We start from the raw sequence: 57,671 nt of genomic DNA on the forward strand, positions 1-57,671 counted from the left end.
AAAAAAGGCTACTCGAAAGAGTGGCCTTTTTTGTGGCCGCTGTTTGAGCAAGCCCGCCCTCACCGTTATTCCCCCTCACCTCTTCATATAAATGAAACAGGCTCCATGGATGATGGCGACCTGCCCTTATGCGCGGATTGCGATAAAAGCCTTGTCCGACCGCCACTTAGGTACGCCAACGCTCCAGAAGCAGTTATTTTGCCGATGCCTGGCATTAAAGGTTGACACTCTGCCGTTCGACTGTAGAATGCCGCCACACAGACGCGGGATGGAGCAGTCTGGTAGCTCGTCGGGCTCATAACCCGAAGGTCGTCGGTTCAAATCCGGCTCCCGCAACCAACATCTAAAAAGGCTACTCGAAAGAGTGGCCTTTTTTTTGCCTCGCTGAAAGCTCACGAACAGCGGGCCGGAATCCTTGTCACATCCCATTACCAGGGTGCGTTCATCCGAGAGGTCTTGTTACTGTATGTTGCCGGGAGCGATAGTTTTTATCTCCCCTGCCGATACGCTGGCCAGCGACTGAACCTAGACTGAACGGTCACTGATACGTATCCGTGGTATTCGCCCGTTAGACGTTGAAGCGCTAACATCCTGAATTATTTTTCGCGTAGGGATTGGTAACTTGGCTGTATACCTCCATCCTGTCGCGCACGATCCAAGGAGTGATTGATGCGCGCCAACCCGTCCGACACAAATGAAGCAGTGACGGAGCATCCTCCGGCTCCCCCGAAACGATTGCGTCTACGCGAACTGGTGAACAAGTACCGTCAACCCATAGGGTTGGGCGTCACCATCCTTCTGTTTGCCGTCGCCCTGATCGCCTGTCGGCACATGCTGACCGAGCTGGACATCTACGCCCTGCAGGATTCGCTGCTCAGTGTGCCTCTTCCTTCTCTGGCGGGCGCAGTGCTGGCGTCAGCCATCGGCTTTGTGATTCTGCTGGGCTACGAGTGGTCAGCCAGTCGCTACGCCAATGTTGAGTTGCCGACGAAGTCGCTGATCATGGGCGGGTTTTGCGCGTTCGCCATCGGCAATGCCGTAGGCCTGTCTATGCTGTCCGGCGGCTCGGTTCGTTACCGCCTTTACTCGCGATTGGGACTGGGTGCGGGCGAAGTTGCCCACATGACGCTGTTTGCCAGCCTGTCCCTGGGTTGCGCGCTTCCCCCGCTGGCGGCCCTCGCGACCTTGAGTGACCTGCCTGCCGCTTCGCTGGCGCTGCATGTTTCGGTGCCTGTACTGGCCACCGTCGCGGTGGCGGTGCTGGCGATCAGCGCAATTCTGGGTTACGCCATCTATCGCCGGCGCCTGCCGGAACAGACGATCCCCCATAACCTGCTGGTCCGTGCCGGACGCCGCACGCTGCGTCTGCCTGGGGTGCGCCTGACGCTGATGCAACTGGTGATCACCGCACTGGATGTCGCAGCCGCTGCTGCCGTCCTCTATCTGTTGCTGCCCTCAGCCCCGCCGTTCGGCGCGTTCCTGCTGGTTTACCTGCTGGCCCTGGCCGCCGGTGTTCTCAGCCACGTGCCCGGCGGTGTCGGCGTCTTTGAGGCCATTCTGCTCGCCGCATTTGCCGACGAACTGGGCGCTGCACCCTTGGCTGCCGCGCTGCTGCTGTACCGCCTGATTTATGTGGTGATGCCACTGCTGATCGCTTGCCTGGTGCTGCTCTACAGCGAGGCCAAGCGTCTGCTGTTCGCGCAACAGGCCATGCGCGTTGCATCCGGTTTCGGTGCCCCGATTCTGGCGCTGCTGGTATTTCTCTCAGGCGTGGTGCTGCTGTTTTCCGGCTCCACGCCCGAGATAGACACCCGTATCGAGAGCCTGGGATTCCTCATTCCCCATCGGTTGATCGACGCCTCGCACTTCGGCGCCAGCCTGATTGGCGTGCTCTGCCTGCTGCTCGCCCAGGGTCTGCGTCGTCGTCTCTCGGCCGCATGGATGCTGACAACCATTCTGCTGTTTGTGGGCTCCATTCTCTCGATCCTCAAGGGTTTCGACTGGGAAGAAGCAAGCCTGCTGCTGCTGACGGCGTGCCTGCTGGCAGTCTTCCGCCGCTCGTTCTACCGCCCGAGTCGCTTGCTGGAGTTGCCGTTTTCGCCGCTGTATCTGGTCGCCAGTGTTTGCGTACTGGGTGCTTCGGTCTGGTTGCTGCTGTTCGCTTATCAGGACGTGCCCTACAGCCATCAGCTCTGGTGGCAATTCACCCTGGACGCCGACGCCCCTCGCGGTCTGCGTTCGGCGCTGGGCAGTGCGGTCTTGCTGCTGATCGTTTCGCTGACCTGGCTGCTGCGCACCGCGCGCCCTGTCATCAACCTGCCTGACGAGGCGCAGCTGGCCAAAGCCGCAGAGATCATCAAAGCATCCAGCCAGCCCGATGGCGGCCTGGTCCTGACCGGCGACAAAGCCGTGCTGATGCACCCGGACGGCAACGCCTTTCTGATGTATGCCCATCGCGGTCGCAGTCTGGTTGCGCTCTACGATCCGATTGGCCCGACCCAGCAGCGGGCCGAGCTGATCTGGCAGTTCCGCGATCTGTGCGACGTTCACCATGCCCGCCCTGTGTTCTATCAGGTGCGTGCCGAGAACCTGCCGTTCTACATGGACATCGGCCTGACTGCGATCAAGCTGGGCGAAGAAGCCCGGGTCGACCTGCACAAGTTCGACATCGAAGCCAAGGGCAAGGAAATGAAGGACCTGCGCTACACCTGGAATCGGGGTGGGCGAGACGGTCTGTCGCTGGAGATCTACGAAGTGGGTCAAGCACCCATGGACGAGCTCAAAGTGATTTCCGATGCGTGGCTGATGGGCAAGAACGTCCGCGAAAAAGGCTTCTCGCTGGGCCGTTTCAGCCTGGATTACCTCAAGCATTTCCGTATCGCCATCGTCCATTTCCAGGGCAAGCCGGTCGCGTTCTCCAATTTGCTGGAGACCTCGCGCAATGATCTGGCGAGCCTGGACCTGATGCGTTCGCACCCGGAAGCGCCGAAGCTGACCATGGAATTCATGATGGTCGGGCTGATCCTGCATTACAAAAAAGAAGGTTACGCCCGCTTCAGCCTGGGCATGGTGCCGTTGTCAGGGCTGCAACCGCGGCGCGGCGCACCGCTGACCCAGCGCCTGGGTTCGATGGTGTTCAGCCGTGGCGAACAGCTCTACAACTTCCAGGGGCTGCGCCGTTTCAAAGACAAATTCCAGCCTGACTGGGAACCTCGTTATATGGCCGTGCCCGCAGGACTTGATCCGTTGGTGGCACTGGCAGATACCGCCGCCCTGATCGCGGGCGGCCTGACTGGATTGGTGAAACGCTGATGATTCAACGCTACTGGCGCTTTTTGCTCGCAGCCCTGGTAATTCTGGTGGTGGCATTGGGTTTCTGGCTGTGGAACCGCCCCGCCGCACAACCGACCCTCGAACACATCACGCTGGACGACGGCTCTGCGCTGATCCGCGTGGTGCCCTCGACCAAGGTGAAAACTCAGGTCGCGCTGGCTGTGACCACCGAAGAATCACTGACCGAGAAGCAACTGCTCGCCCTGAGCTACGACGCCTCCGCTCGTGTGATCCAGGTGACGCTGCCCAAGGACGACTGCCAGCTTCAGGCAAAGACCTTTAATGCCGCGCTGCAAAAGCTCGACGGCGCACCTGATCTGGTGGCCGGTGTCGGATCGGGTGCTTCGGTGGCCTGGCGCTGGCTGGCCGGCCAGAACAACGACAACGCCCGGGCTATCTCGGTCGGTTTTGTCCGCGATCAGCCGGGCTGCACCGACCCTGTGCCGAAAGCCGCCGCCCACGGCAAGTGGACGGTCGCCTGGAACGATGGGCCTGACGACGAAAGCGCCACGCTGGTCCGTGATGCACCCAACACCGAAACCAGCATCAGCGATTACGACATCAAGTACCCGCAGGTGCTGAACAACGAAGTGCGCCGTCGCCTGATTGGGGGTGACGATAACGGCGGCCTGAACATTCCCGTGGTTGAGGTACCGTCATCGCAGCCCTCTGACACGGTGACGCTGTTCCTGTCCGGCGACGGTGGCTGGCGCGACCTGGACAAGGACGTGGCAGGCGACATGGCGAAGATGGGCGGCTACCCGGTCGTCGGCATCGACACCCTGCGTTATTACTGGGAGCACAAATCGCCTGAACAGACCGCCGCTGATCTCAGCGATCTGATGGCCCATTACCGGCAGAAATGGGGTGCCAAGCACTTCGTCCTTGCCGGCTACTCCTTCGGCGCCGACGTGCTGCCCGCGATCTACAACCGCTTGCCGGAAGAAGACAAGGCGCGCGTCGACGGGATCATCCTGCTCGCCTTCGCCCGCACAGGCAGCTTCGAGATTGCTGTTGAAGGCTGGTTGGGCGCTGCCGGCAAAGAAGCCGCGACAGGCCCGGAAATGGCCAAGCTGCCTGGCGACAAGGTGTTGTGCGTCTACGGCATCGAGGAGAAGGATGAAAGCGGCTGTACCGAAACCACCGCCCCTGGCGAGAAGATGCAGCTGCCCGGCGGCCATCACTTCGACGAAGACTACCCTGCCCTGGCCAAGCGCCTGAGTGCGGTGATCGACAAGTGGAAGGGCAAAGAGCCTGCCGCCGAGTAATCCTCACCCATAAAAAATCCCCGCTCTCTGCCGATTGCGGGGATTTTTTGTTTCAGGGCCTGCTCACGACGGGTCCCACCTCCGGTTACGCACTGTCCCCGTAGGACCGGCTTCAGCCGGGAAAAGGCCCGCTTGCACACCATCAATCTCGCGGCGTTACACCTGACGTATTCCCGGCTAAAGCCAGTCCTACAATGGTCCAGTAGCGCCAATCTCAACGGGTGCACGCGATACTTTTAGTGGGACCGGCTTCAGCCGGGAAGAGGCCGCTGCATACGCCATCAATCTTTCAGCGCGGCACCAAACGCCTTCCCGGCTAAAGCCAGTCCTACAATGGTCAGTGCCCTCAATTCCACCGGGTGCAGGCGGCACTTTTAGTGGGACCGGCTTCAGCCGGGAAGAGGCCTGTATGGACGCCATCAATCTCGCGGCGTGACACCAAACGCCTTCCCAGCTAAAGCAGGTCCTACAAAGGCCAAAGGCCGCTTACATCTCCACCTGCGTGCCCAGCTCGATCACCCTGTTGAACGGCAGCTTGAAGAACCTCAGATTGCCGTTGGCGTTCTTCAACATGAACGCGAACAGACCTTCGCGCCAGCGGGCCATGCCCTCCAGTTTCGACGAGACCACGGTTTCGCGGCTGAGGAAGTAGGTCGTGCGCATCGGGCTGAAGCCCAGCTCCTTCAAGTGACACAGGCTAAGCGCCGCCGGCACGTCCGGCTCGTCAATGAAGCCGAAATGCAGGATCACGCGGTAAAAGCCCTCGCCAAACACCTCGACCTCAAAACGTTGCGCCGCTGGCACGCGCGGGGCGTCTTCGTACACAACAGTCAGCAACACCACTTGTTCATGCAGTACCTGGTTGTGCAGCAAGTTATGCAACAGCGCATGGGGCACGGCGTCCGCCCGCGCCGTGAGAAACACGGCCGTGCCTTGAACGCGGTGGGGTGGCTGCACGCGAATACTGCTGATGAAGATCGGCAGAGGCAGACCGCCTTCGTCGATGCGGTCTACCAACAACTGCTTGCCGCGCTTCCACGTGGTCATCAGGATGAACAGCACGATGCCCGCCAGAAACGGGAAAGCCCCGCCTTGCAACACTTTCGGCACGTTGGCGGCGAAAAACATACCGTCCACGAACAGACAGCCCACCAAAATCGGCACTGCGATCAGCGGCGGCCATTTCCACGCCAGCAACATAACCGACGCCACCAGAATCGTCGTGCAGAGCATCGTGCCGGTCACTGCCACGCCGTACGCCGAGGCCAGTGCCCCCGAGGACTCGAAGCCCAGAACGAGCAGGATGACCCCGACCATCAACGCCCAGTTCACCGCGCCGATGTAGATCTGCCCTTGGGCGTCGCTGGAGGTGTGCTGGATGTACATGCGCGGGATATAACCGAGCTGAATCGCCTGCAGCGTCATCGAGAACGCCCCGGAGATCACCGCCTGCGAAGCAATAATGGTCGCCAGTGTCGACAGCGCGATCAAAGGCAACAGCGCCCAGCTCGGCGCCAGCAGGTAGAACGGGTTGCGCACCGCTTCCGGATCCTGGATCACCAAGGCGCCCTGGCCGAAGTAGTTCAGCACCAGCGCCGGCAAGACCAGCGCGAACCACGCGCGGGAGATCGGCTTGCGACCGAAGTGGCCCATGTCCGCATACAGGGCCTCGGCACCGGTCAGTGCGAGCACCACAGCGCCCAGGACCGAAACGCCGATGCCGGGATGGTCAATAAAGAAGCGAACCGCCCACACCGGATTGATGGCTTGCAGCACTTCCGGCTGCTGGAGAATGCCGTGAACACCCAGCACGCCGAGGGTCACGAACCACAGCACCATGATCGGACCAAACATCACGCCGATCCGCGCGGTGCCATGACGTTGAATCAGGAACAGCGCCACCAACACGACCAACGCGATCGGCACGACCCAGTGCTCAAGCCCGTCAAAGGCCAGCTCCATGCCCTCGACCGCGGACAGCACTGAGATCGCCGGGGTGATCATGCTGTCGCCGTAAAACAGCGCCGCGCCGAACAGGCCAAAGACGATCATGCTCGCCTGCAGCTTCGGGTACTTGGCGGAAGCCCTTCGCGCCAGCGCGGTGAGGGCCATGATGCCGCCTTCGCCGTCGTTGTCAGCCCGCAGCACCAAGGCCATGTACTTGAAGGACACCACCCAGATCAATGACCAGAAGATCAGCGACAGAATGCCCAGCACGGCATCGTGGCCGGCCTGCACGCCATAGCCGCCGACAAAGACCTCTTTAATGGTGTAAAGCGGGCTGGTGCCAATGTCGCCATAGGCGACACCCACCGCACCCACCAGCAGACTCAACGGTTTTGCCGAAGAATGCCCGGCCTCTGCCTGATTCGTTGCGTGACCCATGTACCACTCCTGAAACCGTGACTCGAGCACCGCGATCCGGTGTTGTCGGATTGACTCACACCGCACCGGTAAATTCCGATGCGCCCGGCCAATCTGGGGTGCCGGGCGTAACGCCGCGAAGCATAGCGCAGCACTCGTCGTAATTCTCTGTATAACACTGGTCAATCGTTCGACGCGCCGCTAGAATTGCGCACTTTTTGATCAGAGGCGCCCCAAGCGCCCAGTCAATGCTTCGGCTATTCGCCGGGCATCCTACGCCGAGGTTAGTCAATGTCCACCGTCACCACGTCTGCCGCCCCCAAGGTCGGCTTTGTCAGCCTCGGTTGCCCGAAGGCTCTGGTCGATTCCGAGCGCATCCTGACCCAGTTGCGCATGGAAGGCTATCAGGTCGTTCCGACCTACCAGGACGCTGACGTGGTCGTGGTCAACACCTGCGGTTTCATCGACAGCGCCAAGGCTGAATCCCTCGAAACCATCGGCGAGGCGCTGGCCGAAAACGGCAAAGTGATCGTCACCGGTTGCATGGGCGTGGACGAAAGCGTGATTCGCAGCGTGCACCCCAGCGTGCTGGCCGTCACCGGTCCGCAGCAATACGAGCAAGTGGTCAACGCCGTCCATGACGCCGCGCCGCCCAAGCTCGATCACAATCCGCTGATCGATCTGGTGCCGCCGCAAGGGGTCAAGCTGACGCCGCGTCATTACGCGTACCTGAAGATATCCGAAGGCTGCAACCACAGCTGCAGTTTCTGCATCATCCCGTCCATGCGCGGCAAACTGGTCAGCCGCCCGATTGGCGATGTGCTCGACGAAGCCCAGCGACTGGTCAAGGCCGGCGTGAAAGAGCTGCTGGTGATTTCCCAGGACACCAGCGCCTACGGCGTCGACATCAAGTACCGCACCGGGTTCTGGAACGGTCAGCCTGTGCGCACGCGCATGACCGAGCTATGCCAGGCACTGAGTTCGCTGGGTGTGTGGGTACGCCTGCACTACGTTTACCCGTACCCGCACGTCGACGAGATCATTCCGTTGATGGCGGCGGGCAAGATCCTGCCGTACCTGGACATCCCGTTCCAGCACGCCAGCCCGAAGATCCTCAAGCTGATGAAACGCCCGGCCTTCGAAGACAAGACCCTGGCGCGCATCAAGAACTGGCGCGAACAGTGTCCGGACCTGATCATCCGTTCGACCTTCATCGTCGGCTTCCCGGGCGAGACCGAAGAAGACTTCCAGTACCTGCTGGACTGGCTGACTGAAGCCCAGCTCGATCGCGTCGGTTGCTTCCAGTACTCCCCTGTCGAAGGCGCACCGGCAAATCTGCTGGATGCAGCGATCGTACCGGACGACATCAAGCAGGATCGCTGGGACCGTTTCATGGCGCACCAGCAAGCCATCAGCGCCGCACGCCTGCAGATGAAAATCGGCAAGGAGATTGAAGTACTGATCGACGAAGTGGACGAGCAGGGTTTCGTGGGTCGTTCGTTCTTCGACGCACCGGAAATCGACGGCAATGTATTTGTCGAAAGCGACCGTGATTACAAGCCAGGCGACAAGGTCATGTGCCGCGTGGTGGACGCCGATGAGTACGACCTGTGGGCTGAGCCGATCTAACGCTCAATCTCCGGCTCGACAGCCGCTTCACTTCCAACTGCCCTGCCCGTAAAACGGCGGGGTTTGTTTTTTCTGGCTATCGTCCCCACATCAGGGATCACTACCCAGGGAGCAGCGGCAACATGACCCCGCACTCGGTCATCTATCTGCCCAAACAGCACGACTTCGCCGAACTCACCCGGGTCTGGGAAGCCTCCGTGCGCGCGACCCATGACTTTTTGCCCGAGAACTACATCACGTTGCTCCGGCATCTGCTGGAAACCCAGTATCTGGGCGCCGTGAACCTGTTCTGCACCCGCGACTCGCACCTGCGCATTACCGGTTTTGCCGGCACCACGCCGGGCAAACTCGAAATGCTGTTCATCGCCCCTGATCACCGCGGCATGGGACTGGGCAAGCAACTGCTGGACTACGCGATTGAACATTTCCAGATCACCGAGCTCGACGTGAACGAACAGAACGCCCAGGCGCTGGGCTTTTATAAACGGCAGGGGTTTGAAGTAGTGGGCCGGGCGGAGGTAGACGGACTCGGGCGACCGCATCCGATGTTACGGATGCGGCTCAAGGTCACATAATGCAAACCCGCATCAGCGCTTCAGGCTTTCCAGCAGCACCTTGTTGAACTGCTGCGGATCCTGAATCTGCGGCGCATGACCCAACCCTGCGAACTCCACCAGTGTCGCCTGAGGAATGCGCTTGGCGGCGGCCTTGCCCAGCTCCGGATAATTGCCCAGCGTCTTGCGCAATGCCTCAGGCGCTGCGTCCTTGGCAATGGCGGTATTGTCCTTCTGCCCGATCAGCAACACGGTGGGCATCTTCAGTTTCTCGAAGTCGTAGAACACCGGCTGATTGAAGATCATCCCGTAGGTCTGTGCGGACGCCCGAGCCACCTCCTCCTTGCCTTTGCCGTTGAACATCCCGGCCTGCATGTTCACCCAGTGATCGAACTCGGGCCGCCACTCATTGGCGTAATACGTGGACTGCTGATACTTGCGAATGCTCTCGGCACTGGTCTTCAGCTCACGGGCGTACCAGTCATCAAAGCTGCGATCCGGGACGCCCTTGGCTTTCCAGTCTTCCAGACCGATAGGGTTGACCAGCAGCAACTGATCCACTTGCTCGGGGTACATCAGCGCAAACCGGGTCGCCAGCATGCCGCCCATTGAATGCCCGACCACGGTGACGTGACCGATGCCCAGTTGGGTCAGCAGCGCTTTGGTGTTCTGCGCCAGTTGCTCAAACGAGTACTTATAATCCGCCGGTTTGCTGGAGCGGCAGAAACCGATCTGGTCCGGCGCGACCACCCGATACCCCGCGCCCGTCAGCGCCTTGATCGTCCCTTCCCACGTGGCGCCGCAAAAGTTCTTGCCGTGGAGCAGCACTACGCTGCGGCCATTGGCAGTGCCGGTCGGCTTGATGTCCATGTAACCCATCTGCACCGGTGCGCCTTGGGATTCAAACGTGAAATTCTGCGCCGGGAACGGATACTGGAAGCCTTCCAGCTGCGGGCCGTAGGACGGGTTTTGCGCAGCGAGCAGTGGCAAGCTGACTGTCATCAGCAATGCGGGTAGCCATTTGGTCATGAATTCGCTCCAGACAATGTAGGAATAGAGAGCAGACCTGCGTCGGTCCCGGAAAAATCCATGGAGTGGAGGCTTATTCACCAGGCAATTTCAATGTGGCCGCGATTAACGGTGCCTGCGCGGGTACAATAGGCGCCTTTCCATTTTGTTACGGCTTTTCTCATGACTGACCCCATTCGCCTTTCCAAACGCCTAATCGAGCTGGTCGGCTGCTCTCGTCGCGAAGCCGAGCTGTTCATCGAAGGCGGTTGGGTCACGGTGGACGGCGTTGTCGTCGACGAGCCTCAGTTCAAGGTCGAAAACCAGACCGTGGTGCTGAACGCGGAAGCAAAAGCCGACACGCCTGAATCCGTCACCCTTCTGTTCAACGCCCCGGCGGGCATGACCCCTGAGAGCGCCTTGGCGTTGATCACGCCAGGTACGTTGTCCGCCGACCACAGCATCGGTCGACGTCCGCTCAAAGGGCACTTCCTGCGCCTGGAAGCGATTTCCACGCTGCAAGCCAACGCCAGCGGCCTGATGGTGTTCAGCCAGGACTGGAAAATCCTGCGCAAACTCACCGATGACCGCAGCAAGATCGAGCAGGAATACGTGGTCGAAATCTCGGGCGACATGGTTGCCCACGGCCTCAATCGCCTGAACCACGGCATGACCTACAAGGGCAAGGAACTGCCGAAGGTCAAAGCCAGCTGGCAGAACGAAAACCGCCTGCGCTTCGCGATGAAGAACCCGCAGCCCGGCGTCATTGCCCAGCTGTGCGAAGCGGTAGGCTTGAAGGTTGTTTCGGTGCGGCGCATCCGTATCGGCGGCGTGTCCATCGGCAAGGTGCCTGAAGGCCAGTGGCGCTACATGACCGACAAAGAAAAATTCTGAATCCCCTTTCTGAGCGCCGTATCGACTTTCGCGTGCGCTCATCTGCGAATCCCCAGGAAATACACGCACCATGATGAACAACGATGTACTGCGCAGCATCCGTTACATGCTTGATATCAACGACGCCAAAGTGGTCGATATCATCAAGCTCGGCGGGTTCGACGCGACCAAAGCCGATGTCGCGGCCTATATGAAGAAAGACGAAGAAGAAGGCTTTGTGCCGTGCAGCGACGAAGTCATGGCGCACTTCCTCGACGGCCTGGTTTTCTTCAAGCGTGGCAAGGACGAGAGCCGCCCGCCGCTGCCTGTCGAACTGCCGATCACCAACAACATCGTCCTGAAAAAGCTGCGTGTGGCCTTCGAGCTGAAAGAAGACGACATGCACGCGATCCTCAAGGCGTCCGAGTTCCCGGTGTCCAAGCCTGAACTCAGCGCCCTGTTCCGCAAGGCGGGTCACACCAACTACCGCGTCTGCGGCGACCAACTGCTGCGCAACTTCCTGCGTGGCCTGACCCTGCGCGTGCGCGGCTAAGCGCTGCAGCTCCGTAGATGACCCAGGCCTACAACGTCTCGCCGATCGGCTTCATGCGCTCGTGCTTCAAAGAGAAGTTCGCCATACCCCGGCAGCCGCAACTGGCGCCTGCCGCGCGGGGCGTGCTGGAGTTGGTTGCACCCTTTGATCAGGGTGATGCCGTGCAGGGCCTGGAACAGGTCAGCCATGTCTGGCTGCTGTTTCTGTTTCATCAAGCCCTGGAGGACAAACCGCGGCTCAAGGTGCGCCCTCCTCGCTTGGGCGGCAATCAGTCGATGGGTGTGTTCGCCACCCGCGCGACCCATCGGCCGAACGGCATCGGTCAATCGGTGGTCAAGCTGGACAAGGTCGAAGCCGGGCGCCTGTGGTTGTCAGGCATCGACCTGCTGGACGGCACGCCGGTGCTGGACGTCAAACCCTACGTGCCTTACGCCGATGTGATCGTCGATGCACGCAACAGCATGGCCGCCGCTGCGCCGGCGATGATTCCGGTGCAGTGGGCAGACGCGGCGCTGGCCCAGGCCCGCGAACATGCGATGCGCCTCGAAGAACCGCTGATCGAGCTGATCGAGCAGTGCCTGGCTCAAGACCCGCGACCGGCCTACCAGACGCCCACGCCGGAGCGACGCTACGGTGCGCAGTTCTGGGACCTGGACGTGCGCTGGCACTATCCGCAGCCGGGCGTCATTTGGGTGCTGGAAGTGGTGCCCGCCGCCGTCTCATAAGCAATTCACGCCCGCCCACAAAAAAACCGCCTGGTCCGTGACCTCCAGGCGGTTTTTTTCAGACCCCAAAAACACTGGTGCCTGTACTGACCTATTCGCCGATGACGTCACCCTCGCAATGCTGCGAGGATGATTCATCGGCGATTGGGTCGTATCCGAACGCGTTTACTTCTCGACGAAGGCGCGCTCGATCAGATAATCACCCGGCTCACGCATGCGCGGCGAAACGGTCAGGCCGAAGCTATTCAACACTTCACTGGTCTCGTCGAGCATGCTCGGGCTGCCGCACAGCATGGCGCGGTCATCCTGCGGATTGATCGGCGGCAGACCGATGTCGCTGAACAGCTTGCCGCTGCGCATCAGGTCGGTCAGGCGGCCTTCGTTCTCGAACGGCTCGCGGGTCACGGTCGGGTAGTAGATCAGCTTGTCGCGCAGCATCTCGCCGAAGAACTCGTTCTGCGGCAAGTGCTCGGTGATGAACTCGCGGTAAGCGACTTCGTTCACGTAACGCACGCCGTGGCAGAGAATGACCTTCTCGAAACGTTCGTAGGTTTCAGGGTCCTGAATCACGCTCATGAACGGCGCCAGACCGGTCCCGGTGCTGAGCAGGTAAAGGTGTTTGCCCGGCTTGAGGTCATCGAGCACCAGCGTGCCCGTAGGCTTCTTGCTGATGATGATCTCGTCGCCTTCCTTCAAGTGCTGCAGCTGCGAAGTCAGCGGGCCGTCCGGCACCTTGATGCTGAAGAACTCCAGATGCTCTTCCCAGTTCGGGCTGGCAATGGAGTAGGCACGCATGAGCGGGCGCCCGTTTGGCTGCTGCAGACCGATCATGACGAACTGACCGTTCTCGAAGCGCAGGCCAGGATCACGGGTGCACTTGAAACTGAAGAGGGTGTCGTTCCAGTGATGAACGCTGAGGACACGCTCGTGATTCATGTTGCTCATGGTACGTGGGAGCTCCTGATAAATAACGTGCGCCAGTCAATGCGCCAGTCAATGCGCCATTGCGCGACATTCTAGTGGCAGACACAATATCTGTTAACTGAATTATCAAGATATAGGTTATCGGTTATATAGATATGCGATTTACTCTCCGTCAGCTCCAGGTTTTCGTCGCCGTTGCCCAGCAGGAAAGCGTTTCCCGCGCAGCGGTGCTGCTGTCCTTGTCGCAATCGGCGGCCAGCACGTCCATCACTGAACTGGAACGCCAGTCCAGCTGCCAGCTGTTCGACCGCGCCGGTAAACGACTGAGCCTCAATGCGACCGGCCGACAGCTCTTGCCCCAGGCCGTTGCGCTGCTCGATCAGGCCAAGGAGATCGAAGACCTGCTCAACGGCAAGTCCGGCTTCGGCTCGCTGGCAGTCGGCGCCACCCTCACCATCGGCAACTACCTGGCAACCCTGTTGATCGGCAGCTTCATGCAGCGCCACCCCGAGAGCCAGGTGAAGCTGCACGTGCAGAACACGGCAAACATCGTTCAGCAGGTCGCCCACTACGAGATTGATCTGGGCCTGATCGAAGGCGACTGCAGCCACCCTGACATCGAAGTGCAAACCTGGGTCGAGGATGAGCTGGTGGTGTTTTGCGCCCCTCAGCATCCGCTGGCCAAAAAGGGCCGGGCGTCGCTGGAAGAACTGACGCGGGAGGCGTGGATTCTGCGGGAACAGGGTTCGGGGACGCGCTTGACCTTCGATCAGGCCATGCGTCATCACTTGAACAGCCTGAACGTGAGGCTGGAGCTGGAACACACCGAGGCGATCAAACGCGCTGTGGAGTCAGGGCTGGGGATCGGCTGCATCTCGCGTCTGGCCCTGCGTGACGCCTTTCGCCGGGGCAGCCTCGTGGCGGTTGAAACGCCGGAGCTGGATCTGGTGCGGCAGTTCTATTTCATCTGGCACAAGCAGAAATATCAGACGTCGGCTATCCGCGAATTCCTCGACCTCTGTCGCTCATTCACCGCGGGTGTAAACCGCAGCGACGAGATTGTCCTGCCGAGCATTGCCTGACGCGCCGCCCGGCTGACTGAGGGCGATTTTCAGCCCAGCAGGATCAGGCCCCAGACCACGGCGATCATGCTCAGCGCTACGAATTGCGCGGCGCTGCCCATGTCTTTGGCGTTCTTCGAGAGGGGGTGGCGGTCGAGGGAAATCCGGTCAATGGCGGCTTCGATGGCCGAGTTCAGCAGTTCGACGATCAGCGCCAACAGGCACACCGCGATCAGGATCGCGCGCTCGCCGCGGCTGACGTGAAACACGAACGACAGCGGGATCAAGACGACGTTGAGCAACACCAGTTGACGGAACGCCGCTTCGCCTTTGAATGCTGCGGTCAGGCCGTCGAAGGAATAGCCCGACGCGTTAAGAATACGTTTGAGGCCGGTCTGGCCTTTGAATGGGGACGTCATAGGAAACTACTGATGAATGAAAGCGGTGGAGGCTAGTGCGGCGACGGTCAAAAAAGTGTGAAGGTCGGCCGCGTAAAGCCCGGGGTTTAGCCTGATTCGCGGGAATCAGCTCTGCGGAATGGATTCCAATTGTTGCAGCAGCAACGCCGCCTGGGTTCGGGTGCGCACATTGAGCTTGCGAAAGATCGCCGTGACATGGGCCTTGATCGTCGCTTCCGACACGCTCAGCTCGTAGGCGATCTGCTTGTTCAGTAACCCCTCGCAGACCATCGTCAACACGCGGAACTGTTGGGGCGTGAGGCTGGCAAGACCTTCGCTGGCGGCCTTGGCTTCAGGGGACACGCTGATGCTTTCGTTGACCTGGGGAGGCCACCAGACATCGCCATCCAGCACGGTTCGCACGGCCTTCTGAATGGTTTCAAGCGAACTGGATTTCGGGATGAAACCGCTCGCGCCGAATTCACGGGATTTGACCACCACCGCGGCCTCTTCCTGAGCGGAGACCATGACCACCGGTACTTGCGGGTACTGCCCCCGCAACAGCACCAGCCCGGAAAAACCATAAGCGCCGGGCATGTTCAGGTCCAGCAGGACCAGATCCCAATCGGACTTCTCGGTCAGTCGCGCTTCCAGGTCAGCGATGCTCTCGGCCTCTACCAGCCTTGCATCCGGCCCGAGCCCCAGGCTAAGCGCCTGATGCAATGCGCTGCGAAACAGGGGATGGTCGTCGGCAATCAGGATTTCGTATGGCATTTCATGATCCTTTAAGTGACTCAGCGCCGACGAATTCAACACCCAATGAGGCCACCCGCGACATCTTGACACAGGGACCGTACGTGAGCGGCGCCAAGAATGCCCAGCGAAGCCGGGGTGGTCAAGCCTGACGCTTTGCGGCAAAGTCTGCGCCCCCGATCTGACGAGTGCCATCATGCCAAACCATGCCCTGCGAGCCGACCTGCTCATGCTCCTGACCGCATTGATCTGGGGCACCGGCTTTGTCGCCCAGACCGCCGGGATGGATCACATCGGGCCCTATCTGTTCTCGGGTCTGCGTTTCGCGCTGGGCTCCCTCTGCCTGATGCCGCTGATTCTGCGCAACGCCAAAACGGCGCGCGTGCCGGAGCCCTTGCTCAATCGCGGCATGCTACGCGCCGGCATCATCATGGGCCTGGCGCTGGCATTGGGCATCAATCTGCAACAGGTCGGCCTGCTGTTTACCAGCGTGACCAACTCCGGCTTCATCACCGGTCTGTACGTGATTGTAGTTCCGCTGCTGGGCTTACTGCTCGGTCATAAAACCGGGTTGGGCACCTGGCTGGGTTGCCTGCTGGCGGTGGTCGGCATGTGCCTGCTCAGTATTGGCGATAACTTTCACGTCGCCTCGGGGGATTGGCTGCAGTTGATCGGGGCGTTCGTGTGGGGCGGACACGTGGTGTTGGTCAGTTTGTTTGCCAGCCGTCACGACCCGATCCGTCTGGCCTTTTTACAGTTCGCCACCTGTTCGGTAGTGAGTCTGTTGCTGGCAGTCCTCTTCGAACCGATTGCCCTCGACGCGATCATTGCTGCGGGCCCTGCCCTGCTCTACGGCGGCATCGTCGCGGTCGGCGTCGGCTACACGCTGCAAGTAGTCGCGCAGAAACATGCCATTGCCTCCCATGCGGCGATCATCCTCTCCCTCGAGGCCGTGTTCGCCGCCATCGCTGGCGCCTGGATCCTCGGGGAGGCGTTGCAACTGCGCGGCTATATCGGTTGCGGAATGATGCTGGCCGGGATGCTGCTGGCGCAGCTGTGGCCGAAGAAAACCCTCGCCTGAGGATAAGCTTTTATGGCGAGCCGCCTTGATGGGGCTCGCGGGCGACGGCGTGACTGATGACTACTCGAGGTAACCCTTCAACTCTTGATGGGCGTCGCTCAGCAAATCCAGGGGCAACTGATTTTTAGCACCTAGATAGTGCTGACTGAACACATCGAAGTAGCAGCTCAAAGCGGAGCCTGCTTCAGTGTCGCCGGCCAGATCGAAGCACAGTGCCGCCACTTCGGCCGTACAGAGATGTTCGCTGCGCGTGGAACGTCTCAGCTTGTACCGTGAAAGCTTTTCGGGGATCAGGCTCAAAATGGGAATGGCGTCAAAGTAAGCGCTTTTACGGAAGATTTTCCGCGCTTCAGTCCACGTAGCGTCAATCAGCACAAACAGGGGTCTCTTGTCCGGGTTGATCGTAACGGTGTTGGTGACGCGCTCGGCCGCTACGTATTCACCCGGAAACACCAGATAGGGCTGCCACTGTGGATCATTGAGCAGTGCAATCAGCTTTTCGTCGACCTCGGTCCGTGACCACACAAACGCATGGTTATCCTGAATAACGTCTGCAATCAGCCAGCCCGTGTTGCTGGGTTTGAATACCTCTTTTTTGGTCATGATGAGGCAAACCCCTGATCGCGCCTCAACCTTGGGACGCCATCTGCAAAGGCAGTGACTTTCGATCACTCGGCAGTAGTGGCACCTTGGAGCACGTGATCCGCGAGCCAGGTAAGGCTTGGTGCTCTCCTCCTCACGCTCATCTCTCAGACATGCGACAGCATTCTTGTGAAAAACAGTCTGGTTCATTGACGGGTAAGAAGGCAGTGACAAGAGGGGTATCCGGCAGGTCGAAAAGTCGCGGCATTCTATCAGACACAGGCCGACGCGCCGTGCTCTCTGGTGTCCGCCGAGGCTCCTCCCCTATACTGCCCGGCCTTGAGAGCACTCACCCTCGCAGTGAACGCCTTGGGATGTCGCCGGTCCAACGGCCTGCCTCTGCACCACCCGTCCATGCACCAGGAGAATTCAATGCTGCGCCTCATCGCCCCCACTCTCACGCTTTTGCTCGTCGCTCCACTGTGCGCCAACGCGGCGTCCAAGCAGGATTACGAACTGAGCCAGATGCTTGATAAAGTTGCGAAGGAAAGCAGTGTCGGCACGCCACGGGCCATCAACGAAGACATCCTCGACGAAGGCTATACCGTTGAAGGCAAGATGCTGATCAACCACCTGAGCGTGCAGTCTGGCCAGGCGGCTCAGATGCGCGAAAATCCTGACGACGTCCGCGGTCAACTGGGTGGCAGCGTGTGCCGCAACGCCGGTTACCGCCAGCTGATGGCCAAGGGCGCGATCCTGCGTTACCAGTTCACCGAATACAAAACCAACAAGCTCATCACGACTCAGGAAATCAAAGCGGCGGACTGCGCTGCCAAACCTCCTGCCCACAAGAAGTGATGTAACGAGCTTTACGGTCTGCGCGTTTCGAGATCCCTTCAACGCGCAGTCTTGCCCTCCCCCTTCCCCCGCTACATGCGCCATTCCAGTCCCTGATCACTCAGCATTTTTCGCACGCTTTTGATCGCGGATCAGGTGACCTGCGCGTCGTTTCACCGTGCCCGTTACGCCTCATCACACTTTGTCCCCCTGAAAGGGGTTGCCAGTCGCGCGGGTTGCCATCAATGTTTTCTCTTTCCAACCATGGATTAGTCCAGAATCGGGCGCCGCGCAGATGTGATGTCTTTCTGTCTTTGGGATTCGCTGCGCACGCCGACGCATGAAGCGTCGCGATCCCGCCCTCTGGCGCCGGTCAATGATTCTGTAGAAGGAGAAAGCGTGAATGCCGTACGTACCCAGTGACGCGTTGTCTCAGCACTTTCAGAGCAACGGAAACGACCTCACCCGCAAGGTCGAAGAACTCCTCGGTTCGGTCGCACCGGACAGCCCCAATCTTCCGCTCTACCGCGACATGACCCTGACCGTCCTGCGCATGGCCCAGGACGACCTGAATCGCTGGAATGCCAAAATCACCTTGCAGGCGTTGCGCGAGCTGGAGAATGCCTTCCGGGTGCTCGAACGATTCAAAGGCCGCCGCAAGGTCACCGTGTTCGGCTCCGCACGTACGCCCCTTGAACATCCTGTTTATGCGCTGGCCCGTGAACTGGGCAAGCAATTGGCAGCCTCCGACCTGATGGTCATCACCGGCGCCGGTGGCGGGATCATGGCTGCAGCACACGAAGGCGCCGGTCTGGATCACAGCCTGGGCTTCAATATCACTCTGCCGTTCGAGCAGCACGCCAATGCGACCGTGGATGGCACCGGCAACCTGCTGCCGTTCCACTTCTTCTTCACGCGCAAGCTGTTTTTCGTCAAAGAGGCCGATGCGCTGGTGCTCTGTCCGGGCGGGTTTGGCACCCTCGACGAAGCGCTGGAAGTGCTGACGCTGATCCAGACTGGTAAAAGTCCGCTGGTTCCCATCGTGCTGCTGGATGCCCCGGGCGGTACCTTCTGGGAAGGCGCCCTCAGCTTCATCAAGAACGAGCTGGAGGCGAACAAGTACATTTTGCCCACAGACATGAACCTGATGAAGCTGGTGTACAGCGCCGATGAGGCCGTCGCCGACATCAATCGGTTCTACAGCAACTTCCACTCCAGCCGCTGGCTGAAGAATACCTTCGTCATCCGCATGCACCACGCCTTGAGTGAACACGCGCTAAACGCCCTGCAGGACAGGTTTGTCGACCTTCGGCTAAGCGGCGATTTCCAGCAATACGGGCATCAGGACGAATATGACGAAGCGCAGTTCAGCCATCTCACGCGTCTGGCATTCGCTTTCAACGGCCGCAATCATGGCCGCTTGCGCGAACTGGTGGACTGCATAAACCTGGAGGAGAACTGGGCGAAACCTGCACATTCTCAGCAGACTGAGTCTGTGAAATCGATGTGATGATGAATGCGTGAGGGCGCGTCTGCGCGCCTTCACTCAGACCAGCACTAGTCGTCGTTGCCCTTGCCACTCAGCAAACGGCCGATAAGCTCTGGTGGGTATCCGCGATAACTCAGAAAGCGCATCTGCTGCCCACGTTCGCGGGCATCCCTGGGCAGCTGACCACTGAACTTGCGCTGCCACAGCGCTTCCAGCTTTTCCCACCAGTCCACGCCGCACTCGCGCAGCGCCTGTTCGATGTCCGCCCGCAGCAAGCCGCGTTGCCCCAGCTCTTCGCGGATACGCAAAGGGCCGTGGCCAGAACGCGCACGGTAGGAAACAAAGCTTTCGAGGTATCGGGATTCAGACAGCAGACCCTCTTCCGTCAGACGGTCGAGCGCTGCATCAATCAATTCGGGAGGGGCGCCGCGCTGACGCAGTTTGCGCGTCAGCTCGACACGACCGTGCTCGCGTCGCGCGAGCAGGTCCATTGCAGTCCGCCTGACAGCGACGGGGGTATCAAGCACAGCCGGCATGGCGGGGATCAGATGTCCGCGTCAGCTTCGACTTCAGCCACATCGTCTGCCGCTACGCGGGACGACTGGGCCTTAACATCAGGCGCTGCCGTCAGCAGCTTCTCGCGAATCTGCCTTTCGAGGGTGGTACCGATTTCCGGATTGTCCGCCAGGAACTTCGCGGAGTTGGCTTTACCCTGACCGATCTTGCTGCCCTGGTAGCTGTACCAGGCACCGGATTTCTCCAGCAGACCGTGCAGCACGCCGAGGTCGATGATCTCGCCGTTACGGTAGATGCCCTTGCCGTAGAGAATCTGGAACTCAGCCTGACGGAACGGCGGAGCCACTTTGTTCTTGACGACTTTGACGCGGGTTTCACTACCGACGACTTCGTCGCCTTCCTTGACCGCGCCCGTGCGACGGATGTCCAGACGGACCGATGCGTAGAACTTCAGAGCGTTACCACCGGTGGTGGTTTCCGGGCTGCCGAACATCACGCCAATCTTCATACGGATCTGGTTGATGAAGATAACCAGGCAGTTGGCCGTCTTGATGTTACCGGTGATCTTGCGCAGTGCCTGGGACATCAGTCGGGCTTGCAGGCCGACGTGCATGTCGCCCATTTCGCCTTCGATTTCAGCTTTTGGTACCAGAGCGGCCACGGAGTCAACCACGATGACGTCGATCGCGTTCGAACGCACCAGCATGTCGGTGATTTCGAGGGCCTGTTCGCCGGTGTCTGGCTGGGAGACCAGCAGGTCATCGACGTTGACGCCCAGCTTGCCGGCGTACTCTGGATCGAGCGCGTGCTCGGCGTCGACGAATGCGCAGGTCGCGCCCATTTTCTGGGCTTCTGCGATGACGGACAGAGTAAGTGTGGTTTTACCCGAAGATTCCGGGCCGTAGATTTCAACGATCCGGCCTTTTGGCAGGCCACCGATACCGAGTGCGATATCGAGACCCAGCGAGCCGGTGGAGATAGCAGGAATAGCCTGGCGGTCATGGTCACCCATGCGCATTACGGCACCTTTGCCGAATTGACGCTCGATCTGACCCAAGGCCGCAGCCAAGGCTTTCTTCTTGTTGTCGTCCATTGAATCCTCTCGTAATAGGTTAGGCCTTGACGGCCGATATAACTGTATAAGTAGCCAGTATTATTCCACAGGGTCCGACGCGCGCCTACCCCTGATTTGGTATTTCTCCGCGAGAGAGCCGGACAAGCCCCTCTAGCGCGGCGATCACCGTTTGTCGGCGGACCGCATCGCGGTCACCTGCAAATAGAAACCGCTCGGCGATCAATCGTTCCGCCACACCCCAGCAGATCCACACCGTGCCCACGGGTTTCTTCAGCGAGCCCCCATCCGGCCCGGCCACGCCGCTGACCGCGACCGAAAACTGCGCGCCGCTGTTGCCCTGCGCGCCCCTGGCCATGGCTTCAACCACTTCGCGGCTGACAGCGCCGACCTGGCCGAACAACGCTTCCGGCACCGCCAGTTGACGGGTCTTCTGCCGGTTGGAGTAGGTGACATACCCGGCCTCGAACCAGGCCGAACTCCCGGGGATTCGGGTGATGGCTTCAGCGATGCCACCTCCGGTGCAGGATTCGGCCGTGCTGACCTGCGCGCCTGCTGCCAACAGTTGCTGACCCAGGGTTGCTGCCAGGTGAGTGATGTCGTCCAAAGGGGTTCTCCGTATCGGTCGAGGCAAAGCAGACACGCTACACCAGCCGGGTTGATGTGCAATACAGGACTCGATCCGAATCCGGATCATGCCTGCACGACACTTATCTGCCCTCCGGTTTTTCGGGGCAGGGTTTCTTGACGGTTTCCACGATGGTTTCCCGTGGACGTCGCTTGGCCTCCTCAAGAGGGATGAAACGGCCGTTGGTTGAATCTCGTCCTCGCTTGCGTTGCATGGCGCAATCCTTGTCGATAATGCCGCCTCCAATCGGGCGGTGCTCGACATCCTAGCCAGCTCGAAGCGTCTCGTGTCGGTTCGGAAACGCGCCGTGACGAATCAGCCGGACCTGCGGCCCGCGAACGTGCGTGGTAACCTTGCCGCCATCGCAAAAGCAATCGGATATGGCGTCGACCCACGTAGGTGGAATCCACGTCGTCGCCCGAAACTTGCCTCAATCTCCTACAGAATTTGCCTAAATAACTGATGAATAAAGCAATTTCCGACCTCTCCTCGCACACCCCGATGATGCAGCAATACTGGCGGCTGAAAAATCAGCATCCCGACCAGTTGATGTTCTATCGCATGGGTGACTTCTACGAGATTTTCTACGAAGACGCCAAGAAGGCGGCCAAGCTGCTCGACATCACGTTGACCGCCCGGGGCCAGTCGGCAGGGCAAAGCATTCCCATGTGCGGCATTCCCTACCACGCAGCGGAAGGCTATCTGGCCAAGCTGGTGAAGCTGGGCGAGTCAGTGGTCATCTGCGAACAGATCGGCGATCCGGCGACCAGCAAAGGCCCGGTTGATCGTCAGGTGGTGCGCATCATCACGCCGGGCACCGTCAGCGACGAAGCGTTGCTGGACGAGCGTCGGGATAACCTGATCGCCGCCGTACTGGGTGACGAACGCCTGTTCGGGCTCGCCGTGCTGGACATCACCAGCGGCAATTTCACCGTGCTGGAAATCAAAGGCTGGGAAAACCTGCTGGCCGAACTTGAGCGGATCAATCCGGTGGAGCTGCTGATTCCCGATGACTGGCCGCAAGGTCTCCCAGCGGAAAAACGCCGCGGTGCCCGTCGTCGTGCGCCGTGGGACTTCGAGCGCGATTCGGCGCACAAAAGTTTGTGCCAGCAGTTTTCCACTCAGGACCTGAAAGGCTTCGGCTGCGAGAATCTGACCCTGGCGATCGGCGCGGCGGGCTGCCTGCTGGGTTACGCCAAGGAAACCCAGCGCACGGCCTTGCCTCACTTGCGCAGCCTCCGGCATGAGCGCCTGGACGACACGGTGATTCTGGACGGCGCCAGCCGCCGCAATCTGGAACTCGACACCAACCTGGCGGGCGGCCGCGACAACACGCTGCAGTCGGTGATGGATCGCTGCCAGACCGCCATGGCGACGCGCCTGCTGACCCGGTGGCTGAACCGGCCGTTGCGCGATCTGCAGATCCTTCAGGCCCGGCAAGAGTCGATCGGCTGCTTCCTTGAACGCTATCGCTTCGAGAACCTGCAGCCGCAACTGAAAGAGATCGGCGACATCGAGCGCATTCTCGCGCGTATCGGCCTGCGCAATGCCCGTCCCCGTGACCTGGCGCGGCTGCGTGATGCCCTCGGCGCCCTGCCTGAGTTGCAGCTGGCACTGGCCGAGCTTGAAGCGCCGCACATTCAGCAATTGGCGAAAACCGCGAGCACCTACCCGGAGCTTGCCGACCTGCTGCAACGGGCGATCATCGACAATCCACCTGCCGTGATTCGCGACGGCGGCGTGCTAAAGACCGGTTACGACGCCGAGCTCGATGAATTGCTGTCCCTGAGCGAGAACGCCGGGCAGTTCCTTATCGATCTGGAAACCCGGGAGAAGGCGCGCACCGGGCTGGCCAACCTCAAGGTCGGCTACAACCGCGTGCACGGCTATTTCATCGAACTGCCGAGCAAGCAGGCGGAACAGGCGCCGGCTGACTACATCCGTCGCCAGACGCTCAAGGGCGCCGAGCGTTTTATCACCCCTGAGCTCAAGGAATTCGAAGACAAGGCGTTGTCGGCCAAGAGCCGTGCGCTGGCTCGGGAAAAGATGCTCTATGAGACGCTGCTGGAAGACCTGATCGGTCACCTCGCACCGCTGCAGGACACCGCCGCCGCGCTGGCCGAGCTGGATGTCCTGAGCAACCTGGCCGAGCGCGCGCTGAATCTGGACCTCAACCGTCCGCGTTTCACCGATGAGCCGTGCATGCGCATCGAGCAAGGTCGTCATCCCGTGGTGGAGCAGGTTCTGTCGTCGCCGTTCGTGGCCAACGACCTGGACCTGAACGACAACACGCGCATGCTGGTGATCACCGGTCCTAACATGGGCGGTAAATCCACCTACATGCGCCAGACCGCTTTGATCGTGCTGCTGGCGCATATCGGCAGTTTCGTGCCGGCAGCGAGCTGCGAGCTTTCGCTGGTGGACCGTATCTTCACGCGTATCGGTTCAAGCGATGACCTGGCCGGCGGACGCTCGACCTTCATGGTGGAGATGAGTGAGACGGCGAACATTCTGCACAACGCTACCGACAAAAGCCTGGTGCTGATGGATGAAGTCGGACGCGGCACCAGCACCTTCGACGGGCTTTCCCTTGCGTGGGCTGCGGCGGAATGCCTCGCGCAGCTGCGTGCATACACGCTGTTCGCGACGCATTACTTCGAGCTGACCGTGTTGCCGGAGAGCGAGCCGCTGGTGGCTAACGTGCATCTGAATGCCACCGAGCACAACGAGCGCATAGTCTTCCTGCACCGCGTGCTGCCGGGCCCGGCGAGCCAGAGCTATGGTCTGGCCGTGGCGCAACTGGCCGGCGTACCGGGGCGCGTCATTACCCGGGCCAAGGAGCATCTGTTGCGTCTGGAGACCACCAGCCTGCCCCACGAGCAACCCAGGGCCAAGCCGGGCAAACCCCCGTTGCCGATGCAGAGCGACATGTTTGCAAGCCTGCCGCACCCCGTGCTGGACGAGTTGTCGAACCTGAAGATCGACGACCTGACGCCGCGTCAGGCGCTTGAGTTGTTGTATTCGATGAAGACGCGCATCTAACGTGATTCGTAACAAGCTGTTAGAATCCCGCGCGGTTCGGGACGCTGTGAGCTTTTAGCCTGGCTTTACAGCGCACCTGGCCGCGTTTGAACGCAGCGAACCAAGGTCGGACATCGCCGCGCAGGACACCTTGCCTGCCGCGTTGCTCGAGAAGCTGAGTTTTACGGCCGGGGGACGTCCCGTACCTGGCAAGCCGGACTGAACGGCCTTGCTGCCGCCGCCTGAGGAGAGAATTAGAAATGACCTTCGTCGTCACCGACAACTGCATCAAGTGCAAGTACACCGACTGCGTAGAAGTCTGTCCGGTGGACTGCTTTTACGAAGGCCCGAACTTCCTGGTGATTCACCCGGACGAGTGCATCGACTGCGCCCTGTGCGAGCCTGAGTGCCCTGCGAATGCAATCTTCTCGGAAGACGAGATTCCGGCCGGCATGGAGAATTTCATTCAGCTGAACGCAGAGCTGGCTGACGTCTGGCCCAACATCACGGAACGCAAAGACGCGCTGCCGGATGCGGCGCAGTGGGACGGCAAGACCGGCAAGATCGCCGATCTGGAGCGCTAAGCGCTTGCTGATAAAAAAAGGCCCTTCGGGGCCTTTTTTCATGGGGCTCTGCCACAGCCTCACTTTTCTGCAGACGAAAAAAGGGGCGGTATGACCCGCCCACATTTTTTCCATAATCCCTTCAATCCTTGTTCATCATCCTGATGAATCGCATCCTGCGATGTCCTTGAGCAGTCTTCCTTGACCGCCTGTACCAATCCGTCGGTACAGGACTGATATTAGTGATTTAAACGGTCAGGGCAAGGGCCGAGAGTTTTCAGGAAAATTCAGGCGCGGGTCAGCGCTGGTTTTAAATTAATAATTAAATCAATGGGATAACCATCGACTTTCAACTGACGGGGACATCATCCGCCAAAGAAGAGACGATAACTCACATAACGTGTAAGAAACGGCTTACAGCCTGAGTAAGCATCACTTACCTAATTGTGAAAATGATCATTTCCCTATCAAGAAGCTGTCATGGGACATCCGTCAAAAGTACATTCAAACGACATAAAAAAGCCCCGACGTGTCGGGGCTCTCATATTGCTTGATGTCACTAACGCCAAACCTCTGCGACTTATTGAAAGAGTGACTCGCTGGATAAACCATTCTTCTCGAGAATCTCGCGAAGGCGCTTCAGCCCTTCCACTTGAATCTGCCGAACACGCTCACGGGTCAGGCCGATTTCCAGACCGACATCTTCAAGGGTGCTGCTCTCATGCCCGCGCAGGCCGAAACGACGAACAACGACTTCACGCTGTTTGTCGGTCAGCTCGGAGAGCCATTGATCGATGCTCTGGGACAGATCATCGTCCTGAAGCAGCTCGCATGGATCGGTAGGACGATCGTCCGTCAGCGTGTCGAGCAGCGTCTTGTCCGAATCCGGGCCCAGGGACACATCCACCGACGACACACGCTCGTTGAGGCCCAGCATGCGCTTGACCTCACCGACCGGCTTTTCGAGCAGGTTGGCGATTTCTTCGGGAGAGGGTTCGTGATCCAGCTTTTGCGTCAGCTCCCGCGCGGCGCGCAGGTAGACGTTGAGCTCTTTGACGACATGGATCGGCAGACGAATCGTGCGCGTCTGATTCATGATCGCGCGTTCGATGGTCTGACGAATCCACCAGGTGGCGTAGGTTGAGAACCGGAATCCGCGCTCCGGATCGAATTTTTCGACCGCTCGAATCAGGCCCAGATTGCCCTCCTCGATCAGGTCCAGCAATGACAGACCACGATTGACGTAGCGTCTGGCGATTTTCACGACCAGCCGCAGATTGCTTTCAATCATGCGTTTGCGCCCAGCCGGATCGCCGCTCTGCGACAGTCGCGCAAAGTGGACTTCTTCTTCCGGGGAGAGCAGGGGGGAAAAGCCGATTTCATTGAGGTACAGCTGCGTAGCATCCAGTGCCCGCGTGTAATCAATGTATTTATGCTGTTTGAGTGCTGCAGAGTTTTTGGGTTTTGCACGAACAGAAGGTGTAGCTGGCTTCTCATCCGTTGCAGAATCCAGGACGATTACGGGCTCCATCAGGAGGACCTCGTCGTCTATGTCAAACTCCGGCACTTCTTTGCTGAGAGCCATTGTTATAGTCCTTTGGTGAGTTCGACCTCAAGCCCCAGTGACGCCTTCTTCCGTGGCAGCACTTGAGCCTGTCCCCTCTACGCAGGAACAGGCTGACAACCGATCAGCGACGTGGCAAGAATTCCAGTGGATCTACAGGTTTACCCTGGCGGCGAATCTCGAAATGCAGTTTCACCCGGTCAGTTCCCGTTGAGCCCATCTCGGCAATACTTTGCCCTGCCTTGACCTGTTGCCCCTCCCGAACCAAGAGCCGACGGTTATGTCCGTATGCGCTGACGTAGGTATCGCTGTGTTTGATGATGACCAACTCGCCGTAGCCCCTTAGTCCACTCCCGGCGTATACCACGGTCCCATCAGACGCGGCCAAAACAGGCTGTCCCAAATCACCAGCGATATCAATTCCTTTATTCAAACTACCGTTTGAAGAGAACTTGCTGATCAAAACACCGCTTGTCGGCCAAGTCCAGCCGCTCGGGGAGCGTGCACCAGTGACCACTGTTGTGTTGACCGGCGTGGTCGTCGAGTTGCTTGTCGGCGGCGGCGTCGTCGCAGCCACAGCGCCTACCGGCCTTGAAATGACGGTGGTTTTCAGCGACCCGGAAGGCGATGACGAACTGCTCGTCGTGGTCTGCGGAACGCTGGAGGAGCCAGAAGCCACTGCCGTGGACGGCGAGCTGGCGCGCCCGTCGAAACGGATCGTCTGACCCACATGAATGGTGAAGGGCTCTGGAATATTGTTGCGTGCGGCCAGCGCTTTCCAGTCCCAGCCGTAACGGAATGCAATGGAAAACAGCGTGTCACCGCGCTTCACGACGTACTGACCGGTGGTGACCGGCTGACGCGTCGGCACCGTCGATTTGCCATTACGGTCGACAACGCGCACGCCCCCTGATGGCGTGCTGGAGCAGCCGACCAGAAGGACACTCAGGGCAACTCCAATCACCAGACGCCGAAAACTTGTTGAAGAACTACGCTGCCGAATGACTGTGAGACTCACCCGCCACTCCCTTTACCGGTGACTGAAGAAGAAACTGCCCTGGGTCGTAAAAACCAGGCAGCCATGAAAATATGGTGTGAAACGGCGCTGCGACAGTTGACCGAAGCAGCGTTGCAAAACGCCAGCCTGTAGACCGGCTGCGTCTTGTGGAATTCATTGCCGCCGCAAAATAGCGCTTATGCCAGCGGTCCGTTGAGCAGCGGGACGAAACGAACGGCGCCCAGCACATGTCGGGAGAAGCCGTTTTCCTCGCGGATGATCAGCATCAGTTGCTGCACTTCACCCGAACCCACCGGAATCACCAGACGCCCGCCGGGGGCGAGTTGGTCCAGCAACGCCTGGGGTACATCGGTGGCCACTGCGGTGACGATAATGCCGTTGTAGGGCGCGAGCGCTGGCCAGCCTTCCCAGCCATCGCCCCAACGAAACACCATGTTGCGCAGGTTCAACTCGACGAGGCGTTCCTTGGCGCGGTCCTGCAGCACCTTGATGCGCTCGACGGAGAAAACCCGCTCCACCAGCTGCGCCAGCACCGCGGTCTGATAACCCGAGCCGGTGCCGATCTCCAGCACCTTGTCCAGCGGACCCGCCGCCAGCAGCAGCTCGCTCATGCGCGCCACCATGTAGGGCTGGGAAATCGTCTGGTTGTTGCCGATCGGCAGCGCGGTGTCTTCGTAGGCGCGGTGCGCCAGAGCTTCGTCGACGAACAGGTGACGGGGGGTCTTGCGAATGACGTCCAGCACCTGGGTGTTGGCGATGCCTTCTTCGCACAACCGTTGAATCAGACGCTCGCGGGTACGCTGGGAAGTCATCCCCACGCCACGTCTTAACAGATCATCTTGCTCACGCGACATCAGGCCATTCCCTCCAGCCATGCGTTCAGGCTGTTGAAACCGTCCTGATAGGTACGATCCAGCTGCAACGGGGTAATCGACACGTAACCCTGCATCACAGCGTGGAAATCGGTGCCCGGCCCGCCGTCTTCGGCATCTCCGGCAGCAGCAATCCAGTAACCGGCCTTTCCGCGCGGGTCGACCACGCGCACAGGCGCCGCCGCACGGGTGCGATGGCCAAGACGGGTCAGCTGGATACCGCGCACGTGTGCCAGCGGCAGGTTAGGGATATTCACATTCAATACGGTACGGGGTGGAAGGTCGAGGCGCTCGTGAGCTTCGACCAAAAGCCGGGCAAAGTGCGCGGCGGTTGCCAGGTTATCGACCTGACGTGACAAAAATGAAAAGGCAAATGAAGGACGTTGCAGAAAACGACCTTCCAGCGCAGCGGCGACGGTGCCGGAATAGAGCACATCGTCACCCAGATTGGCGCCCAGATTGATCCCCGACACGACCATGTCCGGCTCATCGGGCAGCAGGCCGTTGAGTCCTAGATGGACGCAATCGGTGGGCGTGCCGTTGAGGCTGATGAAGCCGTTGTCCAGAGTATGCGGGTGCAACGGCCGGTCCAGCGTCAGCGAACTGCTCGCGCCGCTCTTGTCTTGATCGGGCGCAATCACCACGCATTCGGCATACCCGGCCAGCGCGCCATGCAGCGCAGCAAGCCCGGGCGCCATAACGCCGTCATCATTTGAAATCAGAATACGCATGAGCTGTCCGTCTGCCCTGCCGGCGCGAGATCGACGAGTTCACGCACCAATGCGGTGGCGAAGCATCCGGCCGGCAGGACGAATTCCAGTTGCAGAATGTCAGGCTCGGGATAATGCCACGTCAACCGCCCGATGGGCAGCCGCAGGATGCGCCGTTCATGCTCCATTCCCGCTTTTATCAACCAGTTACAGAGCGACGCCTCGCGCACCGCCATGCTGTTTTCAAGCTCGGCGGTAGCGCCAGAAGCCGGGGAATCGCCCTGCCCCCACTGCGGCCCGGTCGGGTGCAGATCGAGGATGGCCAGTCGCGGGTCGCTGCACTCGGTTTCGCCTGCCGGGAAAAAACTGCGGCTGTCGGTGAAGGCCAGCAGATCGCCCACTTGCGCCCGCTGCCAGCTGCCATCGGCGACCCGCGCGGCCAGGACCTGATTGAACAGGTAGCTGCGCGCGGTGGAAAGCAACCGGGAGCGCACGTTGCGCTGCTCGGGCAAGGCCTGACGCTCGGCATAGTGGCGGGCTTCACCGAGGTTGCCACCCTCATAGCCAAAACGCTGGGCGCCAAAATAATTGGGGATGCCGTGTTGCTTGATCGACTCAAGCCGCGCATCGAGCCCGGCTTTGTCGGCCTGCAATTGCGTCAGACGCAGCGTGAAGCCATTGGCGGCGTGGGCGCCCCGCTGCAACTTGCGCTTGTGGCGTTTGCTGTCGAGAATTTTCAGGGAATCGTTTTCGGCCCCTGACATGTCCGGATCGGCCTTGCCCGGCAGCTGAATGCTGAACCACTGACGGGTCAACGCCTGACGGTCCTTCAAACCGGCGTAGGCGACGGTTCGCAACGGCACGCCGGCCGCCTTGGCCAGACGCCGGGCGGCTTCTTCAGTGTTCAGCCCGCGTTTTTCGACCCACAACCACAGGTGCTCGCCATCCCCGGACAGCGGGATGTCGAGGACTTCATCGACCTGAAAGTCTTCGGCGGTGGCCTTCAGCACGGCAGTACCCAGCGTGTCGCCGTAAGCGCTCGGGCCCAGAAGTTCGAGCTCGGTCATGCGTTGATCAACAACGCGACGGCGTGCACGGCAATGCCTTCTTCACGGCCGGTGAAGCCCAGCTTTTCAGTGGTGGTGGCCTTGACGTTGACCTGTTCGATATCGACTTGCAGGTCTTCGGCGATCAAGGCGCGCATACGTTCGATGTGCGGGGCCATCTTCGGCGCCTGCGCTACGATCGTGGCATCGACGTTGCCCACCTTCCAGCCCTTGCCCTGCACCTGTTTCAGTACGTGACGAAGCAGAACCCGGCTGTCGGCGCCCTTGAATTGCGGATCGGTGTCCGGGAAATGCTTACCGATGTCGCCCAGCGCGGCAGCACCCAACAGCGCATCGCTCAACGCATGCAGCACTACATCGCCATCGGAATGGGCGAGCAAACCCGACGTGTGTGCAATCCGCACGCCGCCCAAGGTAATGAAATCGCCTTCAGCGAAACGGTGCACATCGTAGCCGTGGCCAATACGCATAAAAAAACGCCCTGAAAAAGTCAGGGCGTGATTCTACCTACTTTGACCGACATTAGGGCCTGCCCACGCTCAATTGCCCGTGACGCTGCAATTGAAGGCGAACTCGTTAGCCGGCCAGGGCTCGGGCGTGGTGGCGCAAGTGGTCTTCGATGAAGCTGGCGATGAAGTAGTAGCTGTGGTCGTACCCCGGCTGCATCCGCAATTCCAAGGGATGACCCGCCGCCTTCGCCGCCTGAACCAGTGATTCCGGCTTGAGCTGATTGCCGAGGAAGTCGTCGCGATCGCCCTGGTCCACCAGCAACGGCAAGCGCTCGGTGGCCTCGGCGATGAGCACGCTGGCGTCCCATTCACGCCAGCGCGAACGGTCTTCGCCCAGGTAACGCGAAAAGGCTTTCTGTCCCCACGGGCAATCCATCGGATTGCAGATGGGCGAAAACGCCGACACCGATTTATAGCGGCCCGGGTTGCGCAACGCGCCGACCAGTGCGCCATGGCCACCCATGGAGTGCCCGCTGATGCTGCGTTTGTCCGATGCCGGGAAGTGCGCCTCGATCAACGCAGGCAGCTCGCTGATCACGTAATCGTACATGCGGTAATGCCGCGCCCACGGTTGCTCGGTGGCGTTCAGATAAAAGCCGGCGCCCAGGCCGAAGTCGTAGGCGTTGTCCGGATCATCCGGCACGTCGGCGCCGCGTGGACTGGTGTCCGGCGCCACGATGATCAGTCCCAGCTCCGCCGCTATGCGCAGCGCGCCGGCCTTCTGCATGAAGTTCTCATCGGTGCAGGTCAGGCCCGACAACCAATACACCACGGGCAACTTGCCGCCCTGCTCCGCTTGCGGCGGCAGATACACCGCGAACACCATGTCGCAGCCGAGCACGTCGGAGTGATGTTTGTAACGCTTGTGCCAGCCGCCGGAGCTTTTCTGACACGAAATATTTTCCAGACTCATGGAGTTCTCCGGGCGGCAAGCTTCAAGCGGTAAGCAGCAAGGAGTCCTGACTCACCTCCACTTGCGGCTTGAAGCTTGTCGCTTACCGCTGCTTTTCAGAAATGAATGACCGTACGAATGCTTTTGCCTTCGTGCATCAGGTCAAAGGCTTCATTGATCCGGTCCAGGCCCATGGTGTGGGTGATGAAGGTGTCCAGCGGGATCTCGCCGGTCTGCGCTTTCTCAACGTAGCTCGGCAGTTCGGTACGGCCTTTGACGCCGCCGAAGGCAGAACCGCGCCAGACGCGACCGGTCACGAGCTGGAACGGACGGGTGGAAATTTCCTGACCTGCGCCGGCGACGCCGATGATCACCGATTCGCCCCAGCCCTTGTGGCACGATTCCAGCGCCGCACGCATCAGATTCACATTGCCTACGCACTCGAAGCTGTAATCGACGCCGCCGTCGGTCATTTCGACGATCACTTCCTGAATCGGCTTGTCGTGATCCTTCGGATTGACGAATTCCGTCGCACCCAGTTCACGGGCCACGTCGAATTTGGACGGATTGATGTCGACCGCGATGATCCGCGAGGCCTTGGCCATTTTTGCGCCGATGATCGCCGCCAGGCCAATACCGCCCAGACCGAAGACGGCAACGGTGGCGCCCTCCTCGACCTTGGCCGTGTTCAGAACCGCGCCGATGCCGGTGGTCACGCCACAACCGAGCAGGCAGACCTTTTCCAGCGGCGCTTCTTTGGGGATTTTCGCCAGGGCGATTTCCGGGACCACGGTGTATTCGGAGAACGTCGAGCAACCCATGTAGTGGTAAATCGGCTGGCCGTTGTAGCTGAAACGGGTGGTGCCGTCGGGCATCAGGCCTTTGCCCTGGGTAGCACGGACTTTCTGGCAGAGGTTGGTCTTGCCGGATTTGCAGAATTTGCACTCGCGGCATTCGGCGGTGTACAGCGGAATGACGTGGTCGCCCACGGCGAGTGAGGTTACGCCTTCGCCAATGGCTTCAACGACGCCGCCACCTTCGTGCCCGAGGATGCACGGGAAGACGCCTTCGGAATCGGCGCCGGACAAGGTGTAGGCATCGGTGTGGCAAACGCCGGATGCCACGGTACGAATCAACACTTCGCCGGCTTTAGGGGCCTCAACGTCCACTTCGACAATCTGCAGTGGTTCATTGGGCGCGAAAGCAACGGCAGCACGTGACTTGATCATCATGATCTCCAGCTAAATAAAAACGAGCCACGAGTGTAATGCAGTGCTGGCTGAGGAATAATCCGTATGAAAGCAAAACATTAATGCTGCACAGGGACAATCGATGCAGATCAATCGTTGGGAAGGTCTGGATGAATTCGTTGCCGTCGCGGAATGTGGGCAGTTCACCGCCGCTGCTGAGCGGCTGGGAGTTTCGTCGTCGCACGTCAGTCGCCAGATCGCCCGGCTCGAAGAACGCTTGCAGACGCGCCTGCTGTATCGCAGTACTCGCAAAGTCGCGCTGACCGAGGCGGGTCAGACGTTTCTGCATCATTGCCAGCGCCTGCAGGACGGCCGCGAGGAGGCGCTGCGGGCGGTGACCGACCTGACCAGCGAGCCGAAGGGGCTGCTGCGGATGACCTGCGCCGTCGCTTACGGCGAGCGGTTCATCGCCCCGCTGGTGACACGCTTCATGGAGGACTACCCGCAACTGCGCGTGGACATCGAGCTGACCAACAACACGCTGGATCTGGTGCATGAAGGGCTGGACCTGGCGATCCGGCTGGGTCGCTTGCAGGAGTCACGATTGGTGGCCGCCCGGCTGGCCCCGCGCAAAATGTACCTGTGCGCCTCTCCCGCTTATCTCGAACGGTACGGCCGGCCCCACAGCGTGTCGGAACTGGCGCGACACAACTGCCTGATCGGCAGCACGGACAGTTGGCTGTTGCAGCAAAACGGGCGGGAATTTTCCCAGCGGGTCCAAGGCAACTGGCGCTGCAACAGTGGGCAGGCAGTGCTGGATGCGGCATTGCGCGGGGTCGGGCTGTGTCAGCTCCCGGATTACTACGTGCTGGAACATCTCAAGCGCGGTGCGCTGGTGTCGCTACTGGATGCCCATCAGCCGCCGAACACCGCCGTCTGGGCGCTGTACCCGCAGCAGCGGCATCTGTCGCCCAAGGTGAGAAAGCTGGTGGATTATCTGAAGGCGGGATTGGCGTCGCGGGATGAGTACAGTAATCATGCCGATCCTTTGTAGGAGCGCGCTTGCCCGCGAATGCGGAGTGTCAGGCTGCAACGACGGTGCAGACATATTGCGTTCGCGGGCAAGCGCGCTCCTATACCCGCAAAAGCAGCGAATCTACTCGCCTTCATTGCAAACAGATCAGCCGTTGAATTCCACACGCCGCTGGCGCAGCCACTCCAGGTCTTCCGGGCGGGTGACCTTGATGTTGTCCGCGCGCCCTTCAATCAGACGCGGGGATTGCCCGGCCCACTCAATGGCCGAGGCTTCATCGGTAATCGCCACATTCGACACCAGACTGTCCGCCAGCGCGCGATGCAGCGCACCCAGACGAAACATCTGCGGCGTATAGGCCTGCCAGATCAGGCTGCGGTCCACGGTTTCGGTCACGCGGCCATTGGCATCGGCGCGCTTGAGGGTGTCTTTTGCCGGCACCGCCAGCAGGCCGCCGACCGGATCATCCGCCAGCTCGCTGAGCAGATTGTCGAGGTCCGAACGCGCCAGATTCGGGCGTGCCGCGTCGTGCACCAGCACCCAGTCATTGTCCTCAGCGCCGTTGGCGTGCAGGTGCAGCAGCGCATTGAGCACCGAATCCGCACGCTCTTTGCCGCCCGCGACCTGCTGGATGCGGGAATCCAGCGCGCAAGGCAACGTAGGCCAATAAGGGTCATCCACAGCCAGACTGACCACCAGGCCCTTGAGCCGTGGGTGATCGAGAAAGCAAAGCAGGCTGTGTTCAAGAATCGTGAGGCCGCCCAGTTGCAGGTACTGCTTGGGGCGGTCTGCCGCCATGCGCGCGCCAACGCCCGCTGCGGGAATCACTGCCCAGAAGGCAGGAAGGGATTGAGTCATTACGCCAACGTCACTGTGCCAACTGATAAAGGGTCTCGCCGTCCTTGACCATGCCCAATTCATGACGGGCACGCTCTTCAACGGTTTCGAGGCCTTTTTTCAGCTCCAGCACTTCCGCGTCGAGGACCCGGTTGCGCTCCAGCAGAGCATCGTTTTCGGCGTGTTGATCGGCGATTTGCTGAGTCAGACTGGCCACCTGCGCGAGACTGCCATTACCTACCCATAGGCGATACTGCAAGCCAGCGAGCATCAAAAGCAGAACGAGGAACAACCAGTTAGGACTGCGCATTGTGAATATCTGTTACCCGGCGAATAAAGACAGCAAAACCGACCATTTCAAATGCCCATAAGCCCGGTGGTCACCGGGCTTATGGATCAGGACGACAAGAGAAGTCACGCTTCAGTGACTTCTCCTACAACGCCTGCTGCCTTTTTACCATCTTTGCAATCAGCCGCGAAACTCGCCGCGACCACGGTATACCGCTTTGGCGCCCAGTTGCTCTTCGATACGCAGCAGCTGGTTGTACTTGGCGATACGGTCGGAACGACTCAACGAACCGGTCTTGATCTGGCCGGCAGCGGTACCCACGGCCAGGTCGGCGATGGTGGAGTCTTCGGTTTCACCGGAACGGTGGGAGATCACGGCGGTGTAACCCGCAGCCTTGGCCATCTGGATGGCTTCCAGCGTTTCGGTGAGCGTGCCGATCTGGTTGAACTTGATCAGGATCGAGTTACCGATCTTCTTGTCGATGCCTTCTTTCAGGATCTTGGTGTTGGTCACGAACAGGTCGTCGCCCACCAGCTGGATCTTGTCGCCGATCTTGTCGGTAAGGACTTTCCAGCCATCCCAGTCCGACTCGTCCAGACCGTCTTCGATGGAGATGATCGGGTGCTTGCTGACCAGGTCGGCCAGGTAGTCGGCGAAACCGGCAGAGTCGTACTCGCCCTCTTCGCTCAGCACGTACTTGCCGTTCTTGTAGAACTCGCTCGCTGCGCAGTCCAGCGCCAGGGTCACGTCGGTGCCCAGCTTGTAGCCAGCGTTGGCAACGGCTTCGGCGATGGCGTCTAGCGCGTCGCCGTTGGAGTTCAGGTTCGGCGCGAAGCCGCCTTCGTCACCCACGGCAGTGTTCAGGCCACGTGCTTTCAACACCGCTTTGAGGTGGTGGAAAATCTCGGTGCCCCAGCGCAGGCCTTCGGAGAAGGTCTTGGCGCCCACTGGCTGAATCATGAATTCCTGGATGTCGATGTTGTTATCAGCGTGCTCGCCACCGTTGATGATGTTCATCATCGGGACCGGCATGGAGTAAACACCCGGCGTGCCGTTCAGGTTGGCGATGTGCGCGTACAACGGCAGATCCTGGTCCTGAGCGGCAGCTTTGGCAGCAGCCAGGGACACAGCGAGGATCGCGTTGGCGCCCAAGCTGGCTTTGTTCTCGGTACCGTCCAGCTCAATCATCGCGTGATCGAGGGCTTTCTGGTCAACCGGGTCTTTGCCCAGCAGCAGGTCGCGGATCGGGCCATTAATGTTGGCCACAGCCTTCAGAACACCCTTGCCCATGTAACGGCTCTTGTCGCCATCACGCAGCTCGAGCGCTTCACGCGAGCCGGTGGAAGCACCGGACGGCGCGCAGGCGCTGCCGATGATGCCGTTGTCGAGGAGCACGTCTGCTTCCACGGTGGGATTGCCACGGGAGTCGAGAACTTCACGACCTTTGATGTCGACGATTTTTGCCATTGTTGTTAACACTCCAAGATTGACGAAAACGACGCAGCTGGGAAAACGATTCGGCGTCTCAGGGCTCTAGGACAACGGGCAGGCCCTGAAACGACAATTTTCCCGACCCTTTGGTCGGGAAAACAACGAACGGCACTCTACCGGAGGGCTCGGCGCCGGAGAAGCGGGTTTTACGCCGTTTCGATCGTCGGGAAGCTTTTAACGAGTTCGTCGAGCGCCTTGAGCTGGGCCAGAAACGGCTCCAGCTTGTCCAGACGCAGGGCGCAGGGACCGTCGCATTTGGCGTTGTCCGGATCCGGATGGGCTTCCAGGAAAAGACCGGCCAGGCCCTGACTCATCCCGGCCTTGGCCAGATCGGTCACCTGGGCGCGACGGCCACCGGCGGAATCCGAGCGACCGCCGGGCATCTGCAAGGCGTGGGTCACGTCGAAGAACACCGGGTATTCGAACGATTTCATGATGCCGAAACCGAGCATGTCGACGACCAGGTTGTTGTAGCCGAAGCTCGAACCACGCTCGCACAGGATCAACTGATCGTTGCCCGCTTCCACGCACTTGGCGAGGATGTGCTTCATCTCGTGGGGCGCGAGGAACTGGGCTTTCTTGATGTTGATCACAGCGCCGGTCTTGGCCATGGCCACGACCAGGTCGGTCTGGCGGGACAGGAAAGCCGGCAACTGAATGATGTCGCACACTTCCGCCACGGTAGCGGCCTGATCAGGCTCGTGCACGTCGGTGATGATCGGCACGCCAAACGCTTGCTTGATGTCCTGGAAAATCCGCATGCCTTCTTCAAGGCCCGGGCCACGGTACGAAGTCACGGAGGAACGATTGGCCTTGTCGAAGCTGGCCTTGAACACGTACGGAATGCCGAGTTTCTCGGTCACTCGCACGTATTCTTCACAGACCTGCATCGCCATGTCGCGGGACTCTAGGACGTTCATGCCGCCGAACAGAACCATAGGCTTGTCGTTGGCGATGTCGATCGAGCCGACGCGGATGATTTTCTGTGCCATGTGATGAATTCCCTATCAGCCGTTCTTCTGGTGTTGAGCAAGCGCTGCCTTGACGAAACCACTGAACAACGGGTGGCCATCGCGAGGCGTTGAGGTGAACTCGGGGTGGAACTGGCAGGCCACGAACCATGGATGGTCAGGAGACTCCACCACTTCAACCAGTGCGCCATCACCGGAGCGACCGGAGATTTTCAGGCCGGCTTCGACCAGTTGCGGCAGCAGCTTGTTGTTCACTTCATAACGGTGACGATGGCGCTCGACGATGACGTCGTTGGCGTAGCAATCGTGTACCAGAGAGCCCGGCTCAAGCAGGCAGTCCTGCGCACCCAGACGCATGGTGCCGCCCAGATCCGAGGTTTCGGTACGGGTTTCGACAGCACCGGTGGCGTCTTCCCACTCGGTGATCAGACCGACAACCGGGTGCTGGCTGGCGCGATCGAACTCGGTGGAGTTGGCGTCTTTCCAGCCCAGCACGTTACGTGCGAACTCGATGACTGCCACCTGCATGCCCAGGCAGATGCCTAGATACGGAACCTTGTTTTCACGAGCGAACTGCACCGCCGTGATCTTGCCCTCGACGCCACGCAGGCCGAAGCCGCCCGGCACGAGAATCGCGTCAACGCCTTCGAGCAGACCAGTGCCCTGATTCTCGATGTCTTCGGAATCGATGTAGCGCAGGTTGACCTTGGTGCGGTTGCTGATGCCGGCGTGACTCATCGCTTCGATCAGCGACTTGTACGCATCCAGCAGCTCCATGTACTTGCCCACCATCGCGATGGTGACTTCGTGTTCCGGATTGAGCTTGGCGTCGACGACCTTTTCCCACTCGGACAGGTCGGCGCTGCCGCACTGCAGGCCGAAGCGCTCGACGACGAAGTCGTCAAGGCCCTGGGAATGCAGGATGCCCGGGATCTTGTAGATGGTGTCGGCGTCTTCGAGGGCGATGACCGCGCGCTCTTCAACGTTGGTGAACTGCGCGATCTTGCGGCGCGACGAGATGTCGATCGGGTGGTCGGAACGGCAGACCAGCACGTCTGGCTGCAGGCCGATCGAACGGAGTTCTTTCACCGAATGCTGAGTCGGCTTGGTCTTGGTCTCGCCAGCGGTGGCGATGTACGGAACCAGTGTCAGGTGCATGAGCATGGCGCGCTTGGCGCCCACTTCGAAACGCAGCTGACGGATCGCTTCGAGGAACGGTTGCGACTCGATGTCGCCCACGGTGCCACCGATTTCGACCATGGCGACGTCGGCATCGCCGGCGCCCTTGATGATGCGACGCTTGATTTCGTCGGTGATGTGCGGGATCACCTGAATGGTCGCGCCCAGATAATCACCACGGCGCTCTTTGCGCAGGACGTGTTCGTACACACGGCCGGTGGTGAAGTTGTTGTTCTGGGTCATGGTGGTGCGAATGAAACGCTCGTAGTGACCCAGGTCCAGGTCAGTTTCGGCGCCGTCGTGGGTGACGAACACCTCACCGTGCTGAAACGGACTCATGGTGCCGGGATCGACGTTGATGTAGGGGTCCAGCTTGAGCATGGTGACCTTAAGTCCCCTCGCCTCCAGGATGGCCGCCAATGAAGCCGAGGCGATGCCTTTCCCCAATGAAGAAACAACACCGCCCGTGACGAAGATGTAGCGCGTCATGAAAAACCCTAGAAGTCTGCGTTAAAGCGGTCAGAGCCGCCGGGGAAAGCGAAGGAAGGCCGAAGCCCCCGAAAACCTGCGTGTTTCACTGTGGATTTTCGAATCTGTCGCGCCCAAGTCAACGACCGACCTTGAAAAGGTCTGTCCGTGGCTCGCCACATTTTTGAGAATCGCCCAGTAAAGACTGGCTGGTAATCGGCAACTTGCATCGTTCCGGAAGGATCGACATAAGCTGTATCAAGAAGGGAGCGTAGTCTACCGGAAAGGCCCTTTCAGCTCAAACTTTGGTCATTCGTCGGTGGCAACCAGTGCAATCGCCAGTCACCACGGGGGCTGGCGTCCAGTCCCGGGAGGTTCGCCACGGCCAATAACTGCTCGCCGCGGTACAACAGCGGCAATCGGCCGCGCAGAAAAACCGGCACGCCCTTCTCATTGAGGAGCCGTTTGAGGTCTCGTCGGCCTCGGTCCGGCACATCGAAGGTTTCACCGCCCTGACGGTAATGCACATGCAGACCGCCCGCCGGCGCAGCGCCGAGAATCTGCAGCATGCCGTTGCCCGGCAGCGTGAGGGGTTGCGAGGCCAGGGACCAGTGTTGCGAGCCGGCGACATTTTTCAGCCAGATCCCCGACAGCCACCAGATGCGCCCCTCGGCACGGTGCATCTGACCCTCGGCCAGCCGCCAGATGGGCCTACCGTCCGGACCGGCATCGCGCAACGAATCCCAGCCTGCCCAGTGATCGGTATCAGGCAAACGCGTAAGCGGCGCCAGCCAGTGGCGCAATGCGTTGCGTTGGCGGGCGGGTGACAGCGCTTCGAGCGGCGCGAGCTCAAGGGAGGGCATGTCCAGCCAGGGCCAGGGGCACGGCGTAGCGGCGAGGGCGAGGTCCTGCACCGCCAGTTCGTCCAGCAACTGTTGGGCTTCGGCCAGATGCGCGGCGCTGCGGGCCATGCTCGCGATCGCTTGGGGCCAGCGCGTGGTCACCAGCGGCAATACATGGCTGCGCAGGTAGTTGCGCGAAAAGCGGCTGTCCTTGTTGCTAGGGTCCTCGATCCAGCTCAAACCCTGCTCCCGGGCATAGGCCTCCAGGGTTGCGCGGGATTCGTCCAGCAGCGGCCGAAATAACTGCCCTGCGCCCAAAGGACGCTGCGCCGGCATGGCGGCCAGCCCGCGCACCCCGGCGCCACGCAGCAGTCGGAACAGCAGCGTTTCAGCCTGATCGTCACGGTGCTGGGCGGTGAGCAGTACCTCGCCTGCCCCGAGGGTCGAGTTGAACGCGGCGTAGCGAGCCTCGCGTGCAGCTTGCTCAAGGCTCGCGCCGGGGCGCACCTGGACGTCGACGACTTCCATCGGCACACCCAGAATCTGACACATCTGCCGGCAATGGACCGGCCACGACGCAGCCACAGCCTGAAGGCCATGGTTGACGTGAACAGCGGTCAGAGGAGGAAAGGCGTGCGCCCGGGCCAGTTCGGCCAGCAGGTGAAGCAGAACAGTGGAGTCGAGCCCACCGGAGAATGCGACACGCCAACCGACAGCAGCGCGCCAGGGTTCGAGGCGCGACAGCAGACGTCTGGAGAGTGCGAGTTTGATGCTGTCCGGTTTGCTCATGCTGGTTAACCCTGCTTAAAGCTCGCCGGACCGGGTGACGTCACCGGGTTCGGTGACGCTCTTCGTGCAGAACGGTCCGGTTAAAGGCCATAGCTCATCAGGCGGTCGTAACGGCGGGCCAACAGCGCGTCGTTATCGAACTTCTGGAGCATGCTCAGTTGGCTGCTCAATTCTTCGCGGATCAAGGCTGCGGCAGCGGCCGGATCACGGTGCGCGCCACCCAGTGGCTCGTTGATCACCTTGTCAACGATGCCCAGGCCTTTCAGGCGTTCGGCAGTGATGCCCATCGCTTCGGCAGCGTCCGGCGCTTTTTCTGCGGTTTTCCACAGGATGGACGCGCAGCCTTCCGGCGAGATTACCGCGTAGGTCGAATACTGCAGCATGTTCAGTTGATCGCACACGCCAATGGCCAGTGCACCGCCCGAACCGCCTTCGCCGATGACTGTGGCAATGATCGGCGTCTTGAGGCGCGCCATCACGCGCAGGTTCCAGGCGATGGCTTCGCTCTGGTTACGCTCTTCGGCGTCGATGCCAGGATAAGCGCCCGGCGTGTCGATGAAGGTCAGGATCGGCATCTTGAAGCGCTCGGCCATTTCCATCAGGCGGCAGGCCTTGCGGTAGCCTTCAGGACGTGGCATGCCGAAGTTGCGGCGAACCTTCTCGCGCACTTCGCGGCCTTTCTGATGACCGATCACCATCACCGGCTGGTCGTTCAAGCGGGCAATGCCGCCGACAATGGCGGCGTCGTCGGAGAAGTGGCGATCGCCGTGCAGCTCGTCGAACTCGGTGAAGATGTGTTGAATGTAGTCCAGCGTGTACGGACGACGCGGATGACGCGCCATGCGCGCGATCTGCCAACTGGTCAGGTTGCCGAAAATGCTTTCGGTGAGCGTATTGCTCTTCTCTTGCAGTCGAGAGATTTCATCGCCGATGTTCAGCGAGTTGTCATTGCCTACCAGACGCAGCTCTTCAATCTTGGCTTGCAGGTCAGCAATCGGCTGTTCGAAATCCAGAAAATTCGGGTTCATAGGCATCCGTCTTGGGTCGACGGCCAAGAGGCCGGCCGGTTGATCCGATAAGCGCCATACCTTAATGGAGCAGGCGCCTTTCGGTCGAGTTTAAAGTGTCGAGTCATCAATATTGAGCTGATCGGTGTCAGCGATACTGCAGGAAGACGTTCTCTCGTCCGAACTGGTCACGCAGCGCCTGGATCAGGCTGTCTGCGGGATCGATTCGCCACGCTTCGCCGAACTGCAGCAGTGCCTTGGCTTCCTGCCCGGTGTAGTCGAGGGTGATCGGGCACGCGCCGCGGTGTTTCTTGCACAGTTCTCCCAGCCAGCGCAGCCGGTCGCCCTTGAGCGCTTCGGCACGCACGTTAAGACGCAGGCTCTCCGCCAGCCCGGTACGCGCTTCTTCCAGGCTCATCACCCGTTTGGCACGTAACCGCAGGCCGCCGGAGAAATCATCGGTGCTGACCTCCCCTTCCACCACCACCATCGCGTCGGTTTGCAGCAGCGACTGGGCTGCCTGGAACGAATCGGCAAAGAGCGACGCTTCGATACGCCCCGAACGGTCGTCCAGGGTGATGAAGCCCATCTTGTCGCCCTTTTTGTTCTTCATCACCCGCAGGGCGATGATCAGGCCGGCGATGGTCTGGGTTTCCCGCGAGGGCTTGAGATCAACGATACGCTGGCGCGCGAAGCGGCGTATCTCGCCTTCGTATTCATCGATCGGGTGCCCGGTCAGGTAAAGCCCCAGGGTTTCTTTCTCGCCACGCAGACGCTCTTTGAGAGTGACCTCTTTGGCGCTGCGATGGTTCGCGTAAACGTCGGCGTCGGCTTCGACGAACAGGCCGCCGAAGAGATCGGCATGGCCGCTGTCGTGGCTGCGCGCGGTCTGCTCGGCGGCCTGAATGGCTTCTTCGAGTGCGGCCAGCAGGACGCCGCGGTTACGGTCGATATTGGCTTGATACTGTTTTGGCTCGTCATAGAAGAACGGGCCGAGACGGTCCAGGGCACCACTGCGAATCAGGCCATCGAGCGTGCGCTTGTTCACGCGCTTGAGGTCGATGCGGGCGCAGAAATCGAACAGGTCGGCGAACGGGCCTTCCTGACGCGCTTCGGTGATCGCTTCCACCGGGCCTTCGCCGACCCCTTTGATCGCGCCGAGACCATAGACGATACGGCCGTCGTCGTTCACGGTGAACTTGAACTCGGAGTTGTTCACGTCCGGCGCATCCAGACGCAGCTTCATGATCCGCACTTCTTCGATCAAGGTCACAACCTTGTCGGTGTTGTGCATGTCAGCTGAAAGCACCGCCGCCATGAACGGCGCCGGGTAGTGACGCTTGAGCCAGGCGGTCTGGTACGACACCAGCCCGTAGGCCGCCGAGTGCGACTTGTTGAAACCGTAACCGGCGAACTTCTCTACCAGGTCGAAAATGTTACCGGCCAGGTCCGGGTCGATGTTGTTGGTCTTGCAACCCTCGATGAAACCGCCGCGCTGCTTGGCCATTTCCTCGGGCTTCTTTTTACCCATTGCACGACGGAGCATGTCAGCGCCGCCGAGGGTGTAGCCGGCCATGACCTGGGCAATCTGCATCACCTGTTCCTGGTACAGGATGATGCCGTACGTCGGCGCAAGCACCGGCTTGAGGCCTTCGTACTGGTAGTCGACGTGGGGGTACGACAGCTCCGCACGGCCGTGTTTACGGTTGATGAAGTCGTCGACCATGCCCGATTGCAAAGGACCCGGACGGAACAGCGCAACCAGTGCGATCAAGTCTTCCAGACAGTCAGGCTTGAGCTTTTTGATCAGCTCTTTCATGCCGCGGGATTCAAGCTGGAACACGGCGGTGGTTTCGGCGCGCTGCAGCAGCTCGTAGGTCGGCATGTCGTCCAGCGGGATGAACGCGATGTCGAGGGGCTCTTCATCAACCTTGGCGCGTTCGCGGTTAATCGTTTTCAGTGCCCAGTCGATGATGGTCAGGGTGCGCAGACCCAGGAAGTCGAACTTCACCAGACCGGCCGACTCGACGTCGTCCTTGTCGAACTGGGTAACCAGGCCGCCGCCCTCTTCATCGCAATAGATCGCGGAGAAGTCGGTCAGCTTGGTGGGCGCGATGACCACGCCGCCGGCGTGCTTGCCAACGTTACGCACAACGCCTTCCAGCTTGCGCGCCATTTCCCAGATTTCGGCCGCTTCCTCATCCACCTTGAGGAAGTCACGCAGGATCTCTTCCTGCTCGTAGGCTTTTTCCAGGGTCATGCCGACTTCGAAGGGAATCATCTTGGACAGACGATCAGCCAATCCGTAGGACTTGCCCTGCACCCGCGCCACGTCCCGTACCACCGCCTTCGCGGCCATGGAACCAAACGTGATGATCTGGCTGACCGCGTTGCGGCCGTATTTTTCGGCCACGTACTCGATGACCCGATCGCGACCGTCCATGCAGAAGTCGACGTCGAAGTCGGGCATGGAGACCCGCTCTGGGTTAAGGAAACGTTCGAACAGCAGGTCATATTCCAGCGGGTCGAGGTCGGTGATCTTCTGCACGTAGGCCACCAGCGAGCCGGCACCCGACCCTCGGCCCGGCCCCACCGGCACGCCGTTGCTCTTGGCCCACTGGATGAAGTCCATAACGATCAGGAAGTAACCGGGGAACCCCATCTGGATGATGATATCCAGCTCGAAATTCAGGCGGTCGACATAGACCTGTCGCTTGGCCTCGTAGTCCGGCGTGGTCTCTCTCGGCCAGAGCACGGCGAGGCGCTCTTCCAGCCCCTCGAAGGACACCTTGCGGAAATATTCGTCGATGGTCATGCCATCGGGGATAGGGAAGTTGGGCAGAAAGTGCGTGCCCAGCTTGACGTCGATGTTGCAGCGCTTGGCGATCTCGACGGTGTTGGCGAGGGCGTCCGGCAGATCGCTGAACAGCTCGGCCATCTCCTCCGCGCTCTTCAGGTACTGCTGATCGCTGTAGTTGTGCGAGCGGCGCGGGTCGTCCAGCGCGCGGCCTTCACCAATGCACACACGGGTTTCGTGGGCTTCGAAATCTTCCTGCTTGATGAAGCGCACGTCGTTGCTGGCAACCAGCGGCACGCCATGGCGCTCGGCCAGGGCGACGGCCGCGTGCAGGTGTTCTTCATCATTGATGCGGTTGGTACGCTGGACTTCGATGTAGAAGCGGTCCTGGAAGACCGTCAGCCACTCCTTCAGCAGCTCGTCGGCTTCGGCCGGATTGCCGCCGAGGAGGGCCATGCCGATCTCGCCTTCCTTCGCCGCAGACAGGGCAATCAACCCTTCGCTGGCTTCGGCCACCCACTCGCGCTCGATCACTACCAGACCATTGCGCTGGCCGTGCATGAAGCCCCGGGAAATCAGTTCGGTGAGGTTGAGGTAGCCTTTGGGGTTCATCACCAGCAGGCTGAGACGGCTCAGCGGTGCATCGCGGTCGCGTCCGGCCAGCCAGATGTCGGCCCCGCAGATCGGCTTGATGCCTGCACCCATGGCGGCCTTATAGAATTTCACCAACGAACACATGTTGTGCTGGTCGGTCACCGCCACGGCCGGCATGTTCATGGCCGTGAGCGCTTTGACCAAGGGTTTTACTCGGACCAGACCATCAACGAGGGAGTATTCGGTGTGCAGGCGTAGATGAACGAAAGAAGCCGGCATGGGTGATCCTATGGTGCACAAAAAACGAAGGCCGGATTGTACCGGCCATTCAGAAAAACATCAGCCCGCGATCAACTGAGTGGCAGCGACATGAAGCCGGTGGAGACCATCATGTCCCGCGCCGCCCAGGCTTGACGGACCGGGCCAAAGGAGCGCCGGTGAATGGGCGTAGGACCCAGTCGCGCCAGTGCTTCAAGGTGCACGGCCGTGGGATAACCTTTATGACCGCCGATGCCGTAGCCCGGGTAAAGCAGCTCCATGTGCGCCATTTCCCGGTCGCGACTGACCTTGGCAAGAATCGAGGCGGCGGCAATGGCCGGCACGTGGGCATCGCCCTGAATGACCGGCGCGCTGGGCACCGACAGCTGCGGGCAGCGGTTGCCATCGATCAGCGCCAGTTTTGGCGTGATGATCAAGCCTTCTACGGCGCGCTTCATCGCCAGCATGGTGGCGTGAAGAATATTCAGCTCATCGATCTCTTCGACTTCAGCCCGCGCGATGTGCCAGCACAGCGCTTTCTCGCAAATCTCGTCGAACAGCCTTTCGCGCTTGGCTTCGGTGAGCTTCTTCGAGTCGTTCAGCCCTAGAATCGGGCGCTTGGGGTCAAGAATGACCGCCGCAGTGACAACGGCGCCACACAGTGGGCCACGGCCGACTTCGTCGACACCGGCGACCAGATCCTCGACGAGATTGAAGTCCAGACCCATTTGCATTGATTGCCTGCTCATTGTGAAGGCGTTGCGCCGATCAGGTTCAACACCGCTTCGGCGGCCTGATTGGACGCATCGCGACGCAAGGTTCGGTGAATCGCGTCGAAGCCGGCTGTCTGTGCGTCGCCGTTGTCCAGCAACGGCAAAAGCGTCTGCGCCAGAGCCTCGGCGGTCGCCGCGTCCTGCAGAAGCTCCGGGACCAGCATGCGCTGGGCCAGCAGGTTCGGCAGCGATACGTACGGACTATTCACCATCCGCTTGAGTATCCAGTAGGTCAGTGGCGCCAGGCGATAGGCAACCACCATCGGTCGTTTGTACAGCAGTGCTTCAAGGGTCGCGGTCCCGGAAGCGATCAGCACGGCATTACACGCTGCCAACGCCACGTGGGACTGACCGTCGAGCAGCGTCAGGGGCAGTTCGCGCCCTTGCAGCAGTTGCTCGATCTGTTCACGGCGTTGAGGGCTGGCACACGGCAACACGAAACGGATGTCGGGACGCGCAGCCATCAGGCGCTCGGCCGCGTCGAAAAACAGCGCACCGAGACGCCCGACTTCGCCGCCGCGACTGCCCGGCATCAACGCCACCACAGGGCCTTCGCCAAACCCGAGTTCAGCGCGCGCGGCCACTTGATCCGCCTGCAGCGCAATGGTGTCGGCCAACGGATGTCCGACAAAGCGCACCGGCACGCCTTGCTCTTCGTAAAAACGAGCTTCGAACGGCAGCAGGGTCAGCATCAGGTCGCAGCCTTCGCGGATCTTCAGGACACGCTTCTGCCGCCACGCCCACACGGACGGGCTGACGTAATGAACGGTCTTGATGCCGGCCTGACGCAGCTTGAGCTCGATGTTGAGGGTGAAGTCCGGCGCGTCGATGCCGATGAACACGTCCGGCTTTTCGTCGATGAGGGTCTGAATCAGCAGCTTGCGACGAGCGAGCAGTTCTTTGAGGCGACCCAGCACTTCCACGAGGCCCATGACCGACAAGCGCTCCATCGGAAAATACGACGTCATGCCCTGTGCTTCCATGAGCGGTCCGCCAACACCGATGAATTCGGCGTCCGGATGCCGTGACTTGATCGCACGCATCAAGCCGGAGCCGAGAATGTCGCCGGAGGCCTCTCCGGCCACCAGCGCAATACGCAACCGAGCCATGGTCAGCGGGTGATGCCGCGAGTCGAGGACTGGATGGACTTGAGGAACAGCTCGACTTCAGGGAACTGCGCAGCGGGTTCGCTCAGCTCGACGATCGCCTGCTCCACTGTCAGGCCCTGACGGTAGACGGTTTTGTACGCGCGGCGCAGCGCATGAATCGATTCTTCGGAGAAGCCCCGACGGCGCATCCCTTCGAAGTTCATGCTGCGGGCTTCGGCCGGGTTGCCGAACACGGTGACGAACGCCGGAACGTCCTTGCCGATGGCAGTGCCCATGCCGGAAAAGCTGTGCGCGCCGATGTGGCAGTACTGATGCACCAGGGTAAAGCCGGACAGAATGGCCCAGTCATCCACGTGCACATGGCCGGCCAACGCTGTGTTGTTGACCAGAATGCAGTGGTTGCCGATGACGCTGTCATGACCGATGTGCGCGTACGCCATGATCAGGTTGTGATCACCGAGGGTGGTTTCCGCACGGTCCTGAATGGTGCCACGGTGGATCGTCACGCCTTCGCGGATGACGTTGTGGTCACCGATCACGAGACGCGTCGCTTCCCCTTTGTATTTCAGATCAGGCGTGTCCTCACCCACCGAAGAAAACTGGTAGATGTGGTTGTGTTTACCGATCTTGGTCGGGCCGCGCAGAATCACATGCGGACCGATCACTGTACCCTCGCCGATTTCCACACCAGGTCCGACGATCGACCACGGGCCGACCTCCACATTGTCGGCCAGCACGGCCGTCGGATCGATGATTGCGCGAGAGTCAACCAAACTCATAGTTTGCGTTCCGCACAGATGATTTCAGCCGAGCATACCGGCTTGCCATCAACCGATGCCTGGCACTCGAACTTCCAGATCTGCCGCTTGCAGCTCAGGAACTTCGCTTCGAGGATCAACTGATCGCCCGGCAGCACTGGCTGGCGGAAGCGCAGTTTGTCGGAGCCGACGAAGTAATACAGGGTGCCATCGGCAGGCTTCACATCGAGCATCTTGAAGCCCAGGATGCCGGCAGCTTGAGCCATGGCCTCGATAATCAGCACGCCCGGCATGATCGGGTGCTGAGGAAAGTGACCGTTGAAGAAAGGCTCATTGATGCTGACATTCTTGTAGGCACGAATGCTCTTGGTCTCGACATCCAGCTCCACCACACGATCCACAAGCAGGAACGGGTAACGGTGCGGCAGATATTCGCGGATTTCGTTGATGTCCATCATTTCGAAAGGAAGCCTGTAGTAAAGAGTGGGAGGGCGCGACTAACGCGCGTCACTCCTCTAGCAAATCAAGGAGGCAGTTTATCGGCTGTGCACGCTTGATAAGAAAAAGGTATCAGCCATCAGATGAAGCTTTACCGCCTGAGGTCACTGCCTCGACAATCTTTTCCAGGTGCTGCAGGCGTCGCGCCATGTCGTCAAGATGACGCATGCGTGCCGCGCTCTTGCGCCACTCCGCAGCCGGCTGCATCGCCGTCCCCGAAGAATACGAGCCGGGCTCGGTGATCGACCGGGTGACCATGGTCATGCCGGTGACGAAAACCCCGTCGCAAATCTCGATATGCCCCACCAGCCCGACACCGCCCGCAAGCATGCAATGCTTGCCGATCTTGGCGCTGCCCGAAATGCCGACGCACGCGGCCATGGCCGTGTGATCGCCGATCTGGACGTTGTGAGCGATCTGAATCTGGTTATCCAGCTTCACGCCATTGCCGATCCGGGTGTCATCCATGGCGCCGCGGTCGATGGCTGTGTTCACGCCAATCTCGACATCGTCACCGATGGTCACGCCGCCAATCTGCGCGATCTTCTGCCAGACGCCTTTCTCGTTGGCGAAGCCGAAACCTTCACCGCCCAACACCGCACCGGACTGGATCACCACACGCTGCCCGATACGGACGTCGTGATACAGCGTGACACGGGGGGCAAGCCAGCCGCCCTCGCCGATTACGCTGCGCGCACCGATGAAGCACTGCGCACCAATGGTCACGCCCGCCGCAATCCGTGCGCCGCTCTCGATTACCGCATAGGCACCCACACTGGCAGCCGGGTCGACGAACGCGTCCGCCGCCACCACCGCCGTCGGGTGTACGCCGACAGGAGCCTTGGGCTTGGGATCGAACAGATGGGAAATACGGGCGTATGCAAGGTAAGGATCAGGCACCAGCAATACGTCGGCGGCGTACCCTTCAGCATCCGCCGGCTTGAGCAACACGGCAGCGGCCTGGGTGGTCGCGAGGAATTTTCGGTACTGAGGATTGGCCAGAAAACTGACCTGATCAGGACCGGCTTCCTGCAAGGTTGCCAGTCCTGTGATTTGCTTGTCCGCCGGGCCACGCAGGGTGGCGCCGAGGAACTCGGCCAATTGGCCGAGTGTGATGGTCGCGGTCATTAACTTACTTCAGCTGATTCATGCGCTCGATAACCTGGCGAGTGACGTCATATTGCGGCTTGACGTCAATCACGGCACCGCGCTCGAACACCAGGTCAAAGCCGCCCTTCTTGATGACTTCTTCTACGGCCTGGTCCAGCTTCGGCTTGAGTTGCTTGAGCATGTCGCGGTCAGCGACTGCCTTGGCTTCGTTCAGCTCTTTGGACTGGAACTGAAAGTCACGGGCCTTTTGCTTGAAGTCCAGCTCCAGACGCTCGCGCTCAGGCTGGGCCATTTTGTCGCCACCGGCGACCAGACGATCCTGAATACCTTTGGCGCTGCTTTCCAGAGCCTTCAGTTTGGTCAACTGAGGACCGAATTTTTTCTCTGCATCTACCGCGTACCGTTTGGCCGCGTCGGATTCGAGCAGGGCCATTTGGTAGTTCAGTACAGCGATCTTCATGTCAGCAAATGCCGGGCCTGCGATCAGAACCGTTGCCAGCAATGCCAATTGGGTCAACTTACGCACGATGTAACTCCTACAGAATCCGTTGTCGTTAGCAGTGATCAGACCCTTAGAAGGTCTGACCGAGAGAGAATTGGAAGACCTGGGTTTCGGTGCTGTCGTCCGGTTTCTTGACCGGCATCGCCAGTGCAAAACTCAACGGACCCAATGCTGTGACCCACGTCACGCCCACACCGACCGAACTGGCCAGACCCGACAACTCTGGGCCGTTGCACTCGACCTTCTGACCATCGGTCGTGGTCTTCTGCGAGCCGCAGTTGGTGTTGAAAACGTTACCCACGTCCCAGAACAGCGAGGTACGCAGCGAACGCTGGTCCTTGATGAACGGCAGCGGGAACAGGATTTCCGCACCGCCCGTGATCAGGACGTTACCACCGAACGGCAGCGGATCCTGGTCCGGGTCGGCAAGGGTGCCACTGCCTGCACGGCCACTACTTGGTGTACTGCGCGGGCCCAGCGTACTGTCCTTGAAGCCACGTACCGAGTTGAAGCCACCCGCGTAGTAGTTCTCGTAGAACGGCAGACCGGACGTCGAGCCATAACCGTCGCCGTAACCCAGCTCCGAGTGCAGGCGCAGGGTGTAGTTGTTGGTGATCGGGTGGAACAACTGGCCGCGATAATCAAGCTTGTAGAACGACAGGTCGCTGCCCGGAATGGTGGTTTCCAGGGTCAGGCTCTGGGAGCTACCACGGGTTGGCAGTGTGCCTTTGTTCAAGGTGGACTCGGACCAGCCTACCGACGCCTTGAAGTTGGTGAAGCTGTCGCCTTCTCTGTTGATGAAGTCGAAGATCTCGTCAACGGTGTACCTGCCCGTGCTCAGCTCGTCTTTCTGTACCGACAGGCCGAAGTTCAGGCGAGAGGTTTCGCTGATCGGGTAGCCCATGTTGATACCGGCACCCAGGCTGTCTACCGAGTAGCTCGCCACGTCGACGTCGAGGTCGTCGTAGTTGGTCTTGCGGTAGAACGCGCTGTAGCCGAGGCTCACCCCATCCGGCGTGAAGTACGGATCGACGTAGCTAAAGTTGTAACGGGTCTGGTATTCACTTTTGGTCAGGCCGATGCTGACTTTGTTACCGGTACCCAGGAAGTTGTTCTGGCTGATGGAACCACCCAGGATCAGACCCGCGCTCTGCGCAAAGCCGACACTGGCGGTAATCGAGCCGGACGCCTGCTCTTCAACGGCGTAGTTCACATCAACCTGATCGTCGGTGCCAGGCACCGCCGGGGTTTCAACGTTCACTTCCTTGAAGAAGCCCAGACGGTCAAGACGGGTCTTGGACTGGTCGATCAGGTAAGTGGATGCCCAGCCGCCTTCCATCTGGCGCATCTCGCGACGCAGCACTTCGTCCGCTGTCTTGGTGTTGCCGCGGAAGTTGATGCGGTTCACGTAAGCACGTTTGCCCGGATCGACGACGAAGGTGATATCGACCGTATGGTCTTCATCGTTCGGCGTCGGCACACCGTTCACGTTGGCGAAGGTGTAACCCTCGTTACCCAAACGACGGGTGATCAGTTCGGACGTGGTGGTCATGACCTTGCGGGAGAACACCTGACCCGGCTTGACCAGCAGCAGCGATTTGACCTGATCTTCAGGGACCTTGAGGTCGCCGCTCAGCTTGACCGACTTGACGCTGTACTTCTCGCCCTCATGAATGTTGACGGTGATGTACACGCTTTTCTTGTCGGGCGTGATGGAGACCTGGGTCGAGGCGATATCCATGTTGATATAGCCGCGGTCGAGGTAGTACGAACGCAGACGTTCCAGGTCGCCGGAGAGTTTCTCACGGGCGTACTTGTCGTCGTTCTTGAAGAAGGAAAGCCAGTTGGTGGTTTTCAGTTCGAACAGGTCAACCAGATCGTCTTCAGGGAAGACCGAGTTGCCCACCACGTTGATATGCTGGATGGCCGCGACCGCGCCTTCATTGATGTTGATCTTCAGACCCACGCGGTTACGCGGCTGCGGCACGACTTCGGTGGCGACTTCTGCAGAGTAGCGGCCTTGCGCAACGTACTGACGTTGCAGCTCGTTGCGGACGCCTTCCAGCGTTGCACGCTGGAAGATCTCGCCTTCGGCCAGACCCGACTGCTTCAGACCCTTCATCAGGTCCTCAGTGGTGATCGCTTTGTTGCCTTCGATCTCGATACTCGAAACCGACGGACGCTCGACAACTGTGATGACCAGGACGTTACCGTCGCGGCCCAGCTGGATGTCCTGGAAAAATCCGGTTTTGAACAGCGCGCGAGTTGCGTCAACGAGACGCCCATCATCGGCCTGTTCACCCACGTTCAACGGCAGCGCACCAAACACGCTGCCGGCGGAAACCCGCTGCAGACCGTTGACACGGATATCGGAGATAGTGAAGGACTCGGCGTGAACTTCGGCGATCATCAGTACGGCAAGAACCGCAGTTAGCAGCAGACGTTTCATGAAGTCCTTTCTTATTCCAACTGGCAATAAACAAACTGCCGCAAAATGCGGCAGATTCACAATTCGGCGTAGCTTTTACAGTCGTCCCAGATCGTTGACCAGTGCGAGCAACATCACTCCAACCACCAGACTGATACCGATCTGAACCCCCCAGCCCTGCACCTTCTCTGACAGTGGGCGACCACGCGCCCACTCGATCAGATAAAACAGCAAGTGCCCCCCATCCAGCACGGGTATGGGCAGCAAATTGAGAACACCCAGGCTTATGCTCAGATAAGCGAGGAAATTCAGGAAGTCACCTATGCCTGACTGGGCCGAAGCGCCCGCCACTTTAGCAATGGTTATCGGTCCGCTCAAGTTTTTTACCGAGAGCTCGCCGAACAACATTTTCTTCAGCGAATCGAGCGTCAGCACGCTCATGGTCCAGGTACGCCGCGCGCCTTCTGCGACGGCGGCTACAGGCCCATAGCTGACCTCGCGCAACATCTCCGGCGGCCAATCCACGCCTTTCACGCCGGCACCGAGATACCCGGTCGCCGCAGGGCCTTCGCCACGTGTAACCAGATCGACGGGCACCTCCAACTGCGCGCCGTCACGCTCGACGCGCACCGAAATCCGCGTATCGGGGTGGACACGAACCCAGTCCACGACCTTCTGCCATTCGTCGACAGGCTCGTCGTTGAGGGCCAGCAGGCGGTCGCCGGTTTTAAGACCTGCGGTTTGTGCGGGACCTTTGGGATCAAGCTCTGCCAGAACCGGCGGCAGGGCCGGACGCCACGGACGAATACCCAGCGAACGAATCGGGTCAGGCTCGGCTGCGCCCTTGAGCCAGTCGTTCAGCGCCAGCGAACGCGGGGTTTCCACATCAGAACCCTGCTCGCGAACCTTCAACGCGATGCTGCCGCTCTCACCCAGGCGCCGCACCAGTTGCAGGTTCACGCCTGCCCATCCGGTAACAGCCTCACCATCAACCGAGACAATTTCCTGACCGGAACTCAGCCCGGCCTTTTCCGCAATACTGCCTGGTTCGACGCCGCCTACGACGGGCCGGACCTGCTGGCTACCCAGCATTGCGAGTACCCAGAAAAATACAATCGCCAGCAGAAAGTTGGCGACCGGGCCCGCAATCACGATAGCGATGCGCTGGTAAACCGACTTGCGGTTAAAAGATTGATCAGCCAGCTCGGGGGGCACGTCACCCTCCCGTTCATCGAGCATTTTCACGTAGCCGCCGAGGGGAATCGCCGCCACGACGTATTCGGTGCCCTGACGATCACTCCAGCGCAACAACGGCATGCCAAAGCCCACCGAGAAACGCAGAACCTTGACACCACAGCGACGCGCCACCCAGAAGTGACCGAATTCGTGAAACGTCACCAGCACGCCCAGCGCAACCAGGGTGCCGACAATCATGTATAGCGCGCTCATCGCTGCTCTCCGGGTACCGATCTAACGGTGCGTTTAAGCCCACATTGCGTGCGAATCATTGAAAACGTTGCCGCCTTGAACGACTGCCTAGCGCCCATTACGGTCCAGCCATTGCCCGGCCAGCGAGCGGGCACGTGCATCAATCTCGAAAACCGTTTCCAGGTCAGACACGGCGACCACAGGCTCAAGGTTTAAAACCTCGTCGATCATACTCGCGATTTCCGGGTAGCGAATGCGCTGGTCCAGAAACGCAGCGACCGCGATTTCATTGGCAGCATTCAGCACCGCAGGCGCACTGTCGCCCGCCTCAGCAGCTTGCCGCGCCAGACGCAGGCATGGGAAGCGCACTTCGTCCGGTGCTTCAAAGTCCAGCCGCGCAATACTGAACAGATCCAGCGGCGCAACGCCCGAATCGATTCGTTCCGGCCATGCAAGCGCGTGGGCAATCGGCGTGCGCATGTCGGGATTGCCCAACTGCGCCAGCACCGAGCCGTCGACGTAATCGACCATCGAATGGATCACGCTCTGCGGGTGAATCACCACCTCGATCCGCGCGGGCGTCGTGTCGAACAGCCAGCAGGCTTCGATCAGCTCAAGGCCCTTGTTCATCATGCTGGCGGAGTCGACGGAGATCTTGCGACCCATGGACCAGTTGGGATGGGCACAGGCCTGATCCGGAGAGACGTGCTCCAGGTCGGCGAGTGGTGTCTGACGGAACGGGCCACCGGATGCGGTCAGCAGAATGCGTCTGACGCCGACCTTCTCCAGACCGCTCTCGTAATCACGCGGCAGGCACTGGAAGATCGCGTTGTGCTCGCTGTCGAGCGGCAGCAGTACCGTGCCACTGCGGCGAACAGCCTGCATGAACAAGGCGCCGGACATGACCAACGCTTCCTTGTTGGCCAGCAGGACTTTCTTGCCCGCTTCGACAGCGGCAAGGGTCGGGCGCAAACCGGCCGCACCGACGATCGCGGCCAGCACCGTATCAACCAGAGGGTGAGCAGACACTTCGCAGAGCCCGCCCTCCCCCACCAGCACGCGCGTATCGAGACCGGCCGCGCGCAGGTCGTCCTGCAGTTGCCTGGCAGCAGCCGTCGTCGGAACCACGGCGAACTGCGGTGTATGACGGACGCACAACGCCAACAGCTCGGCCAGACGGGTGTAACCCGTCAGAGCAAATACCTGGTAACGCGCCGGATGCCGCGCGATGACGTCCAGCGTGCTCAGACCCACAGAGCCCGTTGCGCCAAGCACGGTAATGAGCTGAGGCATACTCACATCACGCCCCAGTCCCGGGCAGCCCAGAGCAGCAAGGCGAATACCGGAATGGCGGCGGTCAGGCTGTCGATGCGATCGAGCACGCCGCCGTGGCCCGGCAGCAGGTTGCTGCTGTCCTTTACCCCGGATTTGCGCTTGAACATGCTCTCGGTGAGATCACCAACGACCGAGATCAGCACGACAATGGCGGCACACACCAACGCGAAGATGATTTCGCCCAGTGACCAGCCGCGGTAGACACCCACTACCGCAGTGATCAGCAGGCACGTTGCCAGACCACCATAAAGGCCTTCCCAGCTTTTACCCGGGCTGACCTTCGGCGCCAGCTTGCGCTTGCCGAACGCCTTGCCGGAGAAGTAGGCGCCGATGTCGGCACCCCACACCAGAATCATCACCGACAGGATCAACCAGTTGCCCAGCGGCATTTGCTTGATCAGCACCAGCCCCTGCCATGCCGGCAGCAGTATCAGCAAACCGATCAGCAGCTTGCAGATGGCGCTGGACCAATGCTCGCTGGACTCGGGAAAAGTGAGCACCAGCCAGGTTGCCACCAGCCACCAGATCAGCGCTGCCACCAGCAGCCACGGCGCGAGGTCGGGCAGCAGGTACAACAGAAACAGCAGCACAGCGACCACCACTGCGTACAGAACGCGCGCCGATTGCGCTTCGAAGCCGGAAAGCCGCGCCCATTCCCAGGCGCCAAGCACGACGACCGCGCCGATGAACAATGCGAAGCTACCGCCTGTCAGAAGAAAAAAACCGCACAGGGCCAGCGGCGCAAGGATCAGCGCAGTGATGATTCGTTGTTTAAGCATTAAGCGCGGGCTCCAGCTTCTACCTGCTCGCTGGTTTTCCCGAAGCGGCGTTGGCGAGAAGCGAAATCGGCCAGCGCAGTGCGCATGGCATCGTGTTTGAAGTCCGGCCAGAACAGGTCGGAGAAATACAGCTCGGCATAGGCCAACTGCCAGAGCAGGAAATTGCTGATGCGGTGCTCGCCACCCGTGCGGATGCAGAGGTCGGGCAACGGCAGGTCGCCGGTGGCCAGGCACGTCTGCAGCAGCTCCGGCGTGATGTCTTCCGGTCGCAAGTGGCCGGCCTGAACCTCACGGGCCAGCCGCTGGGCAGCCTGAGCAATATCCCACTGACCGCCGTAATTGGCGGCGATCTGCAGAACGAAGCGGCTGTTTTCAGCCGTGCGCTGCTCGGCTTCGCGTATGGCGGCCTGAAGCTCGGGGTGAAACCGCGAACGGTCACCAATGATCCGCAGGCTGATGCCGTTCTCGTTCAAGCGCTTGGTTTCGCGACGCAGCGCCGTGAAGAACAACTCCATCAGCGCGCCGACTTCTTCCGCCGGGCGCTGCCAGTTCTCGCTGGAGAACGCGAACAAGGTCAGCACCTCGACCTTGGCCTCGGCGCAGACCTCAATCACCGCACGAACAGCGTCCACGCCGGCCTTGTGGCCTGCTACACCGGGCAGCAGACGCTTCTTGGCCCAGCGATTGTTCCCGTCCATGATGATCGCGACATGACGCGGCACCGATGCCGGCGCAGCCAGCTTTGTCTTATCCATGAAAGCTTCCCGGCCCTTATACGGCCATCAGGTCCGCTTCTTTGGACTTGGTCGCGGCGTCGATGTCAGCCTCAGCCTTGTCCGTCAGCTTCTGGATGTCGGCAGCAGCACGGCGCTCTTCGTCTTCGCTGATTTCCTTGTCCTTGACCAGCTTCTTCAGCTCACCCAAAGCGTCACGGCGGATATTACGCACGGCAACGCGGGCGTCTTCTGCGGCGCTGCGTGCCTGCTTGGTGAAGCCCTTGCGGGTCTCTTCCGTCAGGGCAGGCATGGAGATCAACAGCATCTCGCCCAGGTTCGTCGGGTTCAGGTTCAGACCGGCGCTCTGAATGGCCTTGTCGACCGCGGAGAGCATGTTGCGCTCGAATGCCACCACCTGCAGCGTGCGGGAGTCCTTCACGGTGACGTTGGCGACGCCGCTCAACGGGGTGTCGGAACCGTAGTACGGCACCATCACGCTGCCGAGAATACTCGGGTGCGCCTTGCCGGTACGGATCTGGCCGAATGCATGGGCCAGGGACTCAAGGGATTTCTTCATCCGCTCTTGAGCATCTTTCTTGATTTCGTTGATCATTGTTCGCCTTCCT

Annotated in this window: 53 protein-coding genes and 1 tRNA gene (1 of these 54 running past the window's edge); 16 read left to right on the top strand and 38 right to left on the bottom strand. The window is 60.3% G+C overall.

Translation table 11 applies throughout. From position 1 onward, the window contains the following. The 4 genes from BMY98_RS27440 to BMY98_RS17370 form a co-directional block, all read left to right on the top strand. Nucleotides 1–225: hypothetical protein (locus BMY98_RS27440; RefSeq protein WP_217648314.1), on the top strand; the 225-nt coding region annotated here is incomplete at its 5' end. A gap of 37 nt (nt 226–262) precedes the next feature. Continuing rightward, nucleotides 263–339: transfer RNA gene (locus BMY98_RS17360), tRNA-Met, on the top strand. A 330-nt stretch (nt 340–669) separates the two neighbouring features. Beyond that, complete coding sequence (mprF, locus tag BMY98_RS17365) at nt 670–3,312, top strand: bifunctional lysylphosphatidylglycerol flippase/synthetase MprF (protein ID WP_074891235.1); 2,643 nt, start codon at nt 670–672, stop codon at nt 3,310–3,312. Beyond that, nucleotides 3,312–4,601 (top strand): virulence factor family protein, encoded by a 1,290-nt coding sequence (locus BMY98_RS17370; protein ID WP_074891236.1) that lies wholly within the window; start codon nt 3,312–3,314, stop codon nt 4,599–4,601. Before mprF ends, BMY98_RS17370 begins: the two co-directional genes overlap by 1 nt. 486 nt (nt 4,602–5,087) lie before the next feature. Here BMY98_RS17370 and BMY98_RS17375 read toward each other — a convergent pair whose 3' ends face one another. Next, on the bottom strand, nt 5,088–6,986 hold the full coding sequence (locus BMY98_RS17375) for a potassium transporter Kup (protein ID WP_074891238.1): 1,899 nt from the start codon (nt 6,984–6,986) through the stop codon (nt 5,088–5,090). 270 nt (nt 6,987–7,256) lie between these two features. Here BMY98_RS17375 and rimO point away from each other — a divergent pair, with 270 nt between their 5' ends. Then, on the top strand, nt 7,257–8,594 hold the full coding sequence (rimO, locus tag BMY98_RS17385; protein ID WP_074891242.1) for a 30S ribosomal protein S12 methylthiotransferase RimO: 1,338 nt from the start codon (nt 7,257–7,259) through the stop codon (nt 8,592–8,594). 122 nt (nt 8,595–8,716) lie between these two features. Continuing rightward, on the top strand, nt 8,717–9,169 hold the full coding sequence (locus tag BMY98_RS17390) for a GNAT family N-acetyltransferase (protein WP_074891244.1): 453 nt from the start codon (nt 8,717–8,719) through the stop codon (nt 9,167–9,169). Nucleotides 9,170–9,181: 12 nt separating this feature from the next. Here the strand turns inward: BMY98_RS17390 and BMY98_RS17395 are convergent, their stop codons facing one another. Beyond that, a complete protein-coding gene (locus BMY98_RS17395; protein WP_074891246.1) occupies nt 9,182–10,177 on the bottom strand; it encodes an alpha/beta fold hydrolase in 996 nt (331 codons plus the stop codon). Nucleotides 10,178–10,339: 162 nt separating this feature from the next. On the opposite strand from BMY98_RS17395, the gene BMY98_RS17400 reads away from it, so the two are divergent. The 3 genes from BMY98_RS17400 (at nt 10,340) to tsaA (ending at nt 12,307) form a co-directional block, all read left to right on the top strand. Continuing rightward, entirely contained in the window at nt 10,340–11,050 is a 711-nt protein-coding gene (locus tag BMY98_RS17400) for an rRNA pseudouridine synthase (RefSeq protein ID WP_074891248.1), read from the top strand. A 70-nt stretch (nt 11,051–11,120) separates the two neighbouring features. Beyond that, the gene (locus BMY98_RS17405; protein ID WP_074891250.1) at nt 11,121–11,582 is read left to right on the top strand and encodes a YehS family protein; all 462 of its coding nucleotides are present in this window, start codon (nt 11,121–11,123) and stop codon (nt 11,580–11,582) included. A 17-nt stretch (nt 11,583–11,599) separates the two neighbouring features. Next, entirely contained in the window at nt 11,600–12,307 is a 708-nt protein-coding gene (gene tsaA, locus BMY98_RS17410) for a tRNA (N6-threonylcarbamoyladenosine(37)-N6)-methyltransferase TrmO (RefSeq protein ID WP_074891251.1), read from the top strand. A gap of 165 nt (nt 12,308–12,472) precedes the next feature. Here the strand turns inward: tsaA and fpr are convergent, their stop codons facing one another. Beyond that, the gene (gene fpr, locus BMY98_RS17415) at nt 12,473–13,252 is read right to left on the bottom strand and encodes a ferredoxin-NADP reductase (protein ID WP_065989778.1); all 780 of its coding nucleotides are present in this window, start codon (nt 13,250–13,252) and stop codon (nt 12,473–12,475) included. A 134-nt stretch (nt 13,253–13,386) separates the two neighbouring features. On the opposite strand from fpr, the gene BMY98_RS17420 reads away from it, so the two are divergent. After that, a complete protein-coding gene (locus tag BMY98_RS17420; RefSeq protein ID WP_065989779.1) occupies nt 13,387–14,313 on the top strand; it encodes a LysR family transcriptional regulator in 927 nt (308 codons plus the stop codon). 29 nt (nt 14,314–14,342) lie between these two features. Here the strand turns inward: BMY98_RS17420 and BMY98_RS17425 are convergent, their stop codons facing one another. Together BMY98_RS17425 and erdR are read right to left on the bottom strand one after the other, a co-directional pair. Next, entirely contained in the window at nt 14,343–14,711 is a 369-nt protein-coding gene (locus BMY98_RS17425; RefSeq protein WP_065989780.1) for a diacylglycerol kinase, read from the bottom strand. Between the two features lie 105 nt (nt 14,712–14,816). Beyond that, entirely contained in the window at nt 14,817–15,464 is a 648-nt protein-coding gene (gene erdR, locus BMY98_RS17430) for a response regulator transcription factor ErdR (protein ID WP_065989781.1), read from the bottom strand. Between the two features lie 175 nt (nt 15,465–15,639). On the opposite strand from erdR, the gene BMY98_RS17435 reads away from it, so the two are divergent. Next, nucleotides 15,640–16,524, top strand: coding sequence for a DMT family transporter (locus BMY98_RS17435; RefSeq protein WP_074891253.1), 885 nt, complete (start codon nt 15,640–15,642; stop codon nt 16,522–16,524). Nucleotides 16,525–16,584: 60 nt separating this feature from the next. Here BMY98_RS17435 and BMY98_RS17440 read toward each other — a convergent pair whose 3' ends face one another. After that, entirely contained in the window at nt 16,585–17,316 is a 732-nt protein-coding gene (locus tag BMY98_RS17440; protein WP_074891255.1) for a tRNA-uridine aminocarboxypropyltransferase, read from the bottom strand. A 222-nt stretch (nt 17,317–17,538) separates the two neighbouring features. On the opposite strand from BMY98_RS17440, the gene BMY98_RS17445 reads away from it, so the two are divergent. Continuing rightward, nucleotides 17,539–17,964: a quorum-sensing-regulated virulence factor family protein gene (locus BMY98_RS17445; protein WP_065989783.1), complete on the top strand. Its 426-nt coding sequence runs from the start codon at nt 17,539–17,541 to the stop codon at nt 17,962–17,964. A 382-nt stretch (nt 17,965–18,346) separates the two neighbouring features. Then, entirely contained in the window at nt 18,347–19,453 is a 1,107-nt protein-coding gene (locus BMY98_RS17450) for an LOG family protein (protein ID WP_074891257.1), read from the top strand. Nucleotides 19,454–19,500: 47 nt separating this feature from the next. Here BMY98_RS17450 and recX read toward each other — a convergent pair whose 3' ends face one another. The 3 genes from recX to BMY98_RS17465 all read right to left on the bottom strand — a co-directional run bounded on the left by recX (nt 19,501) and on the right by BMY98_RS17465 (nt 21,627). Beyond that, nucleotides 19,501–19,968 carry a recombination regulator RecX gene (gene recX, locus BMY98_RS17455; protein WP_074891258.1) on the bottom strand — a complete coding sequence of 156 codons (468 nt, stop codon included), beginning with the start codon at nt 19,966–19,968 and terminating at the stop codon, nt 19,501–19,503. A gap of 8 nt (nt 19,969–19,976) precedes the next feature. Further along, entirely contained in the window at nt 19,977–21,041 is a 1,065-nt protein-coding gene (gene recA, locus BMY98_RS17460) for a recombinase RecA (RefSeq protein ID WP_065989790.1), read from the bottom strand. A gap of 85 nt (nt 21,042–21,126) precedes the next feature. Then, entirely contained in the window at nt 21,127–21,627 is a 501-nt protein-coding gene (locus BMY98_RS17465; RefSeq protein WP_074891260.1) for a CinA family protein, read from the bottom strand. A 495-nt stretch (nt 21,628–22,122) separates the two neighbouring features. Here BMY98_RS17465 and mutS point away from each other — a divergent pair, with 495 nt between their 5' ends. Together mutS and fdxA are read left to right on the top strand one after the other, a co-directional pair. Beyond that, nucleotides 22,123–24,690 carry a DNA mismatch repair protein MutS gene (gene mutS, locus BMY98_RS17470; protein ID WP_175514186.1) on the top strand — a complete coding sequence of 856 codons (2,568 nt, stop codon included), beginning with the start codon at nt 22,123–22,125 and terminating at the stop codon, nt 24,688–24,690. Between the two features lie 239 nt (nt 24,691–24,929). After that, a complete protein-coding gene (gene fdxA, locus BMY98_RS17475) occupies nt 24,930–25,253 on the top strand; it encodes a ferredoxin FdxA (protein WP_065989796.1) in 324 nt (107 codons plus the stop codon). A 559-nt stretch (nt 25,254–25,812) separates the two neighbouring features. On the opposite strand, the gene rpoS is transcribed toward fdxA, so the two are convergent. From rpoS to BMY98_RS17515, 8 genes are all read right to left on the bottom strand, one after another. Next, the gene (rpoS, locus tag BMY98_RS17480) at nt 25,813–26,817 is read right to left on the bottom strand and encodes an RNA polymerase sigma factor RpoS (protein WP_065989798.1); all 1,005 of its coding nucleotides are present in this window, start codon (nt 26,815–26,817) and stop codon (nt 25,813–25,815) included. A 103-nt stretch (nt 26,818–26,920) separates the two neighbouring features. After that, nucleotides 26,921–27,814, bottom strand: coding sequence for a peptidoglycan DD-metalloendopeptidase family protein (locus BMY98_RS17485; RefSeq protein ID WP_074891264.1), 894 nt, complete (start codon nt 27,812–27,814; stop codon nt 26,921–26,923). Between the two features lie 176 nt (nt 27,815–27,990). After that, complete coding sequence (locus BMY98_RS17490) at nt 27,991–28,626, bottom strand: protein-L-isoaspartate(D-aspartate) O-methyltransferase (RefSeq protein ID WP_172610991.1); 636 nt, start codon at nt 28,624–28,626, stop codon at nt 27,991–27,993. 41 nt (nt 28,627–28,667) lie between these two features. After that, nucleotides 28,668–29,417 (bottom strand): 5'/3'-nucleotidase SurE, encoded by a 750-nt coding sequence (gene surE / locus BMY98_RS17495; protein ID WP_074891268.1) that lies wholly within the window; start codon nt 29,415–29,417, stop codon nt 28,668–28,670. Continuing rightward, nucleotides 29,405–30,463 (bottom strand): tRNA pseudouridine(13) synthase TruD, encoded by a 1,059-nt coding sequence (gene truD, locus BMY98_RS17500; protein WP_074891269.1) that lies wholly within the window; start codon nt 30,461–30,463, stop codon nt 29,405–29,407. Before truD ends, surE begins: the two co-directional genes overlap by 13 nt. Further along, a complete protein-coding gene (ispF, locus tag BMY98_RS17505) occupies nt 30,460–30,933 on the bottom strand; it encodes a 2-C-methyl-D-erythritol 2,4-cyclodiphosphate synthase (protein ID WP_074891271.1) in 474 nt (157 codons plus the stop codon). The genes truD and ispF overlap by 4 nt, the downstream gene beginning before the upstream one ends. Before the next feature lie 106 nt (nt 30,934–31,039). After that, nucleotides 31,040–31,885, bottom strand: a complete 846-nt coding sequence (gene fghA, locus BMY98_RS17510; RefSeq protein WP_074891273.1) for an S-formylglutathione hydrolase — start codon at nt 31,883–31,885, stop codon at nt 31,040–31,042. 95 nt (nt 31,886–31,980) lie between these two features. After that, nucleotides 31,981–33,093 (bottom strand): S-(hydroxymethyl)glutathione dehydrogenase/class III alcohol dehydrogenase, encoded by a 1,113-nt coding sequence (locus tag BMY98_RS17515; protein WP_074891275.1) that lies wholly within the window; start codon nt 33,091–33,093, stop codon nt 31,981–31,983. Between the two features lie 109 nt (nt 33,094–33,202). Here BMY98_RS17515 and BMY98_RS17520 point away from each other — a divergent pair, with 109 nt between their 5' ends. Then, on the top strand, nt 33,203–34,108 hold the full coding sequence (locus BMY98_RS17520) for a LysR substrate-binding domain-containing protein (RefSeq protein WP_175514187.1): 906 nt from the start codon (nt 33,203–33,205) through the stop codon (nt 34,106–34,108). Nucleotides 34,109–34,234: 126 nt separating this feature from the next. On the opposite strand, the gene ispD is transcribed toward BMY98_RS17520, so the two are convergent. From ispD to pyrH, 21 genes are all read right to left on the bottom strand, one after another. Then, on the bottom strand, nt 34,235–34,945 hold the full coding sequence (ispD, locus tag BMY98_RS17525) for a 2-C-methyl-D-erythritol 4-phosphate cytidylyltransferase (protein WP_074891279.1): 711 nt from the start codon (nt 34,943–34,945) through the stop codon (nt 34,235–34,237). A gap of 10 nt (nt 34,946–34,955) precedes the next feature. Then, nucleotides 34,956–35,234: a cell division protein FtsB gene (ftsB, locus tag BMY98_RS17530; RefSeq protein WP_037014212.1), complete on the bottom strand. Its 279-nt coding sequence runs from the start codon at nt 35,232–35,234 to the stop codon at nt 34,956–34,958. A gap of 159 nt (nt 35,235–35,393) precedes the next feature. Further along, complete coding sequence (eno, locus tag BMY98_RS17535) at nt 35,394–36,680, bottom strand: phosphopyruvate hydratase (protein WP_074891281.1); 1,287 nt, start codon at nt 36,678–36,680, stop codon at nt 35,394–35,396. Nucleotides 36,681–36,850: 170 nt separating this feature from the next. Further along, a complete protein-coding gene (gene kdsA, locus BMY98_RS17540) occupies nt 36,851–37,696 on the bottom strand; it encodes a 3-deoxy-8-phosphooctulonate synthase (RefSeq protein ID WP_065989822.1) in 846 nt (281 codons plus the stop codon). A gap of 15 nt (nt 37,697–37,711) precedes the next feature. Then, nucleotides 37,712–39,343: a CTP synthase gene (locus tag BMY98_RS17545; RefSeq protein ID WP_074891284.1), complete on the bottom strand. Its 1,632-nt coding sequence runs from the start codon at nt 39,341–39,343 to the stop codon at nt 37,712–37,714. Between the two features lie 272 nt (nt 39,344–39,615). Further along, nucleotides 39,616–40,953, bottom strand: a complete 1,338-nt coding sequence (tilS, locus tag BMY98_RS17550) for a tRNA lysidine(34) synthetase TilS (protein WP_074891286.1) — start codon at nt 40,951–40,953, stop codon at nt 39,616–39,618. Nucleotides 40,954–41,033: 80 nt separating this feature from the next. Then, entirely contained in the window at nt 41,034–41,981 is a 948-nt protein-coding gene (locus tag BMY98_RS17555) for an acetyl-CoA carboxylase carboxyltransferase subunit alpha (protein WP_065989826.1), read from the bottom strand. 127 nt (nt 41,982–42,108) lie between these two features. Further along, on the bottom strand, nt 42,109–45,630 hold the full coding sequence (dnaE, locus tag BMY98_RS17560; RefSeq protein ID WP_074891288.1) for a DNA polymerase III subunit alpha: 3,522 nt from the start codon (nt 45,628–45,630) through the stop codon (nt 42,109–42,111). Nucleotides 45,631–45,701: 71 nt separating this feature from the next. After that, nucleotides 45,702–46,343, bottom strand: a complete 642-nt coding sequence (gene rnhB / locus BMY98_RS17565) for a ribonuclease HII (RefSeq protein ID WP_074891289.1) — start codon at nt 46,341–46,343, stop codon at nt 45,702–45,704. 11 nt (nt 46,344–46,354) lie between these two features. Then, on the bottom strand, nt 46,355–47,491 hold the full coding sequence (lpxB, locus tag BMY98_RS17570) for a lipid-A-disaccharide synthase (protein ID WP_074891291.1): 1,137 nt from the start codon (nt 47,489–47,491) through the stop codon (nt 46,355–46,357). A 2-nt stretch (nt 47,492–47,493) separates the two neighbouring features. Then, nucleotides 47,494–48,270 (bottom strand): acyl-ACP--UDP-N-acetylglucosamine O-acyltransferase, encoded by a 777-nt coding sequence (gene lpxA, locus BMY98_RS17575; protein WP_074891293.1) that lies wholly within the window; start codon nt 48,268–48,270, stop codon nt 47,494–47,496. Continuing rightward, on the bottom strand, nt 48,267–48,707 hold the full coding sequence (gene fabZ, locus BMY98_RS17580; RefSeq protein WP_037014232.1) for a 3-hydroxyacyl-ACP dehydratase FabZ: 441 nt from the start codon (nt 48,705–48,707) through the stop codon (nt 48,267–48,269). Before fabZ ends, lpxA begins: the two co-directional genes overlap by 4 nt. 112 nt (nt 48,708–48,819) lie before the next feature. After that, the gene (gene lpxD / locus BMY98_RS17585) at nt 48,820–49,875 is read right to left on the bottom strand and encodes a UDP-3-O-(3-hydroxymyristoyl)glucosamine N-acyltransferase (RefSeq protein WP_074891294.1); all 1,056 of its coding nucleotides are present in this window, start codon (nt 49,873–49,875) and stop codon (nt 48,820–48,822) included. 4 nt (nt 49,876–49,879) lie between these two features. Further along, a complete protein-coding gene (locus BMY98_RS17590; RefSeq protein WP_037014235.1) occupies nt 49,880–50,383 on the bottom strand; it encodes an OmpH/Skp family outer membrane protein in 504 nt (167 codons plus the stop codon). A gap of 46 nt (nt 50,384–50,429) precedes the next feature. Continuing rightward, complete coding sequence (bamA, locus tag BMY98_RS17595) at nt 50,430–52,808, bottom strand: outer membrane protein assembly factor BamA (RefSeq protein WP_074891296.1); 2,379 nt, start codon at nt 52,806–52,808, stop codon at nt 50,430–50,432. Between the two features lie 75 nt (nt 52,809–52,883). Beyond that, entirely contained in the window at nt 52,884–54,236 is a 1,353-nt protein-coding gene (gene rseP / locus BMY98_RS17600) for an RIP metalloprotease RseP (RefSeq protein ID WP_074891298.1), read from the bottom strand. 87 nt (nt 54,237–54,323) lie between these two features. Continuing rightward, nucleotides 54,324–55,514: a 1-deoxy-D-xylulose-5-phosphate reductoisomerase gene (gene ispC, locus BMY98_RS17605; protein ID WP_074891299.1), complete on the bottom strand. Its 1,191-nt coding sequence runs from the start codon at nt 55,512–55,514 to the stop codon at nt 54,324–54,326. Beyond that, nucleotides 55,511–56,329, bottom strand: coding sequence for a phosphatidate cytidylyltransferase (locus BMY98_RS17610; protein ID WP_074891301.1), 819 nt, complete (start codon nt 56,327–56,329; stop codon nt 55,511–55,513). The genes ispC and BMY98_RS17610 overlap by 4 nt, the downstream gene beginning before the upstream one ends. Next, nucleotides 56,329–57,084 (bottom strand): polyprenyl diphosphate synthase, encoded by a 756-nt coding sequence (gene uppS / locus BMY98_RS17615; protein WP_074891303.1) that lies wholly within the window; start codon nt 57,082–57,084, stop codon nt 56,329–56,331. Before uppS ends, BMY98_RS17610 begins: the two co-directional genes overlap by 1 nt. Before the next feature lie 16 nt (nt 57,085–57,100). Further along, the gene (gene frr, locus BMY98_RS17620) at nt 57,101–57,658 is read right to left on the bottom strand and encodes a ribosome recycling factor (RefSeq protein ID WP_065989845.1); all 558 of its coding nucleotides are present in this window, start codon (nt 57,656–57,658) and stop codon (nt 57,101–57,103) included. After that, nucleotides 57,655–57,671, bottom strand: partial view of a UMP kinase gene (gene pyrH / locus BMY98_RS17625; RefSeq protein ID WP_037014256.1) — the 3' portion only. The gene runs 727 nt beyond the window's last position; only the last 17 of its 744 coding nucleotides appear in the window; the start codon falls outside the window, past its right edge; its stop codon occupies nt 57,655–57,657. The genes frr and pyrH overlap by 4 nt, the downstream gene beginning before the upstream one ends.

The organism is Pseudomonas graminis (assembly GCF_900111735.1).
GTDB classification, from domain to species: Bacteria; Pseudomonadota; Gammaproteobacteria; order Pseudomonadales; family Pseudomonadaceae; genus Aquipseudomonas; species Aquipseudomonas graminis.

Bases quoted from the DNA above. Each gene is read 5' to 3' on its own strand.
- BMY98_RS17370 (WP_074891236.1), top strand. From the start codon at position 3,312: ATGATTCAACGCTACTGGCGCTTTTTGCTCGCAGCCCTGGTAATTCTG.
- fabZ (WP_037014232.1), bottom strand. From the start codon at position 48,707: ATGATGGACATCAACGAAATCCGCGAATATCTGCCGCACCGTTACCCG.
- dnaE (WP_074891288.1), bottom strand. From the start codon at position 45,630: ATGCCGGCTTCTTTCGTTCATCTACGCCTGCACACCGAATACTCCCTC.
- fghA (WP_074891273.1), bottom strand. From the start codon at position 31,885: ATGAGTCTGGAAAATATTTCGTGTCAGAAAAGCTCCGGCGGCTGGCAC.
- kdsA (WP_065989822.1), bottom strand. From the start codon at position 37,696: ATGGCACAGAAAATCATCCGCGTCGGCTCGATCGACATCGCCAACGAC.
- BMY98_RS17425 (WP_065989780.1), bottom strand. From the start codon at position 14,711: ATGACGTCCCCATTCAAAGGCCAGACCGGCCTCAAACGTATTCTTAAC.
- rpoS (WP_065989798.1), bottom strand. From the start codon at position 26,817: ATGGCTCTCAGCAAAGAAGTGCCGGAGTTTGACATAGACGACGAGGTC.
- erdR (WP_065989781.1), bottom strand. From the start codon at position 15,464: ATGCCATACGAAATCCTGATTGCCGACGACCATCCCCTGTTTCGCAGC.
- BMY98_RS17440 (WP_074891255.1), bottom strand. From the start codon at position 17,316: ATGAACCAGACTGTTTTTCACAAGAATGCTGTCGCATGTCTGAGAGAT.
- BMY98_RS17435 (WP_074891253.1), top strand. From the start codon at position 15,640: ATGCCAAACCATGCCCTGCGAGCCGACCTGCTCATGCTCCTGACCGCA.
- ispF (WP_074891271.1), bottom strand. From the start codon at position 30,933: ATGCGTATTGGCCACGGCTACGATGTGCACCGTTTCGCTGAAGGCGAT.
- lpxD (WP_074891294.1), bottom strand. From the start codon at position 49,875: ATGACCGCGACCATCACACTCGGCCAATTGGCCGAGTTCCTCGGCGCC.
- BMY98_RS17420 (WP_065989779.1), top strand. From the start codon at position 13,387: ATGCGATTTACTCTCCGTCAGCTCCAGGTTTTCGTCGCCGTTGCCCAG.
- ftsB (WP_037014212.1), bottom strand. From the start codon at position 35,234: ATGCGCAGTCCTAACTGGTTGTTCCTCGTTCTGCTTTTGATGCTCGCT.
- BMY98_RS17395 (WP_074891246.1), bottom strand. From the start codon at position 10,177: ATGACCAAATGGCTACCCGCATTGCTGATGACAGTCAGCTTGCCACTG.
- recX (WP_074891258.1), bottom strand. From the start codon at position 19,968: ATGCCGGCTGTGCTTGATACCCCCGTCGCTGTCAGGCGGACTGCAATG.
- frr (WP_065989845.1), bottom strand. From the start codon at position 57,658: ATGATCAACGAAATCAAGAAAGATGCTCAAGAGCGGATGAAGAAATCC.
- eno (WP_074891281.1), bottom strand. From the start codon at position 36,680: ATGGCAAAAATCGTCGACATCAAAGGTCGTGAAGTTCTCGACTCCCGT.
- BMY98_RS17375 (WP_074891238.1), bottom strand. From the start codon at position 6,986: ATGGGTCACGCAACGAATCAGGCAGAGGCCGGGCATTCTTCGGCAAAA.
- rimO (WP_074891242.1), top strand. From the start codon at position 7,257: ATGTCCACCGTCACCACGTCTGCCGCCCCCAAGGTCGGCTTTGTCAGC.
- BMY98_RS17445 (WP_065989783.1), top strand. From the start codon at position 17,539: ATGCTGCGCCTCATCGCCCCCACTCTCACGCTTTTGCTCGTCGCTCCA.
- fpr (WP_065989778.1), bottom strand. From the start codon at position 13,252: ATGAGCAACATGAATCACGAGCGTGTCCTCAGCGTTCATCACTGGAAC.
- surE (WP_074891268.1), bottom strand. From the start codon at position 29,417: ATGCGTATTCTGATTTCAAATGATGACGGCGTTATGGCGCCCGGGCTT.
- BMY98_RS17515 (WP_074891275.1), bottom strand. From the start codon at position 33,093: ATGATCAAGTCACGTGCTGCCGTTGCTTTCGCGCCCAATGAACCACTG.
- truD (WP_074891269.1), bottom strand. From the start codon at position 30,463: ATGACCGAGCTCGAACTTCTGGGCCCGAGCGCTTACGGCGACACGCTG.
- BMY98_RS17490 (WP_172610991.1), bottom strand. From the start codon at position 28,626: ATGACTTCCCAGCGTACCCGCGAGCGTCTGATTCAACGGTTGTGCGAA.
- rnhB (WP_074891289.1), bottom strand. From the start codon at position 46,343: ATGCAAATGGGTCTGGACTTCAATCTCGTCGAGGATCTGGTCGCCGGT.
- BMY98_RS17555 (WP_065989826.1), bottom strand. From the start codon at position 41,981: ATGAACCCGAATTTTCTGGATTTCGAACAGCCGATTGCTGACCTGCAA.
- BMY98_RS17545 (WP_074891284.1), bottom strand. From the start codon at position 39,343: ATGACGCGCTACATCTTCGTCACGGGCGGTGTTGTTTCTTCATTGGGG.
- BMY98_RS17390 (WP_074891244.1), top strand. From the start codon at position 8,717: ATGACCCCGCACTCGGTCATCTATCTGCCCAAACAGCACGACTTCGCC.
- tilS (WP_074891286.1), bottom strand. From the start codon at position 40,953: ATGAGCAAACCGGACAGCATCAAACTCGCACTCTCCAGACGTCTGCTG.
- BMY98_RS17610 (WP_074891301.1), bottom strand. From the start codon at position 56,329: ATGCTTAAACAACGAATCATCACTGCGCTGATCCTTGCGCCGCTGGCC.
- uppS (WP_074891303.1), bottom strand. From the start codon at position 57,084: ATGGATAAGACAAAGCTGGCTGCGCCGGCATCGGTGCCGCGTCATGTC.
- lpxB (WP_074891291.1), bottom strand. From the start codon at position 47,491: ATGGCTCGGTTGCGTATTGCGCTGGTGGCCGGAGAGGCCTCCGGCGAC.
- tsaA (WP_074891251.1), top strand. From the start codon at position 11,600: ATGACCCAGGCCTACAACGTCTCGCCGATCGGCTTCATGCGCTCGTGC.
- recA (WP_065989790.1), bottom strand. From the start codon at position 21,041: ATGGACGACAACAAGAAGAAAGCCTTGGCTGCGGCCTTGGGTCAGATC.
- fdxA (WP_065989796.1), top strand. From the start codon at position 24,930: ATGACCTTCGTCGTCACCGACAACTGCATCAAGTGCAAGTACACCGAC.
- bamA (WP_074891296.1), bottom strand. From the start codon at position 52,808: ATGAAACGTCTGCTGCTAACTGCGGTTCTTGCCGTACTGATGATCGCC.
- BMY98_RS17400 (WP_074891248.1), top strand. From the start codon at position 10,340: ATGACTGACCCCATTCGCCTTTCCAAACGCCTAATCGAGCTGGTCGGC.
- lpxA (WP_074891293.1), bottom strand. From the start codon at position 48,270: ATGAGTTTGGTTGACTCTCGCGCAATCATCGATCCGACGGCCGTGCTG.
- BMY98_RS17450 (WP_074891257.1), top strand. From the start codon at position 18,347: ATGCCGTACGTACCCAGTGACGCGTTGTCTCAGCACTTTCAGAGCAAC.
- ispD (WP_074891279.1), bottom strand. From the start codon at position 34,945: ATGACTCAATCCCTTCCTGCCTTCTGGGCAGTGATTCCCGCAGCGGGC.
- mprF (WP_074891235.1), top strand. From the start codon at position 670: ATGCGCGCCAACCCGTCCGACACAAATGAAGCAGTGACGGAGCATCCT.
- rseP (WP_074891298.1), bottom strand. From the start codon at position 54,236: ATGAGCGCGCTATACATGATTGTCGGCACCCTGGTTGCGCTGGGCGTG.
- BMY98_RS17405 (WP_074891250.1), top strand. From the start codon at position 11,121: ATGATGAACAACGATGTACTGCGCAGCATCCGTTACATGCTTGATATC.